Source organism: Pseudoprimorskyibacter insulae, assembly GCF_900302505.1.
Taxonomy (GTDB): domain Bacteria; phylum Pseudomonadota; class Alphaproteobacteria; order Rhodobacterales; family Rhodobacteraceae; genus Pseudoprimorskyibacter; species Pseudoprimorskyibacter insulae.
This window is the reverse complement of sequence record NZ_OMOJ01000006.1, coordinates 1-56,593: the sequence shown is the minus strand read 5'-3', so window position 1 is coordinate 56,593 and position 56,593 is coordinate 1. Positions and strand designations below refer to the sequence as shown.

Here is a 56,593-nt window from a genome sequence, read left to right as displayed (position 1 = left end):
GACGGACCGGCCGCCCATCCCCGCGCCCGGCAATTGGCTGTAGGTGTCCGGGATTTTTGCACCACAGTCGAAGCTCAGTGCAGTCTTGTCTTCGAAGAAACCCACCATCTGCGGTGCGGCGTTCAGAAAGGCATCGACAAGCTCGGCGTTGAAGGTGTCCCCCAACACGGTCTCAAGGTAGCGGCGCGGCTCTGACGGGTCTTCGACGATGCCATGGCGATGCGCGACGGGATTGCATGGCGCCCAGATCCAGCCGCCGGACCACGCGGTCGTGCCGCCGAGGGTCGCGGATTTCTCTGCCACGATGACACGTAGGCCGTGATGCGCCGCCGTCACCGCCGCCGCCAACCCGGCCGCGCCCGAGCCGATCACCAGCAGATCACAATCCAAGTCCATACCAATCCCCCTAATCTGCGCGTAAATTCGCGAGGCTGAGGGATAACGTCAAATACTTGTTTTTCTCTATGTATAACGTCATGGTAATTCGAGGGAGGCGCCTATGGCCGAAATGACTTTGCGGCAGATCGAAGTTATCCGCGCCGTCATGATGACCGGCACGATCAACGGTGCTGCGCAGATGTTAAATGTTTCGGCCCCCGGTATCAGTCGTCTGGTCAAGCACACCGAAGAAAGCCTTGGCATCCGCCTGTTTGAACGCAAATCTGGCCTTTTCATCCCCTCGATCGAGGCGTCCAAGGTCTTTGACCAGCTACGCGAGGTCTACAAGGGCATCGAGAACCTGCAACAGGCGGTGGGTGCGTTGCAAAAAGGCGAAGAGGTGCGGCTGTCCTGCGCCTCAGCGCCGTCAGTGGCGCAGTTCATCGCCGCGCGGGTGATGAAGCAGGTGCGGTCCCGCTATGCCGACCTGTTCATAGACCTCAACATCCTCAAGATCGAAGAGACCTTGGACTACCTGCTGTTGGAACGCGGCGAATTCGTGATCATGAGTTCACCCGTGGCCAATGCTGCGGTCGAGAATGACAAGATCGCCGAGGGACGTCTGGTAGCAATCATGCCAGAGGGTCATGTCCTCGCGGCTGAGGCCGAGGTGTCCGTGCATGACCTGATGAATCATCCGGTGATCGGGCTGGAACCCGCAGATCCCTATGGTCGCCTTCTGGCGCAACCTTTCGAACAAGAAGGGCTGAGCGTGCAACACGCAATGCGCGGGCGGTTTGCACAGACGCTGGTCAGCTTTGTCCGGCACGGTCTGGGGGTTGCAGTGATCGACGAATTTTCGGTGGCCGAGGTTTACATGCCCGGGGTTATCCGCCGCCCGCTGAAAGAAGAAACGCAAGTCGGCATCTACGTTGTGCGCAAAAAGGGCCGCGTGCTGTCGGGCTTTGCCGAATATACCATCGCACAGTTCCGGCGCGAACTGTTCAAGGCGATCGAGGATGGACCCTCGTTGCAGGGCGGCATCACGGCCCCTGCCAAAAAATAACCTCAAGTTAACCATACGCAAATCTGGGTATTTGACGTTAAAGCGTGAAATCGGGCAGTTTGCCGGTCATCGTCTCCTGTCGGGAGGTACCCGACTACGGGGACAGGGACACGCTTGAGGGAGGATACCATGAAGCGCATTCTGATGGGCGCCGCTGCGGCGCTTGCACTGACGACCGGCATGGCTTTTGCCGAATACCCCGAAAAGGAAATCCAGGGCATCATCCAGTGGGGCGCCGGCGGTTCGACCGATACCGTGATGCGCTCTGTGACGCCCCATGCCGAGGAAGTCCTCGGCGGCACGGTCGTCATGCAGAACATGACCGGCGCGGTCGGCGCGATCGCGCTGAACTACGTCGCGGACGCCGACGCCGACGGCTACACCGTGCTGATGGGCGCGGAAAACCCGATGCTCTACAAGATCATGGGTCTTGGCGACAAGGATTACTCCGAATTCGTTCCGGTGAACATCCTCGCCCGCGGCACGCCGCTGCTCGTCGCCAACAACGACGCGCCCTTCAACACCTATTCCGAGATGATCGCCTATGTGAAAGAGCATCCGGGCGAGGTCCGCTTCGGGTCCACCGGCCCCGGCGGTCTGCCGTCGGTCGTGACCGCGATGGTCGAGGCGGTCGAGGGTGATCTCGACGTGATCTTCGTTCCCTACGACGGTGACGGCCCGGCGCTGACCGGTCTGCAGGGTGGCGCGATCGACGTTATGCCCGCCGTTCTCGGCGCAGCCATCGAAGGCGTGAAGGCCGGCAACATGAAGGCGCTCGGCGTCGTTGATGTGGCCGAGAGCGACAAGCTCCCCGGCGTCGAAGCCGTGGCCGCAGTCAACCCTGGCTACAATACCTACCTGCCCTGGGGTCCGTTCTTCGGGGTCTTCGTCAAAAAGGGCGCGCCCGATGACGTGGTCGCCAAGCTGACGGACGCCTACGCGCAAGCCGCGACGAACGCCGACTTTACCGCCCTGATGGACGGACGCGGCTTCACCTTGATGAACATCTCGGGCGCGGAGGCGGAAGCCTTCCTGACGAAGTGGCAGCAGGGCACCGCATGGCTGCTTCAGGACGCCGGCATGACCAAATCTTCCCCGGAAGACTTCGGCATCGCCCGTCCGGCACAATAAGCCACACTCCCTGTCGGGCTTGACCCGAAGCACGACTGGGGTGCCGCATTCGAAGGAGTGCGGCACCCTTCTTGTAAAAAAGATACACACCTGGGAGGAGGGGCCCATGCGCATCGACCCGGACCATCACGACGGCACTTCGGATGCCACCCCCGGCGGCGAGCCGGACAAGCGACGTCCGGGCGAGCTGCTCTTTGCCGCCTTCCTGACGCTCGCAAGCCTCGTCCTCGTCCGGGATGCTTGGGGGATCGAAAATTCCTTCGGCCCCAACGGCCTGTCATCGCCGCGCTCGATTCCGCTGGCGACGACCACCGTCATGGCGCTCAGCGCCGGGCTCGTGCTCTTCAAGACGGCCCGTCTGCCGCTCGATCGGACAGAGACGATCCTGAAGGACATCCTACCCTGGACCGTGACACTCTTCGCCGCGCTTCTCGTTGCCTACGGCATGGCGCTCAAGACGCTCGGCTTCCTGCCGGTCTCGGCGCTGTTCCTGATCGTCGCGATCAAGGTACTCAGCAAGCGCTCGTGGGGCTGGACCATCGGCATCGCTTTTTTTGCCCTTCTCGTGATCTGGCTGGTCTTCCGCATTGTCTTTTCCGTGCTCATGCCCTCCGGCATCGTGCCCGAGGCGGAACTGATCCAGGTCTTCCGCTCGCTTTTCGCAGGAGGTGACGCATGAGTTCCGTCCTAGACATGTTCATGGTGCTGACCCAGCCCGAGCTTCTGCTGCTCGTCGGTGTCGGCACCTTCGCCGGGGTCTACATCGGGGCAATCCCCGGGCTGTCGGTGACGATGGCAGTCTCGATCCTGATCTCCTTCACCTTCAGCTGGGACGTCTACCCGGCGATCTCGCTGATGATCGGCATCTACATGGGCGGGGTCTATGGCGGGTCGCGCACGGCGATCCTACTCAACATCCCCGGCGCGCCCTCTGCCATCGCCACCGCGCTCGACGGCTATCCCTTGGCACTGCGCGGCGAGGCAGGCACGGCGATCGGCGTGACCACGGTGATGAGCTTCTTCGGCGGCTTCATCGGCATCGGCGTGCTAGCGCTAGCCGCGCCCTTGGTCTCCGACTTCGCCCTGAAGTTCCAGCCGCGCGACTACATGCTGCTGGCGATCCTCGGCATCCTGCTGGTCGGCTCGCTGTCACAGGGCAGCCTGGTCAAGGGCATCTTCGCCGGGGCGCTCGGCATTGCCATCGGCGCGGTGGGCCGCGATCCGCTGACCTTCACCGAGCGTTTCACCTTCGATTTCCAGCTCCTCAACGGCGGCATCTCCTTCATCGCAGTGATGATCGGCATGTTCGGCGTCTCCGAGGCGCTCCTGCAACTGCATCATATCGACAAGGATGCGGTGCGGCAGAAGATCACCCGCATCGTGCCGTCGCTGGCCACGGTGAAGAAGCACCTGCCGCTTTCGCTCCAGACCTCTTCCATCGGCGTCATCATTGGCGCGCTGCCGGGCACCGGTGGCGACATTGCGGCGCTGATGGCCTATGACCATGCCAAGCGCGTCACCAAGAACCCCGAGCGGCCTTTCGGCGAGGGCGCGATGGAAGGGCTGGTTGCCCCCGAGACCGCGAACAACGCCGCCGTGGGCGGGGCCTTCATTCCGATGATGACCCTCGGCATTCCGGGCGACGCGGTGACGGCGATCATGATCGGCGCGCTGTTCATCCACGGACTGAACCCCGGCCCGATGCTGATGATCGAGCAGCCGCACATGTTCTGGTTCATCGTCGGTGCGCTGATTACTGCGAACTTCTTCATGCTGCTCTTCGGCCTCACGGGCATCAAGCTCTTCACGAAGATCGTGGAAATGCCGCGCTCCGTGCTGATCCCGCTCATCATGCTCCTGAGCATTGTCGGCGCTTTCGCGGTCAACAACGCGATCACCGACGTTTACTGGATGCTGGCCTTCGGGGTTTTCGGTTACTTCATGCGGCACTATGGCTATCCGCTCGGCCCGGTGATCCTTGGCGTGATCCTGTCGCGTCTTCTGGACGACAACTGGCGCCGTGCGATCATTTCCGAACGTGAAGAACTTGGCCGGTTTTTCTGGGGCATCCTAACCAGCCCGCTCAGCCTGACGCTATTCATTGCGGTGATCCTTGTCTTCGTCTCGCAGACGCCAGTCTGGCGCTGGGGCAAATCCAAGTTGTTCAAGGAAAACTAGGACCATGATAGACCTGCATCTGGGCCTGATCGGGGACAACATCGCCCGCTCGCGCTCGCCGCTGCTGCATCGGTTGGCCGGCGAACAGAACGGCATTACCGTACAATATGACCGGTTGATCCCGCGTGATTTAGGGCAGGACTTTGACGCGGTATTCGACCAATGCCCGACTCTTGGGTTTCGCGGAATCAACGTAACCTATCCCTACAAGGAACGCGCGGCGGCAAAGGTGTCGGTGGACGATCCACTGGTCCGGGCCATTGGCGCGGTCAATACGGTGCTGTTCGACGCGGATGGGCCGAAGGGGTTCAACACCGATTATACCGGTTTCATAGCAGCCTATCAGGGGGCTCGGACCGGTGCGCCGGGTGTGTGCTGCCTGATTGGTACGGGCGGTGTTGGTCGCGCGCTTGCCTTTGGGTTGATCCGACTTGAGGCCAAGGAAATTCGTCTGATCGACCGAGACCCGGCCAAAACTGAGGCACTCGCCTCGGACTTGCGCGCCGTCACCGGCACAACCCTCATCACCACATATACTGATGTGGTGACCGCAGCGCAGGGTGCTCAGGGCCTGCTGAACGGCACGCCCGTCGGTATGGTCGGCTATGATGGAACACCCCTGCCCGCCGAAGCGATGCAGGGCGCCGAATGGGTGTTTGACGCGGTCTATACGCCGATCGACACGCAGTTCCTGACGGACGCAACCGACCAGGGTCTGGACATCATTTCGGGCTACGAGCTGTTCTTCTGGCAAGGTGTTCACGCGTGGCAGTTCTTCTCGGGGGGCGCGCCTTTGAACTCGGTCGCGCTTCGGCAAGCGCTGGAGGCGACGCCTTAAGGACCTCGATCGCCACCGTGTACATCTCAGGCACATTGCGCGAGAAACTTACCGCCATTGCGAAGCCGGGTTTTGACAGCATTAAGATCTTCGAGCAGGATTTCATTGTAGACGAGGGCTGTGATCACGAAATTCCCGCGATAATCCGTGACCATGCGGGGTTGCCTCGCGATCCGTACGGTCGCGCCTTCGACCGGGCGCGCTACAAGTTCGCATCATGAAGGAGTGGGTACAGAGCGTATCCTGATCTGTTCCACCTGCCAGCCGCAAGCGGTGGGCAGCATAGACCGCAGCGCGACCAACGTCACGCGCGCGGTTGCGGCCAAGGGCTATGGCGACTGGACCAGTCTAGGAAATTTCAATGACCAACTCAGAAGCGGTCACACCGAATGGCTTGCGCCCGACGGGCACCGCTCGCTCGTTGCAGTGACGGACCACGTCTCGGATTCACGGGCCTTCGCCTTGTTTTTCGTCGAAGATGGGGCATTGATTATCGTCCGATCACCGACGTGCCCACGAACCGAAGGACCGCCGCACCCAAGCCGAAATCTGGGAAATGATCATCAAGTAGACCAACATGACCGCTGTCGTTGGCATTCATTTCGACGAGTGCCAGCACGTACTCCCTGAGACCGGGCACCAGACGGACCAACAGATTCTGGATGGTTTGACGATCCTCTTGAAAGAGACCCATTGGCCCCTGATGTTGATCTTGACAGGAATTCCAAGCCTCGCCCTTTGAGCTGCCAAATAGGAACAACGGGATTTCCTTCTGCGGACAGTGTTTTTTGAGGGTATCGACCTCAATCGACCATCCGATTTGCAAGAGATGGTCCAGCTGGTTTGCTCCTACGCCAGCAGGGCAATTGTCGGCGCCAAGCCACTTGCAACGAGAGACTTGATGGACAGGCTTGCCTTCGCAGGTTGCGATCGCCGGGGCTTGGTAATCGAACTAATCATCGTGGCATTCATCGGCTGGCAGCTTGCCAGCTAGGAAGTCTGCTCGATTGACAGGTTTTCCAAACCGTTCGCAGAAATGTACTCCATGCCGGCCGGGTTGCCACCTTCCACAATGCCGGACCACCGGGGCAGCTTTGATCACAAGTCGTTGCTGAAAGCGCTTGCAGATCAAAAGGCGCGGTAGACAGCTCGTTCAAAGTAACGCCCCCACCACGTTCGGCCTTAGCAGCAGGCCCCCTTTGGAGGGCCTTAACTTTTGGTTCGTTTTGGCCGGGTGCGCATGCTTTCGCCCTCACCAGTGCAGGCGGCGTCAATTCTTTATTATTGAACAAACCCTTATGACTATTTCAACCTGAGCACATTGCTTTAGCGCGCACACTTATGCCCCGTCGGCATCCGGCTTATAAACGCGGTTCGCCTCGGGGTCTTCTGGGGCAAAGGGCAAGGCCATCAGCGCATCCCACACCATTTCCGGCACACGGGCCTTGGCGGCCTCAAGCGTTTGCGCCACCCGTTCAGGTTTCGAAACGCCCACGATGGTTGAGGTGATGCGCGGATCGCGCAGCGAGAATTGCAAGGCCGCGACCAAGGGCGGAATGCCGTATTGGGCGCAGATCGCCTCCACCGCGCGAACCGGGGCAAGGGTCGCGTCATCAGCCTCTTGATAGGTCACGCGCGGCATCTCGGCCGATCCTTTGGCCAGCACCCCGCCCGCGAAAGGCGCGGCGTTCAGCACTGCGATGTCATTGTCATAGCAATAATCGAACAGCCCACTGGCCGACCGGTTGAGCAACGAAAACCGGTTGTGGCTGATGATCGCGTCGAAAGGACAGTCGCGCACGATGGGCTCCATGATATCCAGCCGGCCCATCGCCAGCCCCACCGCCTGCGCGACACCTTCGTCTTTCAGCTTGAACAATTCGTCCAGCGCCCCGCCCTCTTGCGTGATCTCGCTCAGATCGCGGGCATGTTCCGGGTCGTGCAGATGCAATAGCGGGATCGAGGTCAGACCCAGCCGCGTCAGGCTTTCTTCGACAGACTGGCGCACGCGGGCCGCATCAAAGCGCCCGGTTTTCATGTCCCGGTCCAGCTTGGTGGACAGAACGAATCCCTCGGGCAACCCGCCCCGTTCGCGGATCACCGCGCCGATGCGTTCCTCGCTGCGGCCAAATCCGTAATTGTTCGAGGTGTCCAGAAAATTCACCGGCCCATCGAACACCGCGCGCACGGTGGCACGGGCGCGGTCTTCGTCAACCGAATAGCCATAGGTGTCCGGCATATTCCCAAGACCCGAGGCCCCGAAGCATATTTCCGTCACCTCCAGATCGGTCAATCCCAAAGAATAGCGATGCATGCGCGCCTCCTGTTGTGCTGACCCAACAGTTTCGCGTGCGGCGGGCAAGGTCAAGCGCGATGCCGAATCAATGCATCGGCCAATTTGGATAAGCTAGACGCAACAATGAGTTAGAAGCGCTGCAACCATGAAAATAAGGGGGGTTTTGATGGTGCTGCTGGAGAGAATTGAACTCTCGACCTCTCCCTTACCAAGGGAGTGCTCTACCTCTGAGCTACAGCAGCGCCGGCACCGTCGTGGTGTGGGCGGGGATTTAGACTCAAACGAAACGGTGTGCAAGCGCAATCTGGACGGTTTTTTTCGCTTAAGTTACAGAAGGGCCATGGAGCAGAAATCCGATACACCGAAAAAGCCCGCTGAATCCCGCGAGGATCGCTTGAAAGCGGCCTTGAAGGCCAATCTGTCGCGTCGTAAGGCGCAGGCGCGGGCCCGTTCGGCTGGCAAAACGCCGCAAACGGATGAAACGACGGAAAAGGACTGACAGGCATGGATTCGATTCTCGTAACGGGCAATGGCCCGCTGAACGGACAAATTCCGATCGCTGGCGCCAAGAACGCTTGCCTGACGCTGATGCCCGCCACGCTATTGAGCGAAGAGCCGCTGACGCTGACCAATGCCCCGCGTCTGTCGGACATCAAGACGATGACCACCTTGCTGCAATCGCTGGGGGCCGAAGTGGCCGGTCTGCAAAACGGCAATGTGCTGGCTATGTCGAGCCACAACATCGACAACCACAAAGCCGACTATGACATCGTGCGCAAAATGCGCGCCTCTATTCTGGTGCTTGGCCCGATGCTGGCCCGTGACGGTCATGCGGTCGTATCGCTGCCCGGCGGCTGCGCGATTGGCGCGCGCCCGGTGGACCTGCACTTGAAGGCATTTGAAGCCATGGGCGCCCAGTTGGAGCTGAAAGACGGCTATGTCCACGCCAAAGCGCCCGGCGGCCTGAAAGGCGGGATCGTCGACTTCCCGTTCGTTTCGGTTGGGGCCACGGAAAACGCACTGATGGCGGCGACACTGGCCAAAGGCACGACCGTTCTGAAGAACGCCGCGCGTGAACCTGAAATCGTCGATCTGGCACATTGCCTGCGCAAGATGGGCGCGCAGATCGAAGGCGAAGGCACGTCGACCATCACCATTCAGGGCGTTGATCGTCTTGGCGGTGCAACCCATCCCGTTGTCACCGACCGGATCGAACTGGGCACCTATATGCTGGCCCCCGCGATCTGCGGCGGCGAGGTCGAATTGCTGGGCGGGCGCATCGATCTGGTAAAGGCCTTCTGCGAAAAGCTGGATGAGGCCGGCATTGACGTCACCGAGACCGAGCGCGGCCTGACCGTAAAACGCCGCGAAGACCGGGTAAAAGCCGTCAACGTGGTGACCGAACCCTTCCCCGGCTTCCCGACCGACCTTCAGGCGCAGTTCATGGCGCTGATGTGCACCGCGAATGGCACAGCGGTTCTGGAAGAAAAGATCTTTGAGAATCGCTTTATGCACGCGCCGGAACTGATCCGCATGGGTGCCAAGATCGACGTGCACGGCGGTCATGCCACTGTCACCGGGGTCGAACGCCTGAAAGGTGCGCCCGTGATGGCCACCGATCTGCGGGCCAGCGTGTCGCTTATTCTGGCCGGTCTGGCCGCCGAGGGCGAAACGGTCGTCAGCCGCGTCTATCACCTTGATCGCGGCTACGAACATGTCGAAGACAAACTTTCGGCAGTTGGGGCCAAGATCGAACGGGTTTCGGGCCAATGACCCAAGACGCGACATTCGAGGACGGCGGCGACCGCCCGCTGAACCTTGGGGCCTTTGATGCGGACGATCTGAAGGTGCTGTCGGCGCTGGCTCAGGACGGGGTGTTCAGCATCACCGACATGAGCTGGTCACCCGCCAAACGGCAGTTGGCCTTTTTGATCAACCGCCTGCGCCATGAGGATCTGGACTTGGCGACGCGCATGGGCCGCCCGGTTGAACGGGTGCGGTCGGTTCTGGTTGTGGACAATGTCGAAGCCGTCGCCAGTCAAGGCGTTGATCGCAGCGACAAGGACACGGTTCTGTCGATCCTGTCGATTGACTTCGAAGCGGGCGAGGACGCCGATGGCCATGTTCTGCTGACATTGGCGGGCGATGGCGCAATCCGCGCCCGCGTTGAGGCGTTGGAAGTCGCACTGCGCGATGTGACCCGCCCCTATGCAGCCCCATCCGGCAAGGCCCCCGACCACAAACTCTAATTGACTGGCAAGGCCGTGCGACACGCATGTCGCCTTGCCCTTGCCGCGGACTCCGCGTAAACCCCGCGCCCATACGACGCCCAAGGAAGACGACATGCCCGTACTGGTGATGAAATTCGGCGGAACCTCCGTCGCCAATCTGGATCGCATCCGCCGCGCAGCCAAACGCGTTGGCGTAGAGGTAGCCAAGGGCTACGACGTCATCGTCATCGTCTCGGCCATGTCGGGCAAGACGAATGAACTGGTTGGCTGGGTCAACGAAACCTCGCCGATGTATGACGCCCGCGAATATGACGCGGTTGTCAGCTCGGGCGAGAACGTGACCGCCGGTCTGATGGCGCTGACGCTTCAGGAAATGGAAATTCCGGCCCGCAGCTGGCAGGGTTGGCAAGTGCCGCTGAAAACCTCGTCGGCCCATGGCGCGGCGCGGATCGAAGAAATCCCGACCGACAACCTGAATTCGAAATTCGCCGAAGGCATGCGCGTGGCCGTGGTCGCGGGCTTCCAAGGCATCAGCGAAGAAGGCCGGATCACCACGTTGGGCCGTGGCGGCTCTGACACCACTGCCGTTGCCTTTGCGGCCGCCTTCGATGCGGAACGTTGCGACATTTATACCGATGTGGACGGCGTCTATACGACCGACCCGCGCATCTGCGAAAAAGCCCGCAAGCTCGATAAAATCGCGTTTGAGGAAATGCTGGAACTGGCCTCGCTCGGGGCAAAAGTGCTGCAAACCCGCTCGGTTGAACTGGCCATGCGCTACAAGGTTAAGCTGCGCGTCCTGTCCAGCTTTGAAGAACAAACTGACACAGCCGGCACCCTTGTCTGTGCCGAGGAGGATATCATGGAATCCAACGTCGTCTCTGGCATCGCCTATTCCCGCGATGAGGCCAAAATGACCCTCGTTTCGGTCGAAGACAAACCGGGCATCGCCGCCGCGATTTTTGGCCCGCTGTCGGATGCTGGCGTGAACGTCGATATGATCATCCAAAACATCGCCGAAAATGGCGTGACGGATATGACCTTCTCGTGCCCGACCGATCAGGTAGGCCGTGCCAAGAAGGCCCTGGAAACCGCCAAAGAAAAGGGCGTTCTGAACTTCCAGGAACTGGTGGCTGACACCAATGTCGCAAAGATTTCCGCCGTTGGCATCGGTATGCGTTCGCAATCAGGGGTTGCAGCCAAGATGTTTAAGACGCTTTCTGATGAAGGCGTCAATATCAAGGTAATTGCGACGTCGGAAATCAAGATTTCGGTGTTGGTTGACCGGAAATACATGGAACTTGCGGTTCAGGCGCTGCATGATGCGTTTGAACTTGAAAAGGCTGACTGACATCGCTGTCAGACCCGGCCTGTACACGGGGCATGGTTATGACTGAATCCTTGGAATCGGAAAGCCGCAAGCTGCTCGGTCGTCTGCGTGACACGATGGCCGAGAACGCGGCCGGTCAGGCGCGATTGGATAAAATCACGCATCTGACCGCCGATTCCATGGGCACCGAAGTGTGCTCGATCTACCTATTCCGCGACGACGAAACGCTGGAACTGTGCGCAACGCAGGGCCTGAATGCCGCTGCTGTGCACCAAACGCGGATGAAGCTGGGCGAAGGTCTGGTGGGCCGCGTGGCCCGAACCGGCAAGATCGTCAACACCGCCGACGCCCCATCCGAACGCGGCTTCCGTTACATGCCGGAAACCGGCGAAGAGGTGTTTTCCTCGTTCCTTGGTGTCCCCATCCAGCGGCTTGGCGAAAAGCTGGGCGTTCTGATCGTCCAGTCACGAACCGCCCGCCAGTTCACCGCCGACGAAGTCTACGCACTGGAAGTGGTGGCGATGGTTCTGGCCGAAATGGCCGAACTTGGCGCTTTTGTCGGCGAAGGCGCCGCCTTGACCGCCCGCCACACCCGCCCTGCCCTACTGCGTGGCAGCACCGGGCAAGAAGGCACCGCCGAAGGCCATGTCTGGCTACACGAACCCCGCGTCGTGGTTACCAACCCCGTTGCCGATGATCCGCACCGCGAGTTGGAACGGCTGCATCAAGCCGTCGAAGAACTGCGCGTCAGCGTGGACGAGCTTTTGGCAGATACATCCGACACCGAACAAATGCAGGTGCTGGAGGCGTACCGGATGTTCGCCAACTCCAAAGGTTGGCTGCGCCGGATGGAGGAAGACATATCGCGCGGGTTGTCCGCCGAAGCCGCCGTTGAAAAAGAACAATCCGCCGCCCGTGCCCGCATGAGCCAGGTCGCCGACGCGTATCTGCGCGAACGGCTTCAGGACTTGGACGATCTGTCGAACCGCTTGCTGCGCATTCTGACCGGCCAAGGCAAGGAAACCGGCGCGGCCATGCCAGATGACCCGATCCTTGTGGCCCGCAACATCGGCCCCGGCGAATTGCTGGAATATGGCCGCAAACTGCGCGGTGTCATCCTTGAGGAAGGCTCGGTCGGCAGTCACGCGGCCATTGTGGCGCGCGCCCTGGCGATCCCCTTGGTGGTCAATGTCGAGCGGATCACGGTAGATGCGCTGAACGGCGACCATGTGATGGTCGATGGCGATCAGGGCGTTGTGCATCTGCGCCCCGATGAATCGGTCGTGGCGGCCTTCCGCGATAAAATCGCGATGCAGGCGCAAGCGCAGGAACGCTATGCCTCGATCCGGCACACGCCTTGCGTCACCGATTGCGGCAAAACGATTTCGCTGTTGATGAACGCCGGCCTGATGGCTGACCTGCCCTCGCTCGAAGGGTCGGGCGCCGAAGGCGTGGGCCTGTTCCGCACCGAATTGCAGTTCCTGATCCGCAACCAAATGCCCAAGCGGACCGAGCTGGTGACGCTTTACAAGCGCGTTCTGGACGCCGCGCAGGACAAGCGCGTGGTGTTCCGCACGCTTGATATCGGGTCGGACAAAGTGCTGCCCTATATGAAACCGCAAGAAGAGCCGAACCCCGCCCTTGGCTGGCGCGCGATCCGCGTCGGGCTTGATAAACCCGGCGTGTTGCGGATGCAGTTGCAGGCGTTGTTGCGGGCCGCCGCTGGCAAATCGCTGTCGGTGATGTTCCCGTTCATCGCCCAATACGAAGAATTCACCCAAGCGCGGCTTGAAATGGACAAGGCCGTCGCTCGCGAAGAACGCCTTGGCCATGAACTGCCGACGAATATCGAAATCGGCGCGATGCTGGAAACGCCGTCCTTGGCCTTTGCCTCCAAGCGGTTCTTCGAAGAGGTGCAGTTCCTGTCCATCGGCGGCAACGACCTAAAACAGTTCTTCTTTGCGGCAGACCGGGAAAACGAACGGGTGCGCCGCCGCTATGACACATTGAACGTCAGTTTTCTGACCTTTCTTGAAGGCATCGTCGCCCGCTGCCGTGAAAGCGGCACGCGCCTGTCCTTCTGCGGGGAAGACGCGGGCCGCCCGATCGAAGCGATGTGCCTTGCCGCCATCGGGATCGACACCTTGTCGATGCGCCCGGCCTCAATCGGGCCGGTCAAGCATTTGCTGATGCGCACCAACATCGACGAGGTAAAAGCCGTGATCGACCGCGCCCGCGATGCAGGCGATCAATCCGTCCGCCCGGCCATTATGGAATATCTTCGCGACCGGGCGGTGTAAGCTGGGGCCACCGGGCCATTCTGGCCCGCAGGTCTGCGTGTTTCACGCCTTGTCAGGTACAGCCCCAATGCAGGTGCAGGGTTCCCCCGCGCCGGTCACTTTGGCCGATTAACCTTAATGCCCGGTTACCAAACTCAAAGCGCTGTCATCGCCTGCGCCAGCAACTGGCGCATCTGTTCAGGCTGAAGGCCGCGACGCCGTCCCAGATCCAGCAGCCCGAAATGTACATGGGCGATTTCCTGATAATAGCTGGTATAGGCGAAATTCGTCGCAGCCCCCGTCGCCGCCCCAATCACCGGCAGCGTCTGCGCCGCCAACTTTTGCCCCAGAACCGCAGCAAGGCGCGGCGCAACGCGGGCAATCGCGGCATGCATCGTCGCCCCGGTCAGGGTCACTCGCGCCGCCAAAAAAGCCATATCTGCCCCGTCATCCGCCGCCAAAGGCCCGGCCGAGGAAAACACCGCAAGGCATTCTTTCTGAATGGCTTCTGTTTGCGGATCAAACCCATAATCCGCCGCGACACCCTGAATGATGCGCAGCAGAACGGTCGTGGTCACCGGCAGTTCCACCAAGGCCGAAGGCAGCCCCCCCGCCCCGCCAGCGGCCCCCATGGCGGTGGTCATCGCGACGTTCAGCCAACTGCGCTGATCGGGTACCACGCTGCGGCTACGGGAGGCCGCCCGCAGCGCCGTGGTCAACGCCTGTTCGGTGGCACTCTCCAGCCGATCCTTGACCGCATCCGGCAGCCGCTCCAGCAGGTTTTCGGCCTGCCCGCCCACAAGGTTCAGCACCTGCATTCCCACGCCGCCCGCCTTGCGATAGCGCCGCGCCAGCAAAATCAAATCCTGATCGGTTTCCGGGTCGATGGTCACAAGCTCTGTCATAGCGCCCCCTTTCCCATCAGATGGGAGGTGCCGCAGACCCTGTCAAGAAAAGCGTTTGACCTTTCCGCGCACGCCTTGCCACGCGCCGGGCTGCAACTCCAACCCCAAGACCCGGTCCGGGTTCGTTGGCGGCGGCATCTTCACGCCGTCCAGCTTTTCAAAGCCGAACCTTTTGTAATACGGGTAATCGCCCACCAGAAGAACGCGCCCCCAATCGGCCGCCGCCTCTTGCAGGCTGTCACGGATCAAGGCCGCCGCCAGCCCTTCGCCCTGCGCCGTGGGGTGAACGGCAACCGGCCCCAACAACAAAACTGGCTTGCGATTGACCCGAACCGGCCAATACCGGATCGCCCCGCCCAAGATCCCGGACTCGTCATCGCGGGCAACGCGCGACAGATTGGCCACCGGGGGCACGTCGTCGCGCAAACGATAAGATGACAGAGCCGTCCGTCCGGGCGCAAAGCACAAATCATACAGCGCTTCGACTTCCCACCAATCGGCCTCGGTTTCCCTCTTTAGTGTGAACAACAACCTGCCCCGTGCATTTCGTTCCTATCCGGCCTATCACGTAGAAAAACCATGGGCAAACAGGAGCTTTCAGTGTTCTACAAACCCGAAGACGGCCACGGCCTGCCACACAACCCGTTCAACGCCATCGTGACGCCACGTCCAATTGGCTGGATTTCGACCCGTGGCAGCGATGGATCAGACAATCTTGCCCCCTATTCCTTCTTCAACGCTGTGGCCTATGTGCCGCCGCAGGTGATGTTCTCTTCGACCTCGGCCAAGGATGACCGCGGCGATACCAAGGACAGCGTTGCGAATATCCGCGACACGAGCGTGTTCTGCGTCAATATCGTCGATGCCGATATGATCGACGCGATGAACGTGACCTCAGGCCCATGGGACAAGGCAACGGATGAATTCACCAAGGCCGATCTGGCGCGCGCTGAATGTGACACAATCGCCTGTTCGCGCGTCGCCGCCGCCCCGGCCAGTCTTGAATGCAAACTGACGCAGATCCTTCAACTGCCGGGCGAGGCCAATTTTGTCGTCTTCGGCGAAGTCACCGGGATCCATATGCGCGACGATTGCATCCGCGATGGCCGGTTCGACATCACCGCCTTCAAATTGCTCACCCGTTTGGGCTATCGCGATTATGCCGTGGTCACAGACCCGTTTGAGCTGATGCGCCCCGGCGATTGACTTGACCCAAAGCGCCGCTGCCCCCACCTTAAGGGGGCAGCTGACGGAGGGCGTGATGGACCAGCACCTGTAACCGATCCCAAACCTCAGATCCTACAGGAGGCGTCATGCCCTATCCCTTGCCCGATGCAGCAGGCCTGCATCCCATCACCCTGCCCGATGGGTCGACCCATCTTGGAACCGTGCACCTGAACCGCGCCATTCAGCACCCAAGGCTGTCCATTGGCGATTACACCTATGCGTCGGATTTCGACCCGCCCCAGGATTGGGCCGCGCGTCTGTTCCCCTATCTGTTCCCCTTCTCTCAGGAACAGGTCACAATCGGTAGATTCTGCCAAATCGCTCATGGCGTGCGGGTCCTGACCTCCTCGGCCAATCACCAAGCCGATGGCATCAGCACCTACCCCTTCGCCGTGATGTCGCCCGGCACCATGCCCGGCTATCAACCCGACACCCGTGACACCGTCATCGGCAACGATGTCTGGCTCGGCTATGGCGCGATCATTGCGCCCGGCGCATGTATCGGCAACGGCGTGATCGTCGGCGCGGGCGCCGTGGTGCGCGGCCATATCCCCGATTACGCCATTATCACCGGCAACCCGGCCCAAATCCACAAGATGCGCTTTGACAACCCCACAATTGCCCGGCTTAACGCGCTGGCATGGTGGGACTGGCCGCCCGAATGGATCGCCGAGGCCGCCCCTCACCTCGAAACCGCCGACCTCAAAAAACTAGAGGCGCTGGCCCCCTAAAGCCCGCGCCCCTGCTATTTTCTGACCCGAAATATCCCGGGGTCCGGGGCAGAGCCCCGGCGGAACGGGGGCCGCAGGCCCCCGTTCCCATTCTATCAATGTCCGCCCAAAATCCCGGTGCGCACGCCGTAGCTCACCGCGACCTCGTAATCGGGATCATCATCGCTATCGACAATCAGATGGCCCGCCTTGGTCAGCAGCTTGTGACAATCGCGGCTCAGATGACGCAATTGCAATTGCTTGCCAACGGCCTGGTACTTGGCCGCCACGGCCTCAATCGCCTGCAAGGCCGATTGATCCACCACACGGCTATCGGCAAAATCGACGATCACCAGCGACGGATCGCTCTCAATCTGGAACATCTCGGAAAAGCCATCGGAGGATCCAAAGAACAGCGGCCCTTGCACCTGATAAACCCGCGCGCCTTCCGGCGTGTCATAGGTCTTGGCGTGAATGCGCCGCGCGTTGTTCCAAGCATAGGCCAGCGCCGAGACAATCACGCCCACGACCACCGCCACCGCAAGGTCTTCCATCACAGTCACAACGGTCACCAGCAAGATCACGAAAGCGTCCATCAAGGGCACTTTGCGCAGGATGGTCAGCGAGTTCCAGGCGAATGTCCCGATCACCACCATGAACATCACGCCCACCAATGCAGCCAACGGGATCATCTCGATCAAGGGCGAGGCGAACAGGATAAAGCTCAGCAAAAACAGCGCCGCCGCGATCCCCGCAATCCGCGTCCGGCCACCGGATTTCACGTTGATCATCGACTGGCCAATCATCGCGCAGCCGCCCATGCCGCCAAAGAACCCGGTCACCACATTGGCAATCCCTTGCGCGACACATTCTTGGCTGGCCCCGCCACGCTTGCCGGTGATCTCACCCACAAGGTTCAGGGTCAAAAGGCTCTCGATCAGGCCAATCGCCGCCAGAATAACCGCATAGGGCAGGATGATCTCCAGCGTTTCAAGGTTCAGCGGCACCATCGGAATGTGGAACGGCGGCAGCCCCCCCTGGATCGAGGCCATATCGCCCACGCGCGGCACATCAATGCCAAAGCCAATCACCAGCGCGGCCACAATGCCAATCCCGGCCAAAGGCGCCGGGATAAATCGCGTCACGCGCGGCATGCCCCAGATGATGCCCATGGTCAGCACCACAAGCCCCAGCATGGTGTAAAGCGGTGCGCCAGTCAGCCACTCGCCGCCCCCCGGCACATCGGCCGTGCCCGGCACTTTGAACTGCGACATCTGCGCCAAAAAGATCACGATCGCCAGACCATTCACAAAGCCCAGCATCACCGGATGCGGCACAAGGCGGATGAACTTGCCCCACTGCATTACCCCGGCAAAGACCTGCAAAATGCCCATCAAGACAACGGTGGCAAACAGGTACTCAACCCCGTGTTCGGCCACCAAGGCCACCATCACCACGGCCAAGGCCCCCGTCGCCCCCGAGATCATCCCCGGACGGCCGCCGATCAGGGCGGTGATCAAACCAATCAAGAACGCAGCATAAAGGCCAACCAGCGGGTGAACCCCCGCCACAAAGGCAAATGCCACGGCTTCAGGCACCAAGGCCAAAGCCACGGTCAGCCCCGACAGCAATTCAATCCGCAGACGGCTTGGCGTCAGTTTCTCGTCGGGCAGAAGGCTTAGATCGGGCAAAGCTAGTCGATTGGCGAAGCTCGCCAAGATGGCTCGTTTCATATCGGATCCTTTTAGGGAAAGTGTTCGCGCTATCGCCCTGCTCTACTGCACCGCCGCGCAAAAGGCCACCACTTGCGGTGCCACAGTCAATTTCACCGCGTCAATCGTGCAGGGCCGTTGCGCAGACGCACGCAGGCAGGCACAAGTATCGCAACAAATAGGAGGCATGCATGACCAAAACCATGATCGGCATTATCGGCGGCTCGGGCCTGTATGAGATCGACGGGCTGAAGGATGCCCAGTGGCAAAGCGTCGAAACGCCCTGGGGCGCCCCGTCGGACCAAATCCTGACCGGCGTTTTGAATGGCGTGCCAATGGCATTCCTGCCCCGTCACGGGCGCGGCCATGTGCATTCGCCCTCAACCGTGCCCTACCGCGCGAATATCGACGCGCTGAAACGGCTGGGCGTGACCGATGTAATCGCCATCAGTGCTTGCGGCTCCTTCCGCGAAGACATGGCCCCCGGTGATTTCGTGGTGGTGGATCAGTTCATCGACCGCACCTTCGCGCGGGAAAAATCCTTCTTCGGCACCGGCTGCGTCGCCCATGTCAGCGTCGCACACCCCACCTGCCCCCGTCTTGGTGCGGCTTGCCTTGAGGCTGGGCGCGATGCCGGGATCACCATGCACAATGGCGGCACCTATCTGGCGATGGAAGGCCCGCAGTTTTCCACCCTCGCCGAATCCAAGATGTACCGCGAAAGCTGGGGCTGCGACGTGATCGGCATGACCAATATGCCCGAGGCGAAATTGGCCCGCGAGGCCGAGCTTTGCTACGCCTCGGTCGCGATGATCACCGATTACGACAGCTGGCACCCCGACCACGGCGAGGTCGACGTGACCGAGATCATCAAAACCCTGATGGGCAATGCAGACAAAGGCCGCGCCTTGGTCTCTCGTCTCCCCGCTCTGCTTGGCACTGATCGCGACCCCTGCCCGCATGGCTGCGATCGCGCCTTGGAATACGCCATCCTGACCGCCCCCGACAAACGCGACCCGGCCCTGCTGGCCAAGCTGGATGCCATCGCAGGCCGCATTCTGTCCTAACGCGGCCCTGATCGCGCCGCCCTTCCCCCTTTCATCTTTCTCATAAATACTCAAAAAAAAATCCCCCCATTTACACCGCCCCGCGGCGTTCCTCACGAAAGATCACCCCATGACGCTAGACCTCTGGATTCCCTTTAGCCTCGCCAGCATCGCCCTCCTTCTGATCCCCGGCCCTACGGTCCTGCTGGTTCTCAGCTATGCCCTGTCCAAGGGCCGTTCCGTCGCAATGGCCTCGGCACTGGGGGTGGCAACCGGCGACTTTGTCGCCATGACCCTGTCGCTGCTGGGGCTTGGGGCGCTGGTGATGACCTCGGCGACCCTATTCATGGCGCTGAAATGGATCGGGGCCGCCTATCTGATCTACATGGGCGTCAAGCTGATCCGTTCGGCCCCGACCAAGGGCCTTAGCGTGCCGAAACGCGAAGTGACCGCACGCGGGGTCTATGGCCACGCGGTTGTCGTGACCGCGCTCAACCCCAAGTCCATCGCCTTTTTTATCGCCTTCGTGCCGCAGTTCGTGCAGCACGATGCGCCGCTGTTCCCGCAATTTGCCACTCTGATCGTCACCTTCGTCACCCTTGCGACCCTGAACGCGCTGGCTTATGCGCTGGCCGCCGACCGTTTGCGCCGTGTGATCGCCAAGCCTATCGCCATTGCGTGGATCACCCGCATTGGTGGGGCTGCTTTGATCGCCATGGGGGCGCTGACAGCCACGTTGCGCCGCGCCACCTAAGGACAAGCCATGACCAAGACCGTACAAGACTATATCCGCACCATCCCCGACTTTCCCCATGAAGGGATCATGTTCCGCGATGTGACCACGCTTTTTGCGGATCCGCGCGGGTTTCGCATGGCGATTGACCAATTGCTGCACCCCTATGCGGGTGTGCGGTTTGACAAGGTCGTGGGGCTAGAGGCACGCGGCTTTATCCTTGGCGGCGCGGTTGCGCACCAACTTAGCGCGGGCTTTGTGCCCGTCCGCAAGAAAGGCAAACTGCCGGGCAAGACCATCAGCCAGAAATATTCGCTCGAATATGGCGAGGCCGAGGTCGAATTGCATGACGACGCCATTCAGCCGGGCGAACGGGTGTTGATCGTTGACGATCTTCTGGCCACCGGCGGCACCGCCGAGGCGGGCATCAAACTGGTCGAACAACTGGGCGGCGAAATCATCGGCTGCGCCTTTATCGTCGATCTGCCCGAACTTGGCGGCCGTGCGCGGCTAGAGGCGATGGGTTTCGACATCCACGTCCTGTGCCAATACGACGGGCTGTAACGAAAAAGGGGGCCGCGTGGCCCCCCAAATCTTTTGTTGGTCGATCCGAAGATTAAACCAGCGTCGCCTCAGTCGCGGCGCGGAATTCTTCCTCGGTCACACCATCGGCCAGTTCCACCAGCTTCAAGCCGCCTTCGACCACGTCCATCACACCAAGGTTGGTGATGATGCGGTCAACCACAGCCTGACCGGTCAGCGGCAGGGTGCATTCCTTCAGCACTTTGGATTCGCCATGCTTGTTGGTGTGGTCCATCACAACAACCACGCGGCCAACACCGGCCACCAGATCCATTGCGCCGCCCATGCCTTTGACCAGCTTGCCGGGGATCATCCAGTTCGCCAGATCGCCGTTTTCAGCCACTTCCATCGCGCCCAGGATCGCCATGGCAATCTTGCCACCACGGATCATCGCAAAGGACTGTGCGCTATCGAAATAGGCCGAGTGCGGCAGTTCGGTGATGGTCTGCTTGCCTGCGTTGATCAGGTCTGCGTCCTCGTCGCCCTCATAGGGGAACGGGCCCATGCCCAGCATGCCGTTTTCCGACTGAAGCGTCACCGTGATCCCCTCGGGGATGTAGTTCGACACCAACGTCGGAATACCGATGCCAAGGTTCACATACCAACCGTCTTGCAGTTCTTGCGCGGCGCGGGCCGCCATTTGGTTACGATCCCAGGGCATTATGCATTCTCCCGCTTGCGGACGGTGCGCTGTTCGATACGCTTTTCGTGCGCACCTTTGATGATCCGGTGCACATAGATGCCCGGCAGGTGAATGTGATCAGGGTCGAGCGAACCCGCCGGAACGATCTCTTCCACTTCGACTACGCAGACCTTGCCGCAGGTCGCGGCGGGGGCGTTGAAGTTACGGGCGGTTTTGCGGAACACGAGGTTGCCGGTTTCGTCGGCTTTCCACGCTTTCACAATCGCCAGATCGGCAAACAGACCCTCTTCGAGGATATACGTCTGGCCGTTGAACTCTTTGTGCTCTTTGCCCTCGGCAATCACGGTGCCCACACCGGTTTTGGTGTAGAAGCCCGGAATGCCAGCGCCGCCGGCGCGCATACGTTCGGCCAGTGTGCCTTGGGGGTTGAATTCCAGCTCAAGCTCGCCCGACAGGTACTGACGCATGAATTCCGCGTTCTCACCCACATAGGACGAGATCATCTTTTTGACCTGCTTGGTCTGAAGCAGAATGCCGATCCCGAAATCGTCCACACCTGCGTTGTTCGACGCGAACGTCAGATCCTTGGTGCCTGCCTGCTTGATCGCCTCAAGCAGCAATTCGGGGATGCCGCACAAGCCAAAGCCGCCAGCGGCAATCAACATGCCGTCGTGCAGCAGGCCGTCCAGCGCTTCGGCCGCCGAGCCGTAAACCTTCTTCATGAAATCTCTCCTGATCCCTTGGATTGGCGGAGTTGTGCAGATTGCCGCAGGGGGAGTCAACGGAGATGCCGCATCGCGGCGCAGACGTTGGCGCTAACGTAAGCACGCCCGTTCTTTGCGGGCGAAATATCTATTTAAATTCATAAAGTTATATTGTTACAAACGGGGGATACGTAAAACTACGTATCCCGCCCTTTTCGGCCAGCCCTGCGATCCACATTGCGATACACTTGCACCACAATGCGAGAATCGCTTACGCGTCGGGCGCTTTCTTCTTGGCCGGTGCCTTTTTCTTGGCGGCGGTCTTCTTGGCCGCAGGCTTTTTCGCGGCGGCCTTTTTACCACCTGATTTGCCCGCCTTTTCCGCGATCAACGCAACCGCCATGTCCATGGTCACGTCTTTGGGTTCGGTGTCTTTGGGGATGGTCGCATTGACCTTGCCCCATTTGACATAGGCGCCGTAGCGTCCATCCAGAATATTGACCGGCCCGCCTTCGCTGGGATGTTCGCCCAATTCCACCAATGGCTTGGCGGAAGCCCCGCCACGACGCCCGCGCGGGTTAGCGCGCTTTTCGGCCAGCAATTCAACCGCGCGGTTCATGCCGATCTCAAACACGTCGTTCGGATCTTTGAGGTTGGCATAGACAGGCTTTTCCTCATCCGGCAGCTGGTGCATCAGATAGGGGCCAAAGCGGCCAAAGTTCGAACTGATCATCCCACCTTCGGGGTGATCGCCGATCTGGCGTGGCAGGCTTAGCAGAACCAGCGCCTTTTCCAGATCCATGTCATCCTTGGACCAGCCACGCGGCAAGGATGCCCGTGGCGGTTTCTTGTTCTCAGGCGTGGCTTCGCCGCGCTGGACATAGGGGCCGAAACGACCGGCTTTCAGCCAGATCTCATCGCCTTGATCATCGCCCAGAAGGCGTTCATCCCCATCCGCGCCTTCCCCGGCGATCGGGCGGGTGTAGGTGCATTCGGGGTAGTTGCCACAGCCGACAAACCCGCCTGTGCGCGAGGTTTTCAGATGAAGCTGCCCCGCCCCGCATTTCGGACAGGTGCGCGGGTCAGACCCATCTTCGCGCGGCGGATAAAGCTGCGGTGCCAGCGCCTCATCCAGCACATCAAGCACTTCGGTGATGCGCAATTCAGAGGTTTCGGAAATCGCGGCGCTGAAATCGCGCCAGAAGCGACCCAGCAATTCCTTATAGTCAGACTCGCCCGCCGAGACGTGATCAAGCTCATCCTCTAGCGCGGCGGTGAAATCATATTCCACATAGCGCTTAAAGAAGTTCAGCAGGAAAATCGTAACGATCCGGCCCTTATCTTCGGGGAACAGGCGGTTCTTGTCCTTGCGGACGTATTCGCGGTCCTGGATCGTGGTGATGACGCTTGCATAGGTCGACGGGCGGCCAATGCCCAGCTCTTCCATCTTTTTGACCAGCGTCGCCTCGGTATAACGGGGCGGCGGCTGAGTGAAATGCTGTTCGGGGGTGATGCCGCGCTTGTCGGCCTTTTCACCCTCCATCACCTGCGGCAGACGCTTGTCATCATCGTCCACCACATCGTCGCGGCCTTCTTCGTAGACGCGCAGGAACCCGTCAAACAACACGACCTGACCGGTGGCCCGCAGGCCGACCTGACCGTCTTTGCTGCCGATCTCAACCGTGGTCCGTTCCAGACGTGCGCCTTCCATCTGGCAGGCCAGCGTCCGCTTCCAGATCAGATCATAAAGCTTGCGCTGATCGTCTTCAGACAGCTTCAACGCGCCTGCGTCCTTGGTCATATCGGTCGGGCGAATACATTCGTGCGCTTCCTGCGCATTCTTCGCCTTGTTCTTATAAATCCGCGGGCTGGAAGGCACGTACTCCGCGCCAAACCGGTCCTTGATTGCATCGCGTGCTTCCGACACAGCCTCAGGCGCCATGTCGATGCCGTCGGTTCGCATATAGGTGATGTGCCCCGCCTCATAGAGACGCTGCGCGGCGTTCATACACTGACGTGCGCCCATACCGAATTTGCGGCTGGCCTCTTGTTGCAGGGTCGAGGTCATGAACGGCGCCGAGGGGTTGCGGCTGGCCGGTTTCGCCTCAACCGACTGAACGGTCAGATCGCGGCTTTTGATCGCCTGCACGGCCAGTTCGGCCTGCGTTTCATTCTCAAGGTCGTAGCGGTCCAGCTTTTTGCCCGCCAGACTGACCATTCGCGCCTCATATTCTTGGCCGCGCGGGGTGCCCAGCAGCGCCTTGACCGACCAGTATTCGCGGGCTTTAAACGCCTCGATTTCCATCTCGCGCTCAACGATCAAGCGCAGGCAGACCGACTGCACCCGGCCCGCCGACCGTGCGCCCGGCAGTTTGCGCCACAACACGGGGCTGAGGTTGAACCCCACCAGATAATCGAGCGCGCGGCGCGCCAGATAGGCATCAACCAGCGGCACGTCGATATCACGTGGGTTCTGCATCGCTTCGGTCACGGCGGCCTTGGTGATGGCGTTGAACGTCACGCGTTTTACATCGGTGGTCTTCTTGATCGACCGGCGTTTGGTCAGCGCCTCTTTGAGATGCCAGGAAATCGCCTCGCCTTCGCGATCAGGGTCAGTTGCCAGGATCAGCGTGTCGTCGTCTTTCAACGCGTCGGCAATGGCTTTGACATGTTTGCGGCTGTCGTTCGCCACTTCCCAAGTCATCTCAAAATCATGTTCCGTATCAACGGATCCGTCTTTCGGCGGCAGGTCACGGACATGGCCATAGGAAGCCAGAACCGTGTAATCGGACCCCAGATATTTGTTGATTGTCTTGGCTTTGGCCGGGGATTCGACAACGACGACGGGCATTCGTGGCACACCTCTGGGAAACAAATTGCTTTGGCGTATGGCGGCGCAAAATGTGGTGTGCAAGGGGGAAATGTCAATCTGCTTGATGCCGCACAGGGAAAATGACGCCCAAAATCATCACAACGGCGCGAAAATGATCGCCCGTTTTCGGCCTGTTGCGCCTATCCCGCCCGCGCCACCAAACCGCCGGCCATTCGAGTGATCTGACCGTCCAGTTCGAGCGATGTCAGCGCCGGGGCGACGTCATCGGCACGCTGACCCAAGTCGCGCAACAGCTGATCCTCGGACAGCGGCGAAGGGCCAAGCCGATCCAGGATCTGGCGGTGCAAGGCCGCAGTTTCACGCAGGTTGCGCTGCGGGCGCACTGGATCGGGGTCAGGCAACGGCAATTCGTCTTGTTGCTGCGGCGCGATGGGCAACAGCGCCTCAATCACGTCTTCGGCCCCGCGCACCAGTCTGGCGCCATCGCGGATTAGCATATTGCAGCCGCCTGCGCGGGCATCAAAGGGATGGCCCGGAACCGCCAGCACATCGCGCCCCTGATCCAAAGCGCATCGCGCGGTGATAAGCGAGCCAGACCGCGCCGCCGCCTCAACCACGACCAAGGCCTGCGACAGGCCGGAAATGATGCGATTGCGGATGGGAAAGTGCCGCGCTTGCGGTTGCAATCCAATGGCCTGCTCAGACAATCGCAGCCCCTGCGCCGCGATTTCATCGGTCAAGGGTGCGTTTTCCTGCGGATAGATCACATCGACCCCGCCCGCCTGCACAGCGATGGTGCCTGTGTCCAACGCGCCGCGATGGGCCGCCGCATCAATGCCCCGCGCCAGACCTGACACCACGACATAGCCCGCCTGCCCAAGATCCGCCGCCAGTTTGCGGGCCATGCGCGTGCCCAGAGACGATGCGTTTCGCGCCCCGACCAAGGCGATCATCGGCTTTTGCAGCAGCGACAGATCACCGAGTGCCCAGAAGAACGGCGGCGCATCGGGCACATCATTCAACGCCGCAGGATAATCCGCCTGCCCGCGAAAAACCAAACGCGCCCCAGCGCGGTGCCCGTCTTCATATTCACGCCGCGCCGAGGCCAGCGAACAGGGTTTGTAGTCTTTCACCCCTGCCCCGCTGGCCACGACCGGCAAGGCCGACAGCGCGGCATCCGCGCTGCCATGTTCGGCCATGAGACGATAAAACGTCGATATACCAACACGGTACGAGCGCAAGAGACGGAGCCACGAAATGCGAACATCTTCCGTGGTGGGTGGGAGTAGGGGGTGAGTGGAAGAAAAATTGTCCTCGGTCATCGTGGCCCCGCCTGCTTGCTGAGAACAGGTGTAGACCGCACTCGGTTAACGGAGAGTAAACCGCGGCCGGGGCTGTCAACCTTTTTTCACCTTTATACTTGCGCCCCGCCAACTGTCAGCCCGCCGATCAAGGTTGTCGGCTGACCGACCCCCACAGGCACCCACTGCCCGGCCTTGCCGCAGTTGCCCATACCGGGATCAAGCTGCATGTCATTGGCCAGCGCCTTGACCTGATTGAGCGCCTGCGCACCGTCACCGATCAAGGTAGCCCCTTTGACCGGGGCTTCGATCTTGCCGTTCTTCACGCGGTACGCCTCGGTGCAGGAAAAGACGAACTTGCCGTTGGTGATATCCACCTGCCCGCCGCCAAAGCCCACAGCGTAAATCCCGTCGCGCAGGTCGCCCAGCAATTCTTCGGGCGTGGCATTGCCGCCCATCATGTATGTGTTGGTCATGCGCGGCATAGGAATATGCGCATAGCTTTCCCGCCGCCCGTTGCCCGTAGGCTCCACACCCATAAGGCGCGCATTCTGGCGATCTTGCATGAAGCCAACCAAAATGCCGTCTTCAATCAGGACGTTCTTGCCCGAAGGCGTGCCTTCATCATCGACCGTGATCGAGCCGCGGCGATCCGGGATCGTGCCATCATCCAACACGGTCACGCCTTTCGCGGCCACCTGCTTGCCCAGCAATCCGGCAAACGCAGAGGAGCCTTTGCGATTGAAATCACCTTCCAGCCCGTGGCCCACAGCCTCATGGAGCAAGATACCGGGCCAACCCGGCCCCATCACCACATCCATCACGCCTGCAGGGGCGGGAACGGCGTCAAGGTTCACCAGCGCGATGCGCAGCGCTTCCCGCGCTTTGGCCTGCCAATCCTGCGGATCAAGCAAACCGTCAAGGCTCACCCGGCCACCGCCGCCCGCATTCCCAGATTCCCGGCGACCATCCTGTTCGACGATCACGCCCACATTGACCCGCGTCATCGGGCGGGTATCGGACACAAGCGTGCCGTCGGCCCGCAGGATCACCACCTCTTGCAACGACGCCGCAATGGTCGCCGTCACCTGAACGACCCGGCGATCCAGATCACGCAGGAAGGCGTCGATCTCACGCAGGGTTTCGACCTTCACGGGAAAGGCATGACCCGAGATCGGATCGGCGTCTGTATATAGTCGTGTGTTCGTCGCCTTGGGCGCGGGGGCCATCACGCCGCCGCCATCGCCAACTGCCAGTCGCGCGGTATCGGCTGCACGGCGAATAGACGCCTCGGATATCTCGGTGGAATGGGCGTAACCGGCCACCTCGCCTTTCACGGCCCGCAGGCCGAATCCTTCGGACGCGTCGTAACTGGCGGTCCGAATCCGGCCATCATCGAAGCTCAGAACCTCGGATCGGCGGCGTTCCAGAAACAACTCTCCGTCCTCGGCCCCATCAAGGGTCTGCCGAAGCAGACGCTGGGTCGCATCACGATCAAGCGTGGTTTCAAAGGGCTGAAAGATGGTCTCCGACATGGGAACTCCGATTTTTTTTGATCTAAATCAAAGAAAGCGTCCGTTTGCCGCAAGCAACTTTCTTTATCTGTCCAGCAGAATATGATTTTAAGCGGCGACAATACAATGGGAGGGCGCCGCGAATCCGGCCTGATTCTGCGGCCTCCCACCCGACACAACGACGAACTCGAACCTACCAGGGTGACACATGCGACTGACTTCCATGCTCACGGGCCTTCTGAGTGCCTTCATCGCGGCTCCGGCCATGGCGCAAGAAGGGCTTGAAATCATCGGCAAGCCCACACCGGGCAAGCTGGGCTTCCAGCCCGCCGCCACCGAACTTGCACGCGACCTCCAGTGGCTGGATGGCATGCTCAACGTGATCATCGGCGCGATTGTCGTGTTCGTTGTTGCGCTGATCGCTGTTATCATCGTCCGCTACAACCGCAAGGCAAACCCGACCCCGGCGACCTTCACCCACAACACCCCGATCGAAGTGGCATGGACCATCATCCCGATCGTGATTCTGGTGTTCATCGGTGCCTTCTCGCTTCCGGTTCTGTTTAAGCAGCAGGAAATTCCCGAAGGCGACATCACCATCAAGGTGACCGGCTATCAGTGGTACTGGGGCTATGAATATGTGGACGCAGGCGCAGAAGGCGTTGAACCTTCGGCCATCGCATTCGACAGCTTCCTGCTGCCGCGCGAAGAACTGGCTGACCACGGCTACACCGACGATCTGTATCTGCTGGCCACCGACACCGCCGTTGTCGTGCCTGTTGGCAAGACCGTTGTGATGCAGGTGACCGGTGCCGACGTGATCCACGCCTGGACCATCCCGGCCTTCGGCGTGAAGCAAGACGCCGTTCCCGGCCGTCTGGCGGAACTGTGGTTCAGCGCAGAAAAAGAAGGCGTCTACTTCGGCCAGTGCTCGGAACTGTGCGGCAAGGACCACGCCTACATGCCGATCACTGTGAAGGTTGTCTCGGAAGAGGCATATCAGCAGTGGCTGGTTGGCGCGCTGGAAGAATATGCAGGCATCACCACCGCCCTGCCCTACCAGATCGCTTCCAAGTAATCGAACGCAGGCGGGGGCTCTCCTCGCCTGACCACTCAATGATGTAAGGCGGGGATATCCCCGCCTTTGGCACCCCGGAAGATCCATGACCGATACCAGCATCAACGCCCAAAGCCAGACCGGCGAAGCGCAGTTCGGCGATTATTTCGCCCTTCTGAAGCCGCGCGTCATGACGCTTGTCGTGTTCACTGCCCTTGTCGGCCTTCTGGCGGCGCCGGTGCCTGTGCACCCGTTTATCGGGGCCTGCGCCATTCTGTTTATTGCCGTTGGCGGCGGCGCCTCGGGCGCGCTGAACATGTGGTACGACAGCGATATCGACGCTGTGATGCGCCGCACCCAGAAACGCCCCATCCCCGCTGGCAAAGTGACCCGCGATGAGGCGTTCGCCATCGGGATCACCCTGTCGGTCTTTGCCTGCGTGTTCCTTGGTCTGGCGACCAACTGGTTCGCGGGCGGCCTGCTGGCCTTCACCATCTTCTTCTATGTTGTCATCTACACGATGTGGCTCAAGCGTTGGACGCCGCAGAACATCGTGATCGGCGGCGCCGCCGGGGCCTTCCCCCCGATGATCGGCTGGGCCGCGGCAACTGGCGGTGTCAGCGTTGAATCCGTGCTGATGTTCTGCCTGACCTTCATGTGGACCCCGCCGCATTTCTGGGCCCTCGCCCTGTTCATGCGCAACGACTATGACAACGCCCAAGTGCCGATGCTGACCGTGACCCACGGCCGCCGCGCGACCCGCGTTCATATCCTTGTCTACACCATCCTGCTGGCCATTCTGGCCGTGGGCACCGCCTTCACCGCTGTCGGTGGCCCGGTTTATCTGGCCGTGGCTGTTGTGCTGAACGCTCTTTTCGTCAAAGGCGCGATCCAGATCGTGCGCCGCAACGAAGACATGAGCGAGGCCGACAATTTCGCCGCTGAACGCAAGTTCTTCAAACTGTCGCTTCTGTTCCTGTTTGCCCATTTCGGCGCAATTCTGGTCGAAGCGCTTCTGCGCCAATTTGGCATGGGTGGTTGGTAACATGAGCTTTCAGCCCGAACACGAACTGCACAAGCGCCGTTTTGGCCGCAATCTGGGCCTAGGTCTGGTGCTGGCCGCCTTTGTGGCGATTGTTTTTGGCATGACCATGGTTAAGCTGACCCGTGGCGGCCTTGGGCCGAAGCCTGCAACGCAGGAGGCTGGTCAGTAATGGCTATGGACGGCAAAACCAAAACACTGGCCCAAACGCTGGGTGTCGTTGTTGTGATGGGCGGGCTGGCTTGGGCCTCTGTTCCGTTCTACGACTGGTTCTGCCGTGTCACCGGGTTTGGCGGCGCCACAGGCGTTGCCGAAGCGGGCAGCGATGTCATCCTGGACCAGACGATCACCATCAAATTCGACGCCTCCAAAGAACGCGGCATGCCATGGGAATTCAAACCCGTGCAGCGCGAAATGGAGATGCGGATCGGTGTAACCGGTCTGGCCTTCTATGAGGCATATAATCCGACCGACAAACCCGTCGCCGGACAGGCCGCATATAATGTCACCCCCTATGACGCGGGTGGCTTCTTCAACAAGATCGAGTGCTTCTGCTTTACTGAGCAGGTGCTTCAGCCTGGCGAACGGGTGCAAATGCCCGTCAGCTTTTTCGTTGACCCCGAGATCGTCAACGACCGCGATGCGAAATACGCAAAGCACATCACCCTGTCTTACACCTTCTACCAGATTGACTTGCCCGAGGACTATCAGGCATCGCTGGAGACGGATGAGACCAAGACTTTGAACTAACGCCTGCCAACGAGGGAACTTGACACATGGCGCATGCGAAGAACCACGACTATCACATTCTGACCCCCTCGGTATGGCCCTTCCTGGGGGCCCTTGCCGGTTTCCTGATGCTGGTGGGTGCCGTTGCTTGGATGACAGGGGGCATTAGCACCCTGTTCGGGGCAATTCACATCTCTGGCCCCTGGCTGTTCCTGATCGGCTTTGTTGGCGTTCTGTACGTCATGTTCGGCTGGTGGTCGGACGTTGTTGCTGAATCGCGCGTTGGCGACCACACCCCGGTTGTCCGCATCGGTCTGCGCTACGGCTTCATCCTGTTCATCATGTCGGAAATCATGTTCTTTGCCGCATGGTTCTGGAGCTTCTTCAAGCACGCCATCTATCCGATGGGCCCGCTGAGCCCCGGCGTCGATGGCGTTTGGCCGCCCGCAGGGATCGAGCTGTTCGACCCGTGGCACCTGCCGCTGATCAACACGCTGATCCTGCTCTGCTCGGGCGCCGCTGCCACTTGGGCACACCACGCGCTGGTTCACGAAGACAACCGTGAAGACATGAAGTGGGGCCTGATCATTGCCATCGCATTGGGCGTCCTGTTCACCTTCTTCCAGGCGTATGAATACAGCCACGCAGCCTTCGGCTTCTCGGGCAACATCTACGGTGCGAACTTCTTCATGGCGACCGGCTTCCACGGCTTCCACGTTCTCGTCGGCACCATCTTCCTGTTCGTCTGCCTGATCCGCTTGCTCAAGGGTCACTTCACCCCCGAGAAGCACATCGGCTTCGAAGCAGCGGCCTGGTACTGGCACTTCGTTGACGTTGTATGGCTGTTCCTCTTTGCAGCCGTCTACATCTGGGGCGGTCAGTAAGATCCTCTGAATTGATTGAAACGCGCGGGCCTTTGCCCGCGCGTTTTCTTTTGGCGCATTGGCAGTTGAAACCCGGTGCCTGTCGGGCGTAAACGGTTGGCGCAATTCCAACGGATACCGCCTTCGTGAAACGGATAATCGCTACGATCCTTTTTGGCCTGCTCGGAACCGCGGTTCTGATCTCGCTTGGCGTTTGGCAGGTTCAGCGCCTTGCGTGGAAACAGGGCGTACTGTCCGAGATTGACGCTACGATCAACGGCGCACCGATCCCCCTGCCCCAATCGCCAACGCCTGAGGCGAACCGCTATGCCCCCGTCGCCCTGTCCGGGCAGATCCTGCCGGGCGAGGTGTTTGTACTGGTCTCTACCCGCGATCAGGGCGCGGGCTATCGTGTCATCGCGCCGTTTGAAACCGGGGGCCGCCGCATCCTGCTCGACCGTGGCTATATCCGGCTTGAGGCAAAGGACAGTGCCCGCCAGATCGGCGCGTCCACCGTGTCGGCCAACCTTCACTGGCCCGACGACCGAAATAGCTCCACCCCGGTCAATGACATCGCCGCGAACATCTGGTTCGCACGCGATCTGACCGATCTGGCCGCGACGCTGGGCACCGAACCTGTGCTGATCGTCGCCCGAAGCGAAACCCCATCCGATCCGGGCATCCTGCCGATTCCCGTTGACCCCTCGAATATCCGTAACGATCACCTCAGCTATGCCATTCAATGGTTCCTGCTGGCAGTGGTCTGGATTCTTATGTTTGGTGCCTTTATCTGGCGCATGCGCAAACCGAAGGAGGCTTAAGGCCGATGAAATACGTATCCACCCGTGGACAAGCACCGGTTCTGACCTTCGAAGAGGCCATGCTGTCGGGTCTTGCCCGTGATGGCGGCCTGTATGTGCCTGAAACCATCCCTCAGATGAGCGCCGATGACATTCGCTCACTGAATGGCCTGTCCTATGAGGAAATCGCCTTCCGCGTGATGCGCCCTTATGTGGGGGATGGCTTCACCGATGAGGTCTTCGCCGACCTGATCGCCAAAGCCTATGCCGGGTTCGGCCATGGTGTCCGTGCGCCGCTGGTGCAACTGGCCCCGAACCACTTCCTGCTAGAGTTGTTCCACGGCCCAACACTGGCCTTCAAAGACTTCGCGATGCAACTGATCGGCCAGCTGTTCCAAGAGGCGCTTGAGCGTCGCGGCGAGCGTGTGACCATCGTGGGCGCGACCTCGGGCGATACCGGGTCTGCGGCGATTGAGGCGTTCAAGGGCCTTGATAACGTCGACGTCTTTATCCTGTTCCCGCATGGCCGCGTGTCCGAAGTTCAGCGCCGCCAGATGACAACCCCGTCCGAAAGCAACGTGCACGCGCTGGCGATGGATGGGCATTTCGACGATTGTCAGGCCCGCCTGAAAGATATGTTCAACGATTTTGAGTTCCGCGACGGCGTCCGACTTGCTGGTGTGAACTCGATCAACTGGGCGCGCGTTCTGGCGCAGGTGGTCTATTACTTCTCGTCGGCCGTGTCGCTGGGCGCGCCGGACCGCAAGGTTAGCTTCACCGTGCCCACCGGCAACTTCGGTGACATTTTCGCAGGCTACATCGCTAAGAAAATGGGCCTGCCGATTGACCGTTTGGTCGTGGCCACCAACCAGAACGACATTTTGCACCGCTGCCTGACCGGCGGCGCCTATCAAACGTCTGAGGTTCACCCCTCGATCAGCCCGTCGATGGACATTCAGGTATCGTCGAACTTTGAACGCGCCCTGTTTGATGCCTATGGCCGCGACGGCGGGGCCGTGTCCCAATTGATGGACGAACTCAAGCAAGGCGGGTTCAACGTCAGCCAAGGCGCGTTGCAAGCCCTGCGCGACCATTTCGACAGCGGCCGCGTCAGCGAAGACGAAACGCTTGAAATGATCCGCGCGGCCAACACTGGCATGGGTGAGCTGCTTTGCCCGCATTCCGCCGTTGGTGTGAAAGTGGCCGAAGACCTGCGCGATCCGGCAACCCCGATGATCACGCTGGCCACGGCGCACCCCGCCAAATTCCCTGACGCGGTGGAAAAGGCCTCGGGCGTGCGTCCCCCTCTTCCCCATCGCATGGCTGATCTATATGAGCGTTCGGAACGCGTCACCCGTGTTGCCAATGATCTGGCCGCGCTGGAGACACTCATCAAGGAGCGTATCGCCAAGTGACCGTAAACCTGACCACCCTGCCCAATGGCTTCCGCATCGTGTCTGAACAGATGCCGGGTCTTCAATCCACATCCATCGGCGTATGGGTTACGGCAGGGGGACGGCACGAACGGCACGAACAGAACGGCATCGCGCATTTCCTTGAACATATGGCCTTCAAGGGGACCACGACCCGCAGCGCGCTGCAAATCGCCGAGGCGATTGAGGATGTGGGCGGCTATATCAACGCCTACACCTCGCGCGAGGTGACGGCCTATTACGCCCGCATGTTGGCCAACGATCTGCCGCTGGCATTGGACGTGGTGGCGGATATCCTGCGCAACCCGGTCTTTGACCCGCATGAGATCGAGGTCGAACGCCATGTGATTCTGCAAGAGATCGGCCAAGCGTTGGATACCCCCGATGACGTGGTATTCGATTGGCTGCAAGAACGCGCCTACCCCGATCAGGCCTTGGGCCGGACCATTCTGGGCGAAGCGGACCGCGTAAAAACCTTTGGCCAGTCGGACCTTTCGGATTTCATCGACGAACATTATGGCCCGGATCAGATGATCCTGTCAGCGGCCGGAGCGGTCGATCATGACGCGATCGTCAAAATGGCCGAACGCCTGTTTGGCGATATGGTGCCGCGCGAGGCCAAGGCGCCGGACGCCGCCGTTTTCTCCGGTGGCGAAATGCGCCGCGATAAGGAACTGGAACAAGCGCATATGGCGCTGGCCTTCGAAAGCCCCGGCTATTGCGACCCAAAATTCTACACCGCGCAGATCTATTCGGTCGCACTGGGGGGTGGCATGTCCAGCCGGCTGTTCCAGGAAATCCGCGAAAAGCGCGGATTGTGCTATACGATCTTTGCACAGACCGGCGCCTATTCGGACACCGGCATGATGACCGTCTATGCTGGCACCGGGGCCGAGGATCTGGCCGATCTGACGACCCTGACCATCGACGAAATGAAACGCGCCGCCGAAGACATGACCCCTGCCGAAGTCGCCCGCGCCCGCGCGCAGATGAAGGCAGGTCTGCTGATGGGGCTGGAAAGCCCGTCCAACCGCGCCGAACGTCTGGCCCGCATGGTGCAGATCTGGGGCGAGGTGCCGCCGCTCGAAGATACGATTTCCAAGATCGACAGCGTGACCACCGGCGATGTGCGTGATTTTGCAGAACATATCGTTACCACCGCACCGGCGGCGATGGCGCTTTATGGCCCCGTGGCTTCGGCTCCGGCCTTTGCCGACCTGCAGGCACGCCGGGTGGCCTGATGCTTCTGGCACGGCGCAAGTTTCGACTAGAGACCGAGCGCCTGACGCTGCGTGCCCCGCAGCACGGAGACTTTAACGAATGGTCGGCCCTGCGCCGCGAGAGCGCGCCGTTCCTCACCCCGTGGGAGCCGACCTGGGCCAATGACCACCTTAGCCGCAAGGGCTTTACCAACCGGGTCTATTGGGCCAACCGGTCGATTGCGTCGGGCACCGCGCTGCCGCTGTTTCTGATCCGCCGTCAGGATGAACGCCTGCTTGGGGCCATCACGCTCGACAACATCCGCCGCGGGCCTGCGCAGGCCGGAACGCTGGGCTATTGGATCGGCGAAATCCATGCCCGACAAGGCTATATGCGCGAAGCCATCGCAGGCATGGTGCACCATGCTTTCCTGAAGATGGAACTCAGCCGGATTGAGGCCGCCTGCCTGCCCGAGAATGTCCCGTCGCGTGGTTTGCTGGAACGGTCTGGCTTTAAATACGAAGGCGTGGCCCAAAGCTATTTGCAGATCAACGGGCGTTGGCGCACACATGTCTTATACGCGGCCATTCGCGCCGACAGGCGCGGTCGCAGCGATGCCGGTCTGGATTACGCCTGATCGCGCACCTGACCGGGAGGACAGCATGACACCTAAGCCCGCCGACGCCGATTTTATCGCGCGCCTGACCAAAGACCTTCCAGCCGGAACCCTGCGCCCTGCCGATCCGCGCTATCTGGAAGAACCGCGCGGCAAATGGACCGGCCAGCCGACCTATGTGGCCCTGCCGCGCAGCACCGCCGAAGTATCCACCATCGTGGCCGCCTGTCATGCCGCGCATGTGCCGGTGATGCCCTATGCAGGCGGTACTGGTCTGGTTGGCGGCCAGATTTCGCAATCCGGCCCCGCACCGCTGATCCTGTCGCTGGAACGGATGACGGCCATTCGCGCGGTCTACCCGGCAGAAAACGTTCTGGTCGCCGAAGCGGGCGCCATCCTGACCGACGTCCAAGCCGCCGCTGACGAGGCGAACCGCCTGTTCCCGCTGTCGCTGGCCTCCGAAGGCAGTGCGCGGATCGGCGGGCTGCTTGGCACCAACGCGGGCGGGGTCAACGTGCTGCGCTATGGCAATGCGCGGGATTTGTGCTTGGGGCTTGAGGCAGTTCTGCCCGATGGCCAGATCTGGAACGGGCTGAAGCGCCTGCGCAAAGACAACACCGGCTACGATCTGCGCAATTTGTTGATTGGGTCCGAGGGGACTTTGGGCGTCATCACCGCCGCAACGCTAAAGCTGTCGCCGCGCCCGGCCCGGACTGCAACCGCTTTGATGGTGGTGGAAGGCCCGCAATCGGCGGTCGATTTGCTGTCGCATGCCCGCGACATCGCTGGCGAGGCCGTCAGCGCCTTTGAACTGATCGACGGGACCGGCCTGCGCTTTCTGGCGGCCACATTGCCGGACATCCGCCTGCCATTTGCCGATGCGCCCAACTGGGTGGTGTTGATCGAACTGGGGGTCTCGGCGCAGCTGGACCCGAACGCCATGCTGGAAACCCTGTTTGAAACCGGGATGGAGGCGGGGCTGGTCAGCGATGGCCTGATTGCCCAATCGCAAGCGCAGCGCGATGAATTCTGGTCCGTACGCGAACATATCCCCGAAGCCAACAAGCGCGTCGGCGCGATTTCATCGCAGGATATTTCCGTTCCGATCAGCCTTGTGCCCGCCTTCATCGAAGAAGGGTTTAAGCGCATGGCTGAATTCGGCCCGATGCGGATCAACAGCTTTGGCCACCTTGGCGACGGCAACTTGCATTTCAACATCTTCGCCCCGGAAGGCCAGACCAAGGAAGACTACACGGACCAGTCCGAAGCGATCCGCCTCGCCTTGCATGATCTGGTGCATGAAATGGACGGATCGATCAGCGCCGAACACGGGATCGGGCGGCTCAAGGTGAAAGATCTGGAGATCTATGGCGATCCGGTCAAACTGGCGGCGATGCGGCAGATCAAGCAAGCGCTTGATCCGCACGGCATCATGAACCCCGGCGCGGTGCTGCGGGCCTAGTGGTCCATCCGGCGAAAGACACAGCCATCTGAGACAAGTTCGGGCGGGGTCATGCACAGGCCCCGCGCCACGGAAAACGCCGCCAACACCTTGGGCACGTAATCGCGCGTTTCGGCAAAGGGCGGCACGCCGCCGTGATTGGCGATGCTGTTTTCCCCGGCGTTGTATCCTGCCAGAACCAAGATCGGGTCGCCCTGAAACTTCTCCATCAGGAAATCGAGAAACTTGACCCCGCCCGATATGTTCTGCGCGGCGTCAAAGCTATCCTCGACCCCAAAGCGCGTGGCGGTCGCGGGCATCAACTGCATCAACCCCTGCGCCCCTGCCCCGCTTTGCGCATCCACAGCGCCGCCGCTTTCAACCGAGATCACGGCCAAGGCCAACGCGGGCGAAACCTTGGTGCCGATCGACGACTTTAGAATATCGACGCCATGCCGTTGCGCGATGTCTTGCAGCGCCTGCAAGCGCGGGGCTGCCACGCCCTTGCCGCTTGGCGGTGCGTTCAGATGGTTCAGCGCAGGTTCCAGCCGCCCCGGCCCGGTATCCGCCAGCGCTGGGGACACCGTTTGCCAAAACCAATCGTACCGCGCCGAGGCCCCGCCACCGGGGGCCTCAGCCAAGGGCGCAGAAGGTGCGGCGGGTTTCACGGCTGCGACGGGTTCGATCTGAACGGTGATCCGCTTTTTGGCGGTCTTGCTGGGCGGTTTCACCCGCTTGGCGCTAAAGTCAGGAAAGGGTTTTGGCCCTTCGGCCAGAATCGGTGCGGCACAAAACGCACAAAGGGCTGCGGCGGCGGCCAAGGTCATGAATTTTGGCATCTGCTCTGCCTCTGTTTTATTGGCGACACTATCGCACAAAAAGCCCCAAAACGACAGACTGTTTCGATTGGGGAAATGGCAGTTGCTGCAATTTGGATGATTTGTCGTATCTTAAGACAAATTTCAAAAAACTATCGAGATACTTTTCTTTATATTACAAGTGGTTAACATGTTTTTCAACGCAAGATTCACAGCGCTTTCAAAAGGTGCTAATCGCGCCAAACTCTTGCCCCAAAACAACAGCTATAACCTCTCCATCGCAACGGACGACGGGAATGAGCGAGCCCACACAAATCGCCCGAAGCGCTTTACGAGTGAGCAAAAGCACCTACGGAGACAAGACCATGATCAAATTCCTGAAGAACTTCCGCAAAGACGACAACGGCGCCGTAACTGTAGACTGGGTCGTTCTGACCGCAGCTGTCGTTGGCCTGGCAATCGCCGCATATTCGACCATTGAAACCCAGTCGAAGTTCCTCATCGGCAAAGCCGCTACCGCCGTGAAGAAGCAGAACGACTTCTAAGTCCAGCTTTCTTTATGAGCCTAAGAGGAGCGACCGCAAGGTCGCTCCTTTTTTATGGTCTAGGTATCGGATTTTCTGGTTTCGACAACGAAGCGCCCGCCAGTCGGCACGATTTGGCCAAATTCCGCCTTTAGTAGACCAATACAGAACAATATGCCCGGACCGTCCGGGCCAAGTGTGAGGTTTCGCGATGCGTTTGATTTTCGGGATTGTCCTTTTGGTCGGAGTTGCCCTGGCGGGCGGTGCCGTCTTTCTGGCCCAAAGCTACATCGGAACCTACGAGGCCGCGCTGGAAGACGAACGGAGCCGCCAAGAGGAAAACGTGCCCTTGGTCGAAATCTATGTCGCCAACCGCGATATGGCCTTTGGTGAAATCATCACCCGCAAAGATGCGGTTTTGGTCAAATGGCCCCGCGCGACCGTTCCTGAAGGATCGTTCCACGAAGGCCGCCCGATCTACCAAGAAGGCGATGCCGAACGGGTCACCCTACGCGGGTTCATCAAGAACGAGGCTTTTCTGGCCAGCAATGTCAGCCAACCGGGCGCTGATTCCGGCCTGACCTCGCGTCTGAAAAAGGGCCAGCGCGCCATCACGATTGAGGTCGATGTGTCATCGGGCGTGTCGGGTTTCTTGCGTCCGGGGGACCGTGTGGATGTCTATTGGACAGGCCGCCCGCCCGCCGAGGTCGAAAACCTGCGCCCCGGCGATGTGACGCGACTGATTGAATCGGGCGTGCGCCTGATCGCAGTGGACCAGACCGCCAACGAACAAAGCGGCCAAGAGGCCACGATTGCCCGTTCGGTCACCGTGGCCGCAACCCCGCAACAGGTGGCCGCCCTGACTCAAGCGCAATCGACCGGACGCCTGACGCTATCGCTGATGGGCATCGACGATACCGCCGTCGATCAGAAGATCGAAGTCGACCAGCATATGCTGCTCGGCATGAAGGATGAGCCGCAGGTGATCGAAGAAGTTGTGGAAAAGCAGGTTTGCACCATTCGCACGCGCCGCGGTGCAGAAGTGGTCGAAATCCCGATCCCCTGCACAAACTAACGCCATTCCAAGAAGTTATCCACAGATTGAGCGCCCGCCAACCGGGCGCTCTTTTGTTTTTCGCAGGGTGATGTTGCCAAAGACGCACATAAGGTGCCCCCTAGAAACCATTGATTCTTGCAATAAAAAGCGATCTGACGCACACTCTGCCGAAAGACGGGCATAAAGACCTGTGAGTTTGACGTGATCGGAGAGGCAGGTCACATGACATTGAACAGTTTTCTTAAGGCGGCCCTTGTTGGGCTGACGCTCGGCGTTGTGACGCCGGCGATCCCCGCATCCGCAGAGGTTCTGCGTGTGGTGCGCGGCTCTACCTCTTCGCAATTGAACGTGCAGATGAACGGCGCGGTTGTGGTCGAAAGCGATATTCCTTTCGCCGAACTCAGCATCGCCAACCCCGCGATTGCCGATATTTCTTCGCTGTCGGATCGGACGATCTATGTGCTTGGTAAATCGCCGGGCCTGACGACGCTGACCATTCTGGACGGCACCGGCCGCCTGATCACCAACGTCGATGTGCGTGTGACCGCCGATATCAGCGAATTCAAAGAACGCCTGACGCAGATCCTGCCGGGCGAAAAGATCGAAGTCCGCAGCGCCAATGATGGCATTGTGCTGTCTGGCACGGTATCCAGCGCGCAGAAATTGCAGCGCGCCATGGACCTGGCCGAACGCTATGCGCCCGAACGGGTGTCGAACCTGATGTCGGTTGGCGGCATTCAGCAGGTCATGCTGAAAGTGCGCTTTGCCGAAATGCAGCGCTCTGTGTCGAAATCCCTGCAATCCTCGCTGGCGACCGGCGGGTCGGTTCTGGGCGGCGATCTGGGGCTTGAGCTTGGCACCGGCAACGCGTCATCCTCGGCGCATGTAGACGCCGTCGCCGACAAGCTGACCGCCTCGGGCAATGGCCAAGGCGCAATCCTGTTCGGCTTTAACGCCGGCGGGCTGGAAGTTGGCATCCTGCTGGAAGCCTTGGAATCCAAGGGCGTCGTGCGCACGCTGGCCGAACCGAACCTGACCGCCCTATCCGGGCAAGAGGCCAAGTTCCTGGCAGGCGGCGAATATCCCATTCCAGTGCCGCAGGGCGATGGCCTTGTGTCGGTCGAATACAAACCCTTCGGCGTGGAGCTGAACTTCACCCCCCGCGTGGTGGATGGCGATCTGATCAACCTGGAACTTCAGGCGGCGGTTTCGTCCCCTGACCCGTCCAACAGCCTGCAACTTGATACGCTGCGTCTGGACGCCTTCCGCCGCCGCGAAACCTCGACCACGGTGGAACTGCGCGACGGTGAAAGCTTTGCCATCGCTGGCCTGCTGCAAGACGATTTCCGTGACAGCAATGCACAGGTGCCGTGGCTGGGCGATCTGCCGGTTCTGGGTGCCCTGTTCCGCAGCGCCGAATATAAGCGCGAACAATCCGAACTGGTGGTCATCGTGACCCCGCATCTGGTTACCCCGACCCGCGGCGAAGCCTTGGCCCTGCCGACGGACCGGGTGAAACCGCCTTCAGAAAAAGACCTATTCTTGTTTGGCCGCGTCGCCGGCGACACCCGCAAGCCCAAGGGCGCAGCGGCCGACGTGTCCCGCCAGGATTTCAGCGGCTCTTACGGCTATGTGATGGATTAAGCCTGATGTTCAAACCTGTCTCAGTTTCGCTTGCCAGCCTTGCCCTGATCGGCGCCTGCACCTCGGCGGATCCGGTCTACACCCAATTCGGGCGCGAGGCAGGCGCGATCGTGGATACCGGCGAATTCGGCAATGCCACGATGAACAACACGATGCTGATGACCGGCGAACTTCAGGCCACCAGCGATTTGGCAGGCCGGTTCGCGAATGAGGTCAATTCGACCGTCACATTTGCCTTTAACAGCGCACAACTTGATTCAAATGCACGCGCTGTGCTGAGCCAGCAAGCCAGCTGGATTCGCCAGTTCCCCGAGGTTCGGTTCCGCGTCTACGGGCATACCGATCTGGTCGGGTCGGCGTCCTATAACTATCAGCTGGGTCTGCGCCGCGCGAATGCTGTGGTCAACTATCTGGCCACCCAAGGCATCAGCCGCAACCGCCTAGAAGCCCTTGTTTCTTATGGCGAAACCCAGCCATTGATCGTGACCCAAGGCCGCGAACGCCGCAATCGCCGCACCGTGACCGAGGTTTCGGGCTTTGTGAAAGGGCATCCGTCGCTGCTGGACGGCAACTATGCCCAGGTCGTCTACCGCGAATATGTGCTGAGTGCGCAACCGCGCACCACTCTGTCCGGCGCAGGCACAGCTGGGGCGCAACCGGGCGGCTGATCGTCCGAGAATAACGTACAATTTCGGCTTTTTGGCCAAAATGTCGCCCACATTCTTCGTCATCCTGACCATCAACGGACCCCATTGCGCGAGTCGCTTTGACGGGTTCGGTTGCGGGGAGACGCGGGGCAAATCCATCTATTGGAACTTGCATCGCATCCCCTCGGGACTGTTGAAAAGGGATGTAACGAGATGGCGAGTTCTTCAGTGCAGACGAATGATCCTGAGGCAATTTTGGCCTGCACCATCAGCCGGGATGTTCAGAACTTCGATCTATTGATCGAGGATATGGAAGGCATTCTTGATGAGCGCTGGGGGGATCTCAGTTTTGAAGACGCGTTTGTCTTTCTCAGCCAACCCGAAGCCGACAGCCTGGAATTTGTCTCCGTCGCGCTGGACAGCGAAGACGAAGAAAACCTGACCCTGATCAAGCAAACCATCGCCGCCGCAAAGGCGCGCGATATCAAGGTCATTCTGATTACCGAAGACGTCTCGCCTGCATCGCTGCACCAATTGCTGCGCACCGGCGCGGATGAATTCGTGCCCTACCCCCTGCCCGAAGGCGAATTGGCCGCCGCGGTCGAACGCGTGCGCACCGAAGCAACCCCGGCCGCGCGGCAACCGGCTGTTGCCGCGGCGCCCGAACGCCACCTGAGCGGCGACGGCGCGATCATTGGCGTACAAGGCTTTGCGGGTGGATCCGGCGCCACGACCTTCGCGGTCAATCTGGCGTGGGAACTGGCCACCATCGACAAGAAGAACCCGCCCAGCGTCTGCCTGATCGACCTTGGCCTGCAATTTGGATCAGTGGCCACCTATCTGGACCTGCCCCGCAAAGAAGCCGTGTTCGAGATGCTGACCGACATGGAATCGCTGGACGAAGACAGCTTCCGCGCCGTTCTGGACACCTATGACGAACGGCTGCACGTGCTTACCGCGCCGCCGAATATCCTGCCATTGGACATCATCGAGAGCGGCGACGTAGACCGTTTGCTGGGCCATGCCGCATCCATGTTTGACTATGTGATCGTCGATATGCCTTCGACCCTTGTGAATTGGTCCGAGGTGGTTCTGACCAAATCAGCCGTCTATTTCGGCCTGATCGAACTGGATATGCGGTCTGCCCAAAACACCCTGCGCATGAAACGTGCGCTGGAAGCCGAAGACCTGCCATTTGAGAAAATCCGTTTCCTGTTGAACCGGGCCCCCAAATTTACCGACCTGCAAGGCAAAAGCAGGGTCAAGCGCCTTGCCGATAGCCTTGATATCGCCATCGACGTGCAATTGCCCGACGGCGGCAAAACCGTTCTACAAGCCTGTGACCACGGGCTGCCACTTGCCAGTGAGGCGTCCAAAAACCCGCTGCGCAAGGAGATCCATAAATTGGCCGAATCCCTGTTCCAGATTGGACAGACTGAATCCGCCGCAGCCTGAGACGGACACCCGACATGTTTTCACGTTATAAGAAGCCCGCCGGTAAGTCTGCGACGGCAGAGCTTGAAAAGCTTGCCGAAACGCTGGAGCCGGAAAAGCCCGCCGCCGCGCCGAAATCGGCCAATGCATCGTCGCAACCGGCCAAAGCCGCGCGTAAGCAAAAACCGGCGGCCCCAGCATCTGCCCTGCCCCGCGATCGGGAAAAAAAGCGCAAGCAGCGTTTGGGCGAATTGAAGCTGGAACTGCACAAGGCCCTGCTGGAAAACCTGAACCTTGCCGCGCTGGACCAAGCGTCTGAGGACGAACTGCGCCGCGAGATGAACGCGATCATCAACGAAACGCTGGAAGAAAAATCCGTCGTTTTGAACCGCGAAGACCGCGCGACCATCAACAGCGAACTTTATGACGAAGTGCGCGGCCTTGGCCCACTGGAAACACTACTGAAAGACGAAACCGTCAGCGATATTCTGGTGAATGGTCCGCATCAGATCTTTGTGGAACGCGAAGGCAAGCTGCAACTGTCGGACATCGAATTCAAAGATGAACGCCACCTGCTGCGTATCATCGACAAGATCGTGTCCGCCGTTGGCCGCCGCGTTGACGAATCCAACCCCTATGTTGACGCCCGTCTGCCCGATGGGTCGCGTTTCAACGCCATGGTGCCGCCGGTTGCCGTGGACGGATCGCTGGTGTCCATTCGTAAGTTCAAAAAGGACAAGCTGGGCATCGACGATCTGGTCCGCTTTGGTGCCTTTTCCGAAGAAATGGCGATTTACCTGCAAGCCGCCGTTGCGACCCGCCTGAATGTCATCGTTTCGGGCGGTACGGGTTCGGGTAAAACGACCACGCTAAACGCGCTTTCCAGTTTCATCGATGACAGCGAACGCATCCTGACGATCGAAGATACCGCCGAACTTCAGCTGCAACAGACCCATGTGGGTCGGATGGAAAGTCGCCCGCCCAACGTCGAAGGCAAAGGCGCGGTTACCCCGCGCGATTGTCTGAAGAACGCTCTGCGGATGCGTCCTGACCGGATCATCGTCGGCGAAACGCGCGGCGAAGAAGTGATCGACATGTTGCAGGCTATGAACACCGGTCACGACGGGTCGATGACCACAATCCACGCCAACAGCGCCCGCGACGGTGTCAGCCGACTGGAAAACATGATCGCCATGGCCGGTATCGAGATGCCGCTGAAAGCCATGCGCGCCCAGATCGCATCGGCTGTGCATCTGATCGTGCAGGCCAGCCGTCTGCAAGACGGATCGCGCCGCATGACCTCGATCACGGAAATCACCGGGATGGAGGGCGAAGTTATCTCGATGCAGGAGGTGTTCCGCTTCCAGCGCACCGGCCTGACGCCTGAAAACAAGATCATCGGCCATTTCACCGCAACCGGTGTCCGGTCGCACTATTCTGATCGCTTCAAGATGTGGGGCTACGATTTGCCTGCCTCGATCTTTGAACCGACCGATCTGAGGTAACCGCCATGGAATTCGGTTTCGAGGCCCTGATTTATGTGCTGATTTTCGTCGGGGTTCTGGCCCTGGTCGAAGGTCTGTATCTGGTCTTCTTCGGCAAGTCGATCAGCCTGAACAGCAAGATGAACCGCCGTCTGGATATGCTCAATAAGGGCGACCGGCGCGACGAAGTTCTGTCCAAACTCCGCAAGGAGATGGACCAGCATATGGATAACCGGTCCATCCCGCTCTATTCGATCCTCGCGGATCGGGCGCAGAAGGCGGCGATTGCCTTTACACCTCAGCAGCTGATCATGATTATGATCGGCGTGTCTTTTGCGGCCTTCCTTGGCCTGACCATCGGCACGGCCACCGCCCTGCCCCTGCGGGCCGCACTGGCCGTCGCGATTGGGATTGGCGGTGTGTACATGTGGATCAACCACAAGGCCAAAAAGCGCATGAGCCTGATCGAAGAACAACTGCCCGACGCGGTTGAACTGATGGTGCGCAGCCTGCGCGTGGGCCATCCGTTTTCATCGGCCATTCAGGTGGTATCGCGCGAAATCGATGACCCGCTGGCCACCGAATTCGGCATTATCGCCGATGAGGCCACCTATGGCCGCGACATTGGTGAAGCGCTGAAATTCATGGCCGAACGTCTGGACATGCAGGATTTGCGCTTCCTCGCGGTGGCAGTGACCATTCAGCAGCAATCGGGTGGTAACCTGGCCGAGATCTTGGAGGGTCTGGCCAAGGTGATCCGCGCCCGGTTCCGCCTGTTCCGCCGCGTCAAAGCCATCACCGCCGAGGCACAATGGTCGGGCAAGTTTCTGTCGGGTTTCCCCGTCGCCGCCCTGATCGTCATTCAAATCAGCGACCCGCATTACTACGACGCGGTTCTGGACCATCCGTGGTTCATCCCCGCCTGTTTCATCGTCGGCATTCTGCTGGCGCTGAACCTGATCGTCATGCGCGCCCTTGTGAACATCAAGGTATAAAGGTCCGTCATGGAAATGCTCGACGTTCTTATTTTTGCACTGAACGACATGCTGGGGCCGAATGGCTTTGCCATTGCCGCCGGCGGGATCGTTCTGTTGCTGACCGTTCTGTTTCTGGTGCCTATGGCCGCCAGCGGGCGCCGCGATCCGCTGAACAAGCTGCGGGCCGAGGTGGAAAAGGCGAATCTTGCCAGCGGCGGGCGCAAAGCAACGCTGCGTGAAAAGAAAAGTTCGTCTGAAAAGCTGAACAAATACGCGCAATTTCTGGAACCGCAGGACGAGGCAGAACTGGGCGAGATGCGCAAAAAGCTGTTGGCGGCGGGCTACACCAGCCGCGACGCCGTGCGCTATTTCTATCTGGCGCAGTTTGGCGGGGCTGTAGCCGGTCTGGTGCTGGGGCTTGCCTATTTCTTTTTGATTCTGAGCCCCGAAGAAACCACCACCAAACAACTGCTGATGTATATCCTTGGCCCCTTGGTGGTTGGATATATGGCACCGAAATACTGGCTGAACAAACGGTCCGAACAGCGCAAGGCCGAGATTGAATCGGGCTTTCCTGACGCGCTTGATATGATGCTGGTCTGCGTCGAAGCGGGCCAGTCGATGGACCAATCGATTGTCCGCGTCGCCGGAGAGCTTGAGGCCGCCTATCCCGCGCTGGCACAGGAATTCGCCATCGTGTCGCACGAAATGAAGGCCGGTAAAGACAAGACCACGGTTTTGAACGATATGGCAGGACGCTGCGACGTGCAGGATATTTCGTCCTTTGTGACCGTTCTGAACCAGTCGCAGACCTTTGGTACGCCCATTTCCGATGCGCTGCGGGTCTATGCCTCGGAAATGCGTGACAAACGCGTCATGCGGGCCGAAGAAAAGGCAAACAAACTGCCGACGAAGATGACATTGACAACGATGATGCTTACGGTGCCACCATTGTTGATCATTCTCGTGGGGCCATCTGCGGTAGGAATTACCCGGATGAACGATTTGGGCAGTGAAGTCGGCGTCGAAGAATAAACCACTAACCGCAATGCTGATCCTTGCGCTTTTGGCCGCCTGTTCCTCGGGCGGCTTTGGGCGTCAGAAGGACCAGATCTATGCGCCTTCGGTCGATCCGCGCGGTGATACCGTGGATGGGTTGGTCGTGGGGCATCGGCTCATGGCGGCGGGCCAGCACGAACTGGCGCTTGAGGCGTTTACCCGCGCCGCTGGCGAACACGGGCTGACGGGCGAAGTGCTCAGCGCGCTTGGCGCGGCCAATATTGGCCTTGGCCGCCTGAACCAAGCTGAAAAGCTGCTGCGCCGCGCCGTAAAGGCCGAACCGACATGGCCGGAAACCTGGAACAACCTTGGCGTTGTGTTGATGGAAACCGGTAAAACCGCAGAAGCCGAACAGATGTTCAAGCGCGCCTATGCGCTGGACAATGGCAAATCTGACTCAATTCGTGATAATCTGCGACTAGCACTCGAAAAAATGGATCAAACCAGTTATGGTGAAGATCAAGAACAAGATTACAAGCTCGTGCGGAGAGGCAGCGGGAATTTCCTGCTTAGCAACGAGCCATAAAGGCAGAGCAGCACAAGGACGCACCAAATGCGCCACCTCTTTATCGTCCCGTTGGGCGTTGCACTTCTGGTCACGGTGGCCGGATGCGACCGTATGCGCGACAACAACGTTGATCGTAAGATCAAGGATGTAAATGTCGTCGATGAAACCAACCTCAATGACGTGATGTTGACGGTGGCCGATCCAAACGAAGCGGTCCGCTATTTCCAACGTGCGCTGGCAAACGATCCCGGTCGCATCGACCTGATGCGCGGGCTGGGCATTTCGCTGATCCGGGCCAAACGCCCGGCCGAGGCGGTGACCGCTTGGACCAAAGTCACAAACCACAAAGACGCCACCAATGACGACCGTGTCGAACTGGCCGATGCGCTGATCCGCGCAGGTCAATGGGACCGTGCCGCCGAGGCGCTGAACGGCATTCCGCCGACCCATGAGACATTCAAACGCTACCGCCTTGAGGCGATGATCGCCGATAGCAAAGAAGACTGGAAAAAGGCCGACGCCTTCTATGAAACGGCCATCGGTCTGACGACGACACCGGCCACCACGTTGAACAACTGGGGCTATTCCAAGCTGACGCGCGGTGATTTCAAAGGTGCCGAAAGCCTGTTCACCCAAGCCATCCGCCAAGACGAAAGCCTGTTCACAGCCAAGAACAACCTTGTTCTGGCACGTGGCGCACAGGGCATCTACACCGTGCCTGTCCTGCCGATGACCCAAACCGAACGGGCACAACTTCTGCACACCGCAGGTCTGGCGGCGATCAAGCGCGGCGATGTGGAAATGGGCAAGGCCCTGTTCCGCGAAGCGATCGACACCCATCCGCAGCACTTCGAAGAAGCCTCGCGCAGCCTGAAGGCGCTGGAACAGAACGTAACGAACTGATCCGATGGCCATTACAATGACCCCGACGCTTTGGTTTCTACCATTCGTCCTGCCCATCGGCCTATTTGTTGCCTATTCGGACCTGCGCGCCATGCGCATTCCCAACCCGGCGGTTTTGGCGCTACTGGCGGTATTCGTCGTGATCGGGCCGCTGGTCCTGCCATGGGACGAATATGTTTGGCGCTATGCCCATTTCGCCGTCGCCTTGCTGTTTGGGATCTTGCTGAACGCCAGCGGGGCCATGGGCGCGGGCGATGCCAAGTTCATTGCCGCCGCCGCGCCGTTTGTTGCGCTGGCCGACCTGACCTTGGTCATGCTGCTGTTCTGCGCCTGCCTGCTGGGGGCATTCGCCACGCACCGGATTGCCATGGTCACGCCCCTGCGCAATCTGGCCCCGGATTGGAAAAGCTGGCGCATGGGGTCCAAGTTTCCCATGGGCTTTGCCTTGGCCGCGACGCTGTGCCTGTATCTGGTGCTGGGCACCGCATAAGTATCCCACGAATTCCGCCTGACCGACGCTGTGTTGCCACAAAGGTTTTGTCTTGTGGCGGGCAAATCAATTTCGGGCCTTAGTATGAATATCCAGTCTTCACGAGTCATGATTCCCCCGCCGCCTCGCACCCTTCAGGACGTGGGGCTGCCCATGGTGATGATGCGGGATATCCTGCTCAAGACCGTGTTCCGCCGCAATATCACCCGCGTCAGCCGCCTTGCCGCCGCTGTGTGCCTGCCGGTCCCGGTGGTGCAAGAGCTGGTGGATATGGCGCGCGGTCAGGCCCTGATGGAAGCAACCGGCAGCACCGGTGCAACCGGATCGTCGGAAATGGGCTATCAGCTGACCGATGGGGGCCGTGCACGTGCATTGGACGCCCTGTCGCAGTCGGAATATTTCGGCGCGATGCCCGTCCCACTGGATGCCTTCCGCCTTCAGGTCAAACGCCAGTCCATCCGCAATATCCGCATTTCGCGCGAACAATTGACCTCGGCAATGGGGCATTTGATCCTGCCCGATGATCTGCTGGACAACCTTGGCCCCGCCGTTGGCGCAGGCCGGTCGATCCTGATGTATGGCCCGCCGGGCAACGGGAAATCCTCGATCTCGAACGGGATTCGCGATGCGATGGGCGATAGGATCTATGTGCCCCGCGCAGTCGAATATTCCGGACAGGTCATCACTGTCTACGACCCGATCGTTCATACCGCCGCCGAAAGCGACGAAGGCGAGGCGACGCAGCTGCGCCGCAAGGCCCGGTTCGACAACCGCTATGTGCTGTGCAACCGCCCGACCGTGATTACCGGCGGCGAGCTGTCGCTATCGATGCTGGATCTGGTCTACAACCCCACCGCCCGCACCTATCAAGCGCCTTTGCAGATGAAGTCATCTGGCGGGATTTTCATCGTCGATGACCTTGGACGTCAGGCCGAACCGCCGCAGGCGCTGGTGAACCGTTGGATTGTTCCGCTGGAAGAAGGCCGCGACATCCTAGCGCTGCAATCAGGCGAGAAATTCGAAGTGCCCTTCGACACATTGGTGATTTTCTCAACCAACTTCCACCCCAACGAAATCTTCGACCAAGCGGCGCTGCGCCGGATCTTCTTTAAGATCAAGATCGACGGGCCGAACCAAGAAAACTTCTTGAAAATCTTCGCTCTGGTCGCCCGGAAAAAGAAACTGCAACTGGATGAGGCCAGCCTCGTTCACCTGATCAAGAACAAGTACCCTACGATCAACAACGTCTATGCCAACTATCAACCGGTGTTCCTGATCGACCAGATGATCGCGGTCTGCGACTTTGAAGGCCTGCCCTATAAAATGACACCTGAACTGGTGGATCGGGCTTGGAAAAACATGTTCGTCGAGAACGAAACCATCGTCAAATAACCGGACCAAGGGGGCGACGGAAAATCGCCCTTTCCCCCGAAAATTTTTGCGATTTCCGGCTTGACGCCACCTGCCCGCTTCCATACACACCGCCCACACGGATTGGCGCGGTAGCTCAGTTGGTTAGAGCGAACGACTCATAATCGTTAGGTCGGGGGTTCGAGTCCCCCCCACGCCACCACTTCCCTTTCAAGTGAAACGACCGAGGTTCTGCAATTCAGGACCTAGCGCAACTTGTCATACAACCTAAAATCAGCCAAACTGTTGCAAACGCACCTTCGTGCAAGCGGGCCATTCCGTTTCCTAAGGTGTTAGTTTGCCGCAAAAATGGGTTTGCGACCGACACACCGCAATAAAGAAAAAGAGCAGACCGATGACAGTCGCCCCGAAACGCAAAACTCTGGTCGTGGAAGTCCGCGACAACCTGAAGGCTCAGATCACATCGGGCCAGTACAAGCCCGGTGACCGCCTGCCAAGTGAGGCGCGTTTGACCGAGGAATATGGCGTATCGCGCACAGTGGTCCGCGAAGCCGTGGCCGCCCTACGCGCCGACGGTCTGGTTGATCCGCAGCGGGGCGCGGGCGTTTTTGTCATCGAACCCAAGCCCGACCCGATGGCCGCGTTCCGCAATGTCGACACCGAACGCCTATCGACGATGATTGAGATGCTGGAACTGCGCACCGCCGTTGAGGTGGAGGCCGCCGGACTGGCCGCGCAGCGCCGGTCCCCCAGCCAAGAAGAGCGTATCATCAAAGCGATGGAAGAACTGAACCGCTTTGCCGCCGCTGGCGGGATCGAGATGAACGCCGAGGCCGATTTCGAACTGCATTTGGCCGTAGCGGACGCCACCAACAACCCGCGCTTTGGCGAATTCCTGCGGATGATGGGCACCCAAGTCATTCCCCGCCGCGTGCTGAAAGGCGACAACCCGACCCTGCCCGACGGCTACCAAGCGATGCTGACGCAAGAGCATGAAGACATCGTGAATGCGATTCTCGACGGCGACGAACAACGTGCGCGGGCGGCGATGCGCAAGCACCTAAAGGGCAGCCAAACGCGGTATCGCACTCTCTTGAGATCCTAGTATCCTAGATTTTTGGCTTAACAATTGACAGTCGGTCATTGATGTGACAACCAATCCTAAGTTGTATGATTAATCCGCCAGCGGGTCGCGTCTTGCGCCCACTGGCCTGAACAACCGAGGATTCCATGCTTACAGTCGAAACGCGCCACGCCATTCACCCCGAACACGCCAAGCAGATGGACACCGATGCCCTGCGCGCCAACTTCCTTGGCGAAGGCCTGTTTCAGGACGGTCAGATCCGTTTGATCTACACGCATTATGACCGCTTCACCCTTGGCGGCGCTGTGCCCGCAGGCGGCAGCCTGACGCTGGACAAGGTCGAAGAAACCAAAACCCCGTCCTTCCTGGACCGCAGGGAAATGGGCATTGTGAACATCGGTGCCGCTGGCACGGTTGAGGCGGGCGGCGAAACCTATGCGATGAACCAAGGCGACGTTCTGTACCTTGGCATGGGCGCAGGCGCAGTGACCTTTTCGGGCGAAGGCCGGTTCTACATCACCTCGGCCCCGGCGCACAAAGCGCTGCCGAACAAGCTGATCACCGTGGCCGATTGCGTCGAGGTAAAGATGGGCGCGGCAGAGACGTCGAACAAGCGCACCATCAAACAGTTCATCCACCCGCAAGTGATGGAAAGCTGCCAGCTGGTATTGGGCTACACCTCGCTCGAAGAAGGGTCGGTCTGGAACACGATCCCCAGCCACGTGCATGACCGCCGCATGGAGGCCTATCTGTATTGGGGCATGGACGCCGAAAGCCGCGTTTTGCACCTGATGGGCGAGCCGCAAGAAACCCGCCACATCTTTATCAGCAACGAAGAAGCCGCCATTTCCCCGACCTGGTCGGTGCATTCGGGCGCGGGCATCGGCAAATACACCTTCATCTGGGCGATGGCCGGTGACAATGTCGATTACACCGACATGGACTTCATCCAGCCGAAAGACCTGAAATGAGCCGGTTTTCCCTAGACGGACGCAAGGCGCTGGTCACTGGCGCGAACACGGGGATCGGTCAGGCGATTGCCGTGGCGCTGGCCACGGCGGGCGCATCGGTCACCTGCGCTGGCCGCCGAAGCTGTGATGAAACCCTGGCCGCGATTTCTGCGGCTGGGGGCAAAGGCGACGGGCTATTGCTCGATTTTGCGGACCCGATGGCTGCCAAGGACACCTTCGCCGGTGCGGGCTATGACATTCTGGTCAACAACGCCGGTATCATCCGCCGCGACGACGCCACAGACTTTTCCGAAGCCGACTGGGACGCGGTGATGGACGTGAACGCCAAGGCGCTTTTCTTCACTTGCCAAGCCTTCGCCAAAGAGCTGCTGGCCCAAGGAAAGCCCGGCAAGATCGTCAACATTGCGTCGCTGCTGTCGTTCCAAGGGGGCATTCGCGTGCCGTCCTATACCGCGTCCAAACACGCGGTTGCCGGTCTGACCAAGCTGCTGGCCAATGAATGGGCGGCCAAGGGCATTAACGTGAACGCAATTGCGCCGGGTTACATCTCGACCAACAACACCGAGGCGCTGCGCAATGACCCGGCCCGCAATCAGGCGATCCTAGAGCGTATTCCAGCAGGCCGTTGGGGCGATCCTGAAGATATCGCCGATACGGCTGTCTATCTTGCGGCCCCTGCGTCGAACTATGTTCACGGCGCTGTGCTGAATGTCGATGGAGGCTGGCTGGCCCGGTAAGGGCCTGTCAGGCAACCAACGTTTCCATTGGAACCAAGCCGCCCGGATGCATCACGACGCGCCGGGCGGTTTCATGTCCTGCCCGCACTGCGTCAATCGGGCTGATGCCTTGCAGACGCGCGGCCAGATACCCCCCGTTAAAGCTATCCCCTGCCCCCGTCGTATCCACGGGCGTCACCGCGCCCATTGCGGGAACATGGGTCACTTGGCCCTGCGACAGTACGCACATGGCCCCGCCGCCGTTCTTAACCATCACCTCACGCGCGCCGGCGCTGGCGTAACGCTGCGCCGTGGCTTCGATGGTCTGATCGCCAAAGGCCGCTGCCTCATCGTCGAAGCTGGGCAAGATGATATCGGCATAGCCTGCAGCAATGTTGATCGTTTCAACCATTTCCTCGGTGCAGGTCCAAAGGCGCGGGCGCAGGTTGGGATCAAACGCGACAGTCGCCCCGGCGTTTCGGCAGGTCTGCAACGCCTCGAGCAACGCCATCCTGCGCACCGGCGCCAGAATGGCCAGCGTGATCCCCGAAAAATAGAGCATTTCAGCCCCGCTCAGGGCCGCCGCAAGGCCCGCGCGGTCATCTGCCAAAGTGCGTGCAGCCGAGCTATCGCGCCAATAGGAAAAGCTTCTTTCGCCGCTGTTCAGCGAGATCATATAGAGCCCAACGGTGCGCGACGGGTGGCGGCGGATGCGGGCGGTGTCAATCCCCGCCCCGGCGATGAACGCCAACATCTGATCTGACAGCGCATCTTGGCCGATGGACGTCATGAACCCGGCGCCGCCGCCAAGCGCCGCGCGCACGTACCAAGCCGTGTTTAGCGTGTCGCCCGCAAACCCGCGCTGATAGCTGCCATCTTGTGCGACTGACAGCTCTACCATGGCCTCGCCAATCGCCAGAAATCGCATATTATCCCTCAGAATTTGAACAGTTTTTCCGGCGTCTCGACCAAGGCCATCTGACGCGCCGCGTCATCGGGGAACCACGACAGAACAGTATCAATCAGCGCCGCGTCATCGGGGTAATCTTCGGTCTTTTGCGCCTGATTGTGTGGCCAGTTGGTGCCCCAAATGATCCGCTCGGGCGCATAGGCCGCGATCTGGCGAGCAACATCGGCGATGTCGGCGTAATCTGGCCCGCCCGTTTTGCTGCTTTCATAGCACCCGGCGAACTTAAACCAACAGTTGCCCGTGTCCAGAAGCCGCTTGATCACGTCCACATGCGCGGGCGTGGCACCGGCAAAGATTTTGGCGTGGTGGTCCAAAATCCACTTGGATTTCAGGCCAGTCAGCTTCGCCTCATGCTCGGGCAAGGCCGAGCCGTCAAACTGCACCGCCATCAGCCAGCCTGCATTCGCAGCCATGGCGTCAATCTCTCCCAACTGGCCCAGTCCGACCGCGCCGCCGGGCAGATCCATGATCCGTGCGCCGACAACGCCCGCTTGGCCAAGGCGCTCAATCTCAGCATCGGGCGTCTCAGGCGTGATAACCGCGACACCCCGCGCTGCATCGCCCATGTCGTCAAGGCACGCTAGTAGGCAATCATTGTCAGCCTGATGCGCATTGCCTTGCGTGATCACCACCCGGTCAATTCCCAGCCAGCCCATCGCTTGACGGTACATTTGCGGCCTCGGCAGCGGCGCAGGTGGCAGACCCGGACCACCCGCAACCGCAGGATAGCCATCCAGATACATGTGCATCTGCGTGTCGATGGTGCCCTTGGGCAATTGGAACGACGGTTTGTCACCGCTGAGTTTACGATCAATCACAATCACACCTCTTTCATGGCGAAGTCGCGCAGCGCATCGCGGTTGATCTCAATGCCCAATCCCGGCGCGTTCGGGATAGACACCCAGCCGTTGTCATGTTCGATCGGCGTGGTAATCACCGCCTGCCGGAAGGGGTTGTGCGTGCGGTCGAATTCCATGATCGGCTCAACCGGATTGCTGCGTACAGGGTCCGGCACCATGGCCGCCATGAACTGCAAGGCTGCCGCGATTTGCACGCCGGTTCCCCAGACGTGCGGCACCAGACGGATACCGTAAAGCGTTGCAAGATCGGCGATTTTCTTGGCTTCGCTAATCCCGCCAACGCCGCAAAGATCGGGCTGGATGATGTCAACGGCACGCGTTTCCAAAGGTTCGCGATAGCCCCAACGGGTGTGCCACGTCTCGCCCCCCGCGACCGGGATCGGCTGACGCGCGCGCACCTCGCGATAGGCGGATAGCTGTTCCGGCACGACCGGTTCTTCGAACCAGTCAATGTCGTACTCGGCCGCGCGTTGGCCCAATGTCACCGCCTCGGCCACGGTGTAGCCGTGGTTGGCGTCGATCATCAAACGGCGATCCGGCCCGATGGCTTCGCGGACGGCGCGGATCACCCGCAGGTCTTCTTCGACCCCGAAGCCAATCTTGACCTTCATCCGGTCAAAGCCCGCCGCAGCGTGGCCCGCCATTTCGCTGGCGTTGTCTTCAACCCGGTCAACGCCGTCGCGCTTGAAACTGCCCGTGGCATAGGCCTGCACTTTTTCGCGCCAACGCCCGCCAAGCAGCATCGACACCGGAACGCCAAGGGCCTTACCCTTGATATCCCAAAGCGCGATGTCGATCCCTGACAGGGCCGTCACCGTCAGCCCCCGCTGCCCCTGATCGCGCAATGCGTTGTAGCACACCGCCCAGATCTTTTCGGTCTCAAGCGGGTTTTGACCGATGATAAACCCTTTATAGGCCTCAACAATCGCAGCATTCGGTTTGGCCGGGCCCAGGCATTCGCCCCAGCCGACCGTGCCGTCATCGCAGATCACCTCCACCAAGACATGGGCGCGGCGATCAAACCGCATGGAGGCGCTTTCAAAGGCTGTGTCCAGCCGATGTTCGAGCAGATGGGTGCGAATGTCGACGACCTTCACGGGAACCTCACTTATTGGCTTCGATGATGTTGCGAAGGACATCTTCTTCTTCTGCGGTCAAATCGTCCAGAGGCGCACGCACTTTGCCCGCCTGGAACCCGGCCAAGCGAACGCCCGCCTTGATGGCCGACACAGCATAACCTTTGCGACGGTTGCGCAATTCCATAAACGGGTAGAAGAAATCGTTCAGGATCTGTTCACAGGTTGCCCGATCACCGCTGCGCAAAGCGTTGTAGAACTTGTTGGCAAGCTCGGGAACAAAGTTGAACACCGCCGAGCTATAGGTCGAGAAACCGGCACCCAGATAGGCTTCGGCGAACAGCTCAGCCGTTGGCATGCCGCCCAAATAGGTCAATCGGTCGCCCATTTTCGCGGTCACCTGGCGCACTTTGCCAATGTCGCCCGACCCGCCTTTGAAGCCGATCAGGTTGGGGCAAACATCACAAAGCCGCGCGATGGTATCGACCTCAAACTGCGAATTGTCGCGGTTGTAGATCATAACGCCAAAATCGACCGCGTCGCAGATCGTTTTGATGTGATGGAACAGGCCTTCCTGCGGCGCGTCGATCAGATAGTGCGGCAGAACCAGAATGCCGTCCGCGCCGGCTTTTTCAACGGATTGCGCGATTCCTACCGCGATTTCAGTGCCATAGCCACATCCGGACACGATGGCAGTTTTGCCCGCGCTTTCCTTTGCGGCGGCCACGACCGTCGTCACCTCATCAGGGCGCAGCGAGAAAAACTCTCCCGTACCACCGGCGGCAAATAGAACCGGCGCATCATAGCCAGCCAGCCATTCGATGTGCGATTTATAGCTTTCGGCTGCAAAGGCGCCGTCGTCATCAAAATGCGTGACGGGGAAGGACAGAAGGCCAGAGCCAAGGGCGGTTTTCAACGAGTCAGGTGTCATGTCAGGGAACTTTCGATTTGTCATACATCTTGTATGATAACTATTGTCAGACTGTCAAGAAGACGGGTTTCACCCCTGCAAATCCGTTGGGAGGATGTTGTCTGGGATGTTCTGGTAGCAGACGGGGCGCAGGAAGCGGCGGATGGACAGGGTTCCGACCGAGGTTGCGCCAAAGTTGGTGGAGGCCGGGTACGGGCCGCCGTGGACCATGGTGTCGGCCACCTCAACCCCGGTGGGGAATCCGTTGGCCA

General features: G+C 60.1%; 57 protein-coding genes, 2 tRNA genes and 1 pseudogene (1 of these 60 cut by a window edge). 42 read left to right on the top strand and 18 right to left on the bottom strand.

Going from position 1 to position 56,593, the window contains the following annotated elements; genetic code table 11:
• Positions 1-396 carry the 5' end (the start) of an FAD-dependent oxidoreductase gene (locus PRI8871_RS13990; protein ID WP_108886861.1) on the bottom strand. The gene continues 1,281 nt to the left of window position 1, outside the view, so the window shows 396 of its 1,677 coding nt (coding positions 1-396); it begins with the start codon at positions 394-396; its stop codon lies off the left edge, out of view.
• Positions 397-499: 103 nt separating this feature from the next.
• Between PRI8871_RS13990 and PRI8871_RS13985 the strand changes: the two genes are divergently transcribed.
• From PRI8871_RS13985 to PRI8871_RS19820, 6 genes are all read left to right on the top strand, one after another.
• The gene (locus tag PRI8871_RS13985) at positions 500-1,444 is read left to right on the top strand and encodes a LysR family transcriptional regulator (protein ID WP_108886860.1); all 945 of its coding nucleotides are present in this window, start codon (positions 500-502) and stop codon (positions 1,442-1,444) included.
• Positions 1,445-1,573: 129 nt separating this feature from the next.
• Positions 1,574-2,575 carry a tripartite tricarboxylate transporter substrate binding protein gene (locus PRI8871_RS13980; protein WP_108886859.1) on the top strand — a complete coding sequence of 334 codons (1,002 nt, stop codon included), beginning with the start codon at positions 1,574-1,576 and terminating at the stop codon, positions 2,573-2,575.
• Between the two features lie 106 nt (positions 2,576-2,681).
• The gene (locus tag PRI8871_RS13975; protein WP_108886858.1) at positions 2,682-3,254 is read left to right on the top strand and encodes a tripartite tricarboxylate transporter TctB family protein; all 573 of its coding nucleotides are present in this window, start codon (positions 2,682-2,684) and stop codon (positions 3,252-3,254) included.
• Entirely contained in the window at positions 3,251-4,753 is a 1,503-nt protein-coding gene (locus PRI8871_RS13970; protein ID WP_108886857.1) for a tripartite tricarboxylate transporter permease, read from the top strand. Before PRI8871_RS13975 ends, PRI8871_RS13970 begins: the two co-directional genes overlap by 4 nt.
• Before the next feature lie 4 nt (positions 4,754-4,757).
• The gene (locus PRI8871_RS13965) at positions 4,758-5,591 is read left to right on the top strand and encodes a shikimate dehydrogenase family protein (protein ID WP_108886856.1); all 834 of its coding nucleotides are present in this window, start codon (positions 4,758-4,760) and stop codon (positions 5,589-5,591) included.
• Between the two features lie 35 nt (positions 5,592-5,626).
• Positions 5,627-5,812: a hypothetical protein gene (locus PRI8871_RS19820; RefSeq protein WP_219929027.1), complete on the top strand. Its 186-nt coding sequence runs from the start codon at positions 5,627-5,629 to the stop codon at positions 5,810-5,812.
• A 269-nt stretch (positions 5,813-6,081) separates the two neighbouring features.
• Here PRI8871_RS19820 and PRI8871_RS13955 read toward each other — a convergent pair whose 3' ends face one another.
• The 3 genes from PRI8871_RS13955 to PRI8871_RS13940 form a co-directional block, all read right to left on the bottom strand.
• Positions 6,082-6,417: a hypothetical protein gene (locus PRI8871_RS13955; protein ID WP_146188690.1), complete on the bottom strand. Its 336-nt coding sequence runs from the start codon at positions 6,415-6,417 to the stop codon at positions 6,082-6,084.
• A gap of 513 nt (positions 6,418-6,930) precedes the next feature.
• The gene (locus PRI8871_RS13945) at positions 6,931-7,905 is read right to left on the bottom strand and encodes an aldo/keto reductase (protein ID WP_108886852.1); all 975 of its coding nucleotides are present in this window, start codon (positions 7,903-7,905) and stop codon (positions 6,931-6,933) included.
• A gap of 149 nt (positions 7,906-8,054) precedes the next feature.
• Positions 8,055-8,129 (bottom strand) — tRNA-Thr (locus PRI8871_RS13940).
• Positions 8,130-8,227: 98 nt separating this feature from the next.
• Here PRI8871_RS13940 and PRI8871_RS19635 point away from each other — a divergent pair.
• From PRI8871_RS19635 to ptsP, 5 genes are all read left to right on the top strand, one after another.
• Positions 8,228-8,386 (top strand): hypothetical protein, encoded by a 159-nt coding sequence (locus PRI8871_RS19635; RefSeq protein ID WP_181389473.1) that lies wholly within the window; start codon positions 8,228-8,230, stop codon positions 8,384-8,386.
• 5 nt (positions 8,387-8,391) lie between these two features.
• A complete protein-coding gene (murA, locus tag PRI8871_RS13935; protein ID WP_108886851.1) occupies positions 8,392-9,660 on the top strand; it encodes a UDP-N-acetylglucosamine 1-carboxyvinyltransferase in 1,269 nt (422 codons plus the stop codon).
• A complete protein-coding gene (locus PRI8871_RS13930) occupies positions 9,657-10,136 on the top strand; it encodes a DUF2948 family protein (protein WP_108886850.1) in 480 nt (159 codons plus the stop codon). Before murA ends, PRI8871_RS13930 begins: the two co-directional genes overlap by 4 nt.
• 94 nt (positions 10,137-10,230) lie before the next feature.
• Positions 10,231-11,469: an aspartate kinase gene (locus PRI8871_RS13925; protein WP_108886849.1), complete on the top strand. Its 1,239-nt coding sequence runs from the start codon at positions 10,231-10,233 to the stop codon at positions 11,467-11,469.
• A 38-nt stretch (positions 11,470-11,507) separates the two neighbouring features.
• Positions 11,508-13,748, top strand: a complete 2,241-nt coding sequence (gene ptsP, locus PRI8871_RS13920) for a phosphoenolpyruvate--protein phosphotransferase (protein WP_108886848.1) — start codon at positions 11,508-11,510, stop codon at positions 13,746-13,748.
• A 134-nt stretch (positions 13,749-13,882) separates the two neighbouring features.
• Here the strand turns inward: ptsP and PRI8871_RS13915 are convergent, their stop codons facing one another.
• A complete protein-coding gene (locus PRI8871_RS13915; RefSeq protein WP_108886847.1) occupies positions 13,883-14,632 on the bottom strand; it encodes an EcsC family protein in 750 nt (249 codons plus the stop codon).
• Positions 14,633-14,674: 42 nt separating this feature from the next.
• Positions 14,675-15,160: a GNAT family N-acetyltransferase gene (locus tag PRI8871_RS13910; RefSeq protein WP_108886953.1), complete on the bottom strand. Its 486-nt coding sequence runs from the start codon at positions 15,158-15,160 to the stop codon at positions 14,675-14,677.
• A gap of 72 nt (positions 15,161-15,232) precedes the next feature.
• On the opposite strand from PRI8871_RS13910, the gene PRI8871_RS13905 reads away from it, so the two are divergent.
• Both PRI8871_RS13905 and PRI8871_RS13900 read left to right on the top strand, forming a co-directional pair.
• Positions 15,233-15,838 (top strand): flavin reductase family protein, encoded by a 606-nt coding sequence (locus PRI8871_RS13905; RefSeq protein WP_181389472.1) that lies wholly within the window; start codon positions 15,233-15,235, stop codon positions 15,836-15,838.
• 107 nt (positions 15,839-15,945) lie between these two features.
• Complete coding sequence (locus PRI8871_RS13900; RefSeq protein ID WP_108886845.1) at positions 15,946-16,590, top strand: CatB-related O-acetyltransferase; 645 nt, start codon at positions 15,946-15,948, stop codon at positions 16,588-16,590.
• Positions 16,591-16,685: 95 nt separating this feature from the next.
• Here the strand turns inward: PRI8871_RS13900 and PRI8871_RS13895 are convergent, their stop codons facing one another.
• Positions 16,686-18,302: a SulP family inorganic anion transporter gene (locus PRI8871_RS13895; RefSeq protein WP_108886844.1), complete on the bottom strand. Its 1,617-nt coding sequence runs from the start codon at positions 18,300-18,302 to the stop codon at positions 16,686-16,688.
• A 170-nt stretch (positions 18,303-18,472) separates the two neighbouring features.
• Between PRI8871_RS13895 and PRI8871_RS13890 the strand changes: the two genes are divergently transcribed.
• The 3 genes from PRI8871_RS13890 (at position 18,473) to PRI8871_RS13880 (ending at position 20,624) form a co-directional block, all read left to right on the top strand.
• A complete protein-coding gene (locus PRI8871_RS13890; protein WP_108886843.1) occupies positions 18,473-19,348 on the top strand; it encodes an S-methyl-5'-thioadenosine phosphorylase in 876 nt (291 codons plus the stop codon).
• Between the two features lie 109 nt (positions 19,349-19,457).
• Positions 19,458-20,081, top strand: coding sequence for a LysE family translocator (locus PRI8871_RS13885; RefSeq protein ID WP_108886842.1), 624 nt, complete (start codon positions 19,458-19,460; stop codon positions 20,079-20,081).
• 9 nt (positions 20,082-20,090) lie between these two features.
• Positions 20,091-20,624 carry an adenine phosphoribosyltransferase gene (locus PRI8871_RS13880; protein ID WP_108886841.1) on the top strand — a complete coding sequence of 178 codons (534 nt, stop codon included), beginning with the start codon at positions 20,091-20,093 and terminating at the stop codon, positions 20,622-20,624.
• Between the two features lie 52 nt (positions 20,625-20,676).
• Here the strand turns inward: PRI8871_RS13880 and PRI8871_RS13875 are convergent, their stop codons facing one another.
• The 5 genes from PRI8871_RS13875 to tldD form a co-directional block, all read right to left on the bottom strand.
• The gene (locus tag PRI8871_RS13875; RefSeq protein ID WP_108886840.1) at positions 20,677-21,303 is read right to left on the bottom strand and encodes a CoA transferase subunit B; all 627 of its coding nucleotides are present in this window, start codon (positions 21,301-21,303) and stop codon (positions 20,677-20,679) included.
• Complete coding sequence (locus PRI8871_RS13870) at positions 21,303-22,007, bottom strand: CoA transferase subunit A (protein ID WP_108886839.1); 705 nt, start codon at positions 22,005-22,007, stop codon at positions 21,303-21,305. Before PRI8871_RS13870 ends, PRI8871_RS13875 begins: the two co-directional genes overlap by 1 nt.
• Positions 22,008-22,260: 253 nt before the next feature.
• The gene (gene topA / locus PRI8871_RS13865) at positions 22,261-24,840 is read right to left on the bottom strand and encodes a type I DNA topoisomerase (protein WP_108886838.1); all 2,580 of its coding nucleotides are present in this window, start codon (positions 24,838-24,840) and stop codon (positions 22,261-22,263) included.
• Between the two features lie 161 nt (positions 24,841-25,001).
• Entirely contained in the window at positions 25,002-26,144 is a 1,143-nt protein-coding gene (dprA, locus tag PRI8871_RS13860) for a DNA-processing protein DprA (protein ID WP_108886837.1), read from the bottom strand.
• A 92-nt stretch (positions 26,145-26,236) separates the two neighbouring features.
• Entirely contained in the window at positions 26,237-27,658 is a 1,422-nt protein-coding gene (gene tldD, locus PRI8871_RS13855; protein ID WP_108886836.1) for a metalloprotease TldD, read from the bottom strand.
• Between the two features lie 187 nt (positions 27,659-27,845).
• Between tldD and coxB the strand changes: the two genes are divergently transcribed.
• The 10 genes from coxB to PRI8871_RS13810 all read left to right on the top strand — a co-directional run bounded on the left by coxB (position 27,846) and on the right by PRI8871_RS13810 (position 36,839).
• Positions 27,846-28,715, top strand: coding sequence for a cytochrome c oxidase subunit II (gene coxB / locus PRI8871_RS13850; protein WP_108886835.1), 870 nt, complete (start codon positions 27,846-27,848; stop codon positions 28,713-28,715).
• 85 nt (positions 28,716-28,800) lie between these two features.
• On the top strand, positions 28,801-29,739 hold the full coding sequence (gene cyoE / locus PRI8871_RS13845) for a heme o synthase (RefSeq protein ID WP_108886834.1): 939 nt from the start codon (positions 28,801-28,803) through the stop codon (positions 29,737-29,739).
• 1 nt (position 29,740) lies between these two features.
• Positions 29,741-29,908 carry a cytochrome c oxidase system small membrane protein gene (locus PRI8871_RS19630; RefSeq protein ID WP_181389471.1) on the top strand — a complete coding sequence of 56 codons (168 nt, stop codon included), beginning with the start codon at positions 29,741-29,743 and terminating at the stop codon, positions 29,906-29,908.
• Positions 29,908-30,486 carry a cytochrome c oxidase assembly protein gene (locus tag PRI8871_RS13840; protein WP_108886833.1) on the top strand — a complete coding sequence of 193 codons (579 nt, stop codon included), beginning with the start codon at positions 29,908-29,910 and terminating at the stop codon, positions 30,484-30,486. Before PRI8871_RS19630 ends, PRI8871_RS13840 begins: the two co-directional genes overlap by 1 nt.
• Positions 30,487-30,512: 26 nt before the next feature.
• Positions 30,513-31,349, top strand: a complete 837-nt coding sequence (locus PRI8871_RS13835; protein ID WP_108886832.1) for a cytochrome c oxidase subunit 3 — start codon at positions 30,513-30,515, stop codon at positions 31,347-31,349.
• A gap of 125 nt (positions 31,350-31,474) precedes the next feature.
• The gene (locus tag PRI8871_RS13830) at positions 31,475-32,149 is read left to right on the top strand and encodes an SURF1 family protein (protein WP_108886831.1); all 675 of its coding nucleotides are present in this window, start codon (positions 31,475-31,477) and stop codon (positions 32,147-32,149) included.
• A 5-nt stretch (positions 32,150-32,154) separates the two neighbouring features.
• Entirely contained in the window at positions 32,155-33,543 is a 1,389-nt protein-coding gene (gene thrC / locus PRI8871_RS13825; protein WP_108886830.1) for a threonine synthase, read from the top strand.
• On the top strand, positions 33,540-34,802 hold the full coding sequence (locus PRI8871_RS13820; RefSeq protein WP_108886829.1) for a M16 family metallopeptidase: 1,263 nt from the start codon (positions 33,540-33,542) through the stop codon (positions 34,800-34,802). Before thrC ends, PRI8871_RS13820 begins: the two co-directional genes overlap by 4 nt.
• The gene (locus PRI8871_RS13815; RefSeq protein WP_108886828.1) at positions 34,802-35,398 is read left to right on the top strand and encodes a GNAT family N-acetyltransferase; all 597 of its coding nucleotides are present in this window, start codon (positions 34,802-34,804) and stop codon (positions 35,396-35,398) included. Before PRI8871_RS13820 ends, PRI8871_RS13815 begins: the two co-directional genes overlap by 1 nt.
• A 25-nt stretch (positions 35,399-35,423) precedes the next feature.
• Positions 35,424-36,839: an FAD-binding oxidoreductase gene (locus PRI8871_RS13810; protein ID WP_108886827.1), complete on the top strand. Its 1,416-nt coding sequence runs from the start codon at positions 35,424-35,426 to the stop codon at positions 36,837-36,839.
• On the opposite strand, the gene PRI8871_RS13805 is transcribed toward PRI8871_RS13810, so the two are convergent.
• A complete protein-coding gene (locus tag PRI8871_RS13805) occupies positions 36,836-37,645 on the bottom strand; it encodes a lytic transglycosylase domain-containing protein (RefSeq protein WP_108886952.1) in 810 nt (269 codons plus the stop codon). The two genes, PRI8871_RS13810 and PRI8871_RS13805, sit on opposite strands and share 4 nt — an antisense overlap.
• A gap of 356 nt (positions 37,646-38,001) precedes the next feature.
• Between PRI8871_RS13805 and PRI8871_RS13800 the strand changes: the two genes are divergently transcribed.
• The 16 genes from PRI8871_RS13800 to kduD all read left to right on the top strand — a co-directional run bounded on the left by PRI8871_RS13800 (position 38,002) and on the right by kduD (position 52,526).
• The gene (locus tag PRI8871_RS13800; RefSeq protein ID WP_108886951.1) at positions 38,002-38,181 is read left to right on the top strand and encodes a hypothetical protein; all 180 of its coding nucleotides are present in this window, start codon (positions 38,002-38,004) and stop codon (positions 38,179-38,181) included.
• 190 nt (positions 38,182-38,371) lie between these two features.
• The gene (cpaB, locus tag PRI8871_RS13795) at positions 38,372-39,235 is read left to right on the top strand and encodes a Flp pilus assembly protein CpaB (protein WP_108886826.1); all 864 of its coding nucleotides are present in this window, start codon (positions 38,372-38,374) and stop codon (positions 39,233-39,235) included.
• 204 nt (positions 39,236-39,439) lie between these two features.
• Positions 39,440-40,861 (top strand): type II and III secretion system protein family protein, encoded by a 1,422-nt coding sequence (locus PRI8871_RS13790; RefSeq protein WP_108886825.1) that lies wholly within the window; start codon positions 39,440-39,442, stop codon positions 40,859-40,861.
• 5 nt (positions 40,862-40,866) lie between these two features.
• Complete coding sequence (locus PRI8871_RS13785) at positions 40,867-41,529, top strand: OmpA family protein (protein ID WP_108886824.1); 663 nt, start codon at positions 40,867-40,869, stop codon at positions 41,527-41,529.
• Positions 41,530-41,721: 192 nt separating this feature from the next.
• Positions 41,722-42,963: a CpaE/TadZ family protein gene (locus tag PRI8871_RS13780; RefSeq protein WP_108886823.1), complete on the top strand. Its 1,242-nt coding sequence runs from the start codon at positions 41,722-41,724 to the stop codon at positions 42,961-42,963.
• A gap of 14 nt (positions 42,964-42,977) precedes the next feature.
• Positions 42,978-44,447, top strand: a complete 1,470-nt coding sequence (locus PRI8871_RS13775; RefSeq protein ID WP_108886822.1) for a TadA family conjugal transfer-associated ATPase — start codon at positions 42,978-42,980, stop codon at positions 44,445-44,447.
• A gap of 5 nt (positions 44,448-44,452) precedes the next feature.
• Complete coding sequence (locus tag PRI8871_RS13770; RefSeq protein ID WP_108886821.1) at positions 44,453-45,421, top strand: type II secretion system F family protein; 969 nt, start codon at positions 44,453-44,455, stop codon at positions 45,419-45,421.
• Between the two features lie 15 nt (positions 45,422-45,436).
• A complete protein-coding gene (locus tag PRI8871_RS13765) occupies positions 45,437-46,438 on the top strand; it encodes a type II secretion system F family protein (RefSeq protein ID WP_108886950.1) in 1,002 nt (333 codons plus the stop codon).
• A 13-nt stretch (positions 46,439-46,451) separates the two neighbouring features.
• A complete protein-coding gene (locus tag PRI8871_RS13760) occupies positions 46,452-46,988 on the top strand; it encodes a tetratricopeptide repeat protein (RefSeq protein ID WP_108886820.1) in 537 nt (178 codons plus the stop codon).
• Between the two features lie 27 nt (positions 46,989-47,015).
• On the top strand, positions 47,016-47,873 hold the full coding sequence (locus PRI8871_RS13755) for a tetratricopeptide repeat protein (protein ID WP_108886819.1): 858 nt from the start codon (positions 47,016-47,018) through the stop codon (positions 47,871-47,873).
• Positions 47,874-47,877: 4 nt separating this feature from the next.
• Positions 47,878-48,363, top strand: a complete 486-nt coding sequence (locus PRI8871_RS13750) for a prepilin peptidase (protein ID WP_108886818.1) — start codon at positions 47,878-47,880, stop codon at positions 48,361-48,363.
• A gap of 84 nt (positions 48,364-48,447) precedes the next feature.
• The gene (locus PRI8871_RS13745; protein ID WP_108886817.1) at positions 48,448-49,755 is read left to right on the top strand and encodes a DUF8689 domain-containing protein; all 1,308 of its coding nucleotides are present in this window, start codon (positions 48,448-48,450) and stop codon (positions 49,753-49,755) included.
• 104 nt (positions 49,756-49,859) lie between these two features.
• A tRNA-Met gene (locus tag PRI8871_RS13740) sits at positions 49,860-49,936 on the top strand.
• Between the two features lie 192 nt (positions 49,937-50,128).
• Positions 50,129-50,839, top strand: a complete 711-nt coding sequence (locus tag PRI8871_RS13735) for a FadR/GntR family transcriptional regulator (RefSeq protein ID WP_108886816.1) — start codon at positions 50,129-50,131, stop codon at positions 50,837-50,839.
• 125 nt (positions 50,840-50,964) lie between these two features.
• Positions 50,965-51,789, top strand: a complete 825-nt coding sequence (gene kduI / locus PRI8871_RS13730) for a 5-dehydro-4-deoxy-D-glucuronate isomerase (protein WP_108886815.1) — start codon at positions 50,965-50,967, stop codon at positions 51,787-51,789.
• Positions 51,786-52,526, top strand: a complete 741-nt coding sequence (kduD, locus tag PRI8871_RS13725) for a 2-dehydro-3-deoxy-D-gluconate 5-dehydrogenase KduD (RefSeq protein ID WP_108886814.1) — start codon at positions 51,786-51,788, stop codon at positions 52,524-52,526. The genes kduI and kduD overlap by 4 nt, the downstream gene beginning before the upstream one ends.
• A gap of 7 nt (positions 52,527-52,533) precedes the next feature.
• On the opposite strand, the gene PRI8871_RS13720 is transcribed toward kduD, so the two are convergent.
• The 5 genes and pseudogenes from PRI8871_RS13720 to PRI8871_RS13700 all read right to left on the bottom strand — a co-directional run.
• Positions 52,534-53,433, bottom strand: coding sequence for a sugar kinase (locus tag PRI8871_RS13720; RefSeq protein WP_108886813.1), 900 nt, complete (start codon positions 53,431-53,433; stop codon positions 52,534-52,536).
• 8 nt (positions 53,434-53,441) lie between these two features.
• Entirely contained in the window at positions 53,442-54,293 is an 852-nt protein-coding gene (locus tag PRI8871_RS13715; RefSeq protein ID WP_108886949.1) for an amidohydrolase family protein, read from the bottom strand.
• 2 nt (positions 54,294-54,295) lie between these two features.
• Positions 54,296-55,432: a mandelate racemase/muconate lactonizing enzyme family protein gene (locus tag PRI8871_RS13710; RefSeq protein WP_108886812.1), complete on the bottom strand. Its 1,137-nt coding sequence runs from the start codon at positions 55,430-55,432 to the stop codon at positions 54,296-54,298.
• A 7-nt stretch (positions 55,433-55,439) separates the two neighbouring features.
• Positions 55,440-56,342, bottom strand: a complete 903-nt coding sequence (gene kdgD, locus PRI8871_RS13705) for a 5-dehydro-4-deoxyglucarate dehydratase (RefSeq protein WP_108886811.1) — start codon at positions 56,340-56,342, stop codon at positions 55,440-55,442.
• Between the two features lie 69 nt (positions 56,343-56,411).
• Positions 56,412-56,593: pseudogene (locus tag PRI8871_RS13700) on the bottom strand (aldehyde dehydrogenase (NADP(+))); the annotation flags it as partial.

Bases quoted from the DNA above. Each gene is read 5' to 3' on its own strand.
- PRI8871_RS13835 (WP_108886832.1), top strand. From the start codon at position 30,513: ATGGCGCATGCGAAGAACCACGACTATCACATTCTGACCCCCTCGGTA.
- PRI8871_RS13975 (WP_108886858.1), top strand. From the start codon at position 2,682: ATGCGCATCGACCCGGACCATCACGACGGCACTTCGGATGCCACCCCC.
- PRI8871_RS19635 (WP_181389473.1), top strand. From the start codon at position 8,228: ATGGAGCAGAAATCCGATACACCGAAAAAGCCCGCTGAATCCCGCGAG.
- PRI8871_RS13875 (WP_108886840.1), bottom strand. From the start codon at position 21,303: ATGCCCTGGGATCGTAACCAAATGGCGGCCCGCGCCGCGCAAGAACTG.
- PRI8871_RS13895 (WP_108886844.1), bottom strand. From the start codon at position 18,302: ATGAAACGAGCCATCTTGGCGAGCTTCGCCAATCGACTAGCTTTGCCC.
- PRI8871_RS13925 (WP_108886849.1), top strand. From the start codon at position 10,231: ATGCCCGTACTGGTGATGAAATTCGGCGGAACCTCCGTCGCCAATCTG.
- PRI8871_RS13785 (WP_108886824.1), top strand. From the start codon at position 40,867: ATGTTCAAACCTGTCTCAGTTTCGCTTGCCAGCCTTGCCCTGATCGGC.
- PRI8871_RS13735 (WP_108886816.1), top strand. From the start codon at position 50,129: ATGACAGTCGCCCCGAAACGCAAAACTCTGGTCGTGGAAGTCCGCGAC.
- PRI8871_RS13745 (WP_108886817.1), top strand. From the start codon at position 48,448: ATGAATATCCAGTCTTCACGAGTCATGATTCCCCCGCCGCCTCGCACC.
- PRI8871_RS13985 (WP_108886860.1), top strand. From the start codon at position 500: ATGGCCGAAATGACTTTGCGGCAGATCGAAGTTATCCGCGCCGTCATG.
- thrC (WP_108886830.1), top strand. From the start codon at position 32,155: ATGAAATACGTATCCACCCGTGGACAAGCACCGGTTCTGACCTTCGAA.
- PRI8871_RS13790 (WP_108886825.1), top strand. From the start codon at position 39,440: ATGACATTGAACAGTTTTCTTAAGGCGGCCCTTGTTGGGCTGACGCTC.
- PRI8871_RS13885 (WP_108886842.1), top strand. From the start codon at position 19,458: ATGACGCTAGACCTCTGGATTCCCTTTAGCCTCGCCAGCATCGCCCTC.
- PRI8871_RS13980 (WP_108886859.1), top strand. From the start codon at position 1,574: ATGAAGCGCATTCTGATGGGCGCCGCTGCGGCGCTTGCACTGACGACC.
- kdgD (WP_108886811.1), bottom strand. From the start codon at position 56,342: ATGACACCTGACTCGTTGAAAACCGCCCTTGGCTCTGGCCTTCTGTCC.
- dprA (WP_108886837.1), bottom strand. From the start codon at position 26,144: ATGACCGAGGACAATTTTTCTTCCACTCACCCCCTACTCCCACCCACC.
- PRI8871_RS13930 (WP_108886850.1), top strand. From the start codon at position 9,657: ATGACCCAAGACGCGACATTCGAGGACGGCGGCGACCGCCCGCTGAAC.
- murA (WP_108886851.1), top strand. From the start codon at position 8,392: ATGGATTCGATTCTCGTAACGGGCAATGGCCCGCTGAACGGACAAATT.
- PRI8871_RS13915 (WP_108886847.1), bottom strand. From the start codon at position 14,632: ATGACAGAGCTTGTGACCATCGACCCGGAAACCGATCAGGATTTGATT.
- topA (WP_108886838.1), bottom strand. From the start codon at position 24,840: ATGCCCGTCGTCGTTGTCGAATCCCCGGCCAAAGCCAAGACAATCAAC.
- PRI8871_RS13780 (WP_108886823.1), top strand. From the start codon at position 41,722: ATGGCGAGTTCTTCAGTGCAGACGAATGATCCTGAGGCAATTTTGGCC.
- PRI8871_RS13770 (WP_108886821.1), top strand. From the start codon at position 44,453: ATGGAATTCGGTTTCGAGGCCCTGATTTATGTGCTGATTTTCGTCGGG.
- PRI8871_RS13965 (WP_108886856.1), top strand. From the start codon at position 4,758: ATGATAGACCTGCATCTGGGCCTGATCGGGGACAACATCGCCCGCTCG.
- PRI8871_RS13755 (WP_108886819.1), top strand. From the start codon at position 47,016: ATGCGCCACCTCTTTATCGTCCCGTTGGGCGTTGCACTTCTGGTCACG.
- PRI8871_RS13765 (WP_108886950.1), top strand. From the start codon at position 45,437: ATGCTCGACGTTCTTATTTTTGCACTGAACGACATGCTGGGGCCGAAT.
- PRI8871_RS13720 (WP_108886813.1), bottom strand. From the start codon at position 53,433: ATGCGATTTCTGGCGATTGGCGAGGCCATGGTAGAGCTGTCAGTCGCA.
- PRI8871_RS13900 (WP_108886845.1), top strand. From the start codon at position 15,946: ATGCCCTATCCCTTGCCCGATGCAGCAGGCCTGCATCCCATCACCCTG.
- PRI8871_RS13775 (WP_108886822.1), top strand. From the start codon at position 42,978: ATGTTTTCACGTTATAAGAAGCCCGCCGGTAAGTCTGCGACGGCAGAG.
- cpaB (WP_108886826.1), top strand. From the start codon at position 38,372: ATGCGTTTGATTTTCGGGATTGTCCTTTTGGTCGGAGTTGCCCTGGCG.
- PRI8871_RS13750 (WP_108886818.1), top strand. From the start codon at position 47,878: ATGGCCATTACAATGACCCCGACGCTTTGGTTTCTACCATTCGTCCTG.
- cyoE (WP_108886834.1), top strand. From the start codon at position 28,801: ATGACCGATACCAGCATCAACGCCCAAAGCCAGACCGGCGAAGCGCAG.
- PRI8871_RS19630 (WP_181389471.1), top strand. From the start codon at position 29,741: ATGAGCTTTCAGCCCGAACACGAACTGCACAAGCGCCGTTTTGGCCGC.
- PRI8871_RS13840 (WP_108886833.1), top strand. From the start codon at position 29,908: ATGGCTATGGACGGCAAAACCAAAACACTGGCCCAAACGCTGGGTGTC.
- PRI8871_RS13970 (WP_108886857.1), top strand. From the start codon at position 3,251: ATGAGTTCCGTCCTAGACATGTTCATGGTGCTGACCCAGCCCGAGCTT.
- PRI8871_RS13805 (WP_108886952.1), bottom strand. From the start codon at position 37,645: ATGACCTTGGCCGCCGCCGCAGCCCTTTGTGCGTTTTGTGCCGCACCG.
- PRI8871_RS13945 (WP_108886852.1), bottom strand. From the start codon at position 7,905: ATGCATCGCTATTCTTTGGGATTGACCGATCTGGAGGTGACGGAAATA.
- PRI8871_RS13810 (WP_108886827.1), top strand. From the start codon at position 35,424: ATGACACCTAAGCCCGCCGACGCCGATTTTATCGCGCGCCTGACCAAA.
- PRI8871_RS13800 (WP_108886951.1), top strand. From the start codon at position 38,002: ATGATCAAATTCCTGAAGAACTTCCGCAAAGACGACAACGGCGCCGTA.
- ptsP (WP_108886848.1), top strand. From the start codon at position 11,508: ATGACTGAATCCTTGGAATCGGAAAGCCGCAAGCTGCTCGGTCGTCTG.
- PRI8871_RS13815 (WP_108886828.1), top strand. From the start codon at position 34,802: ATGCTTCTGGCACGGCGCAAGTTTCGACTAGAGACCGAGCGCCTGACG.
- coxB (WP_108886835.1), top strand. From the start codon at position 27,846: ATGCGACTGACTTCCATGCTCACGGGCCTTCTGAGTGCCTTCATCGCG.
- PRI8871_RS13890 (WP_108886843.1), top strand. From the start codon at position 18,473: ATGACCAAAACCATGATCGGCATTATCGGCGGCTCGGGCCTGTATGAG.
- kduI (WP_108886815.1), top strand. From the start codon at position 50,965: ATGCTTACAGTCGAAACGCGCCACGCCATTCACCCCGAACACGCCAAG.
- PRI8871_RS13880 (WP_108886841.1), top strand. From the start codon at position 20,091: ATGACCAAGACCGTACAAGACTATATCCGCACCATCCCCGACTTTCCC.
- kduD (WP_108886814.1), top strand. From the start codon at position 51,786: ATGAGCCGGTTTTCCCTAGACGGACGCAAGGCGCTGGTCACTGGCGCG.
- tldD (WP_108886836.1), bottom strand. From the start codon at position 27,658: ATGTCGGAGACCATCTTTCAGCCCTTTGAAACCACGCTTGATCGTGAT.
- PRI8871_RS13760 (WP_108886820.1), top strand. From the start codon at position 46,452: ATGCTGATCCTTGCGCTTTTGGCCGCCTGTTCCTCGGGCGGCTTTGGG.
- PRI8871_RS13870 (WP_108886839.1), bottom strand. From the start codon at position 22,007: ATGAAGAAGGTTTACGGCTCGGCGGCCGAAGCGCTGGACGGCCTGCTG.